This is a genomic window from Streptococcus sp. 27098_8_82 (assembly GCF_041431615.1).
Lineage (GTDB): Bacteria > Bacillota > Bacilli > Lactobacillales > Streptococcaceae > Streptococcus > Streptococcus sanguinis_K.
The window spans coordinates 115,344-172,288 of record NZ_JAPVYB010000004.1; the positions used below are offsets into that span (position 1 = coordinate 115,344).

General features: G+C 43.5%; 56 protein-coding genes and 2 pseudogenes (2 of these 58 cut by a window edge). 52 read left to right on the forward strand and 6 right to left on the reverse strand.

What is annotated here, in order from left to right; all coding sequences use genetic code 11:
- The 7 genes from O3627_RS08230 to O3627_RS08260 all read left to right on the forward strand — a co-directional run.
- Positions 1-1,431, forward strand: partial view of a GbpC/Spa domain-containing protein gene (locus O3627_RS08230; RefSeq protein ID WP_371621340.1) — the end only. The gene continues 2,760 nt to the left of window position 1, outside the view; 1,431 of the gene's 4,191 nt are visible here — the last part of the coding sequence; its start codon lies off the left edge, out of view; it ends in the stop codon at positions 1,429-1,431.
- A gap of 317 nt (positions 1,432-1,748) precedes the next feature.
- Positions 1,749-2,231 (forward strand): hypothetical protein, encoded by a 483-nt coding sequence (locus tag O3627_RS08235; RefSeq protein ID WP_002915425.1) that lies wholly within the window; start codon positions 1,749-1,751, stop codon positions 2,229-2,231.
- 106 nt (positions 2,232-2,337) lie between these two features.
- Entirely contained in the window at positions 2,338-3,012 is a 675-nt protein-coding gene (locus tag O3627_RS08240) for a response regulator transcription factor (RefSeq protein WP_002912240.1), read from the forward strand.
- Positions 3,002-4,393 carry a sensor histidine kinase gene (locus O3627_RS08245; RefSeq protein ID WP_371621341.1) on the forward strand — a complete coding sequence of 464 codons (1,392 nt, stop codon included), beginning with the start codon at positions 3,002-3,004 and terminating at the stop codon, positions 4,391-4,393. The genes O3627_RS08240 and O3627_RS08245 overlap by 11 nt, the downstream gene beginning before the upstream one ends.
- 15 nt (positions 4,394-4,408) lie before the next feature.
- Positions 4,409-5,347 carry a ketopantoate reductase family protein gene (locus O3627_RS08250; protein ID WP_125383245.1) on the forward strand — a complete coding sequence of 313 codons (939 nt, stop codon included), beginning with the start codon at positions 4,409-4,411 and terminating at the stop codon, positions 5,345-5,347.
- A gap of 112 nt (positions 5,348-5,459) precedes the next feature.
- The gene (locus tag O3627_RS08255) at positions 5,460-5,846 is read left to right on the forward strand and encodes a VOC family protein (protein ID WP_002895748.1); all 387 of its coding nucleotides are present in this window, start codon (positions 5,460-5,462) and stop codon (positions 5,844-5,846) included.
- Between the two features lie 61 nt (positions 5,847-5,907).
- Positions 5,908-7,305 carry a polysaccharide deacetylase family protein gene (locus O3627_RS08260; protein WP_002912244.1) on the forward strand — a complete coding sequence of 466 codons (1,398 nt, stop codon included), beginning with the start codon at positions 5,908-5,910 and terminating at the stop codon, positions 7,303-7,305.
- 95 nt (positions 7,306-7,400) lie between these two features.
- On the opposite strand, the gene O3627_RS08265 is transcribed toward O3627_RS08260, so the two are convergent.
- Together O3627_RS08265 and O3627_RS08270 are read right to left on the reverse strand one after the other, a co-directional pair.
- Positions 7,401-8,492: a DEAD/DEAH box helicase gene (locus O3627_RS08265; protein WP_185756172.1), complete on the reverse strand. Its 1,092-nt coding sequence runs from the start codon at positions 8,490-8,492 to the stop codon at positions 7,401-7,403.
- A complete protein-coding gene (locus O3627_RS08270; protein ID WP_125383243.1) occupies positions 8,482-9,462 on the reverse strand; it encodes a Gfo/Idh/MocA family protein in 981 nt (326 codons plus the stop codon). The genes O3627_RS08265 and O3627_RS08270 overlap by 11 nt, the downstream gene beginning before the upstream one ends.
- Positions 9,463-9,570: 108 nt before the next feature.
- Here O3627_RS08270 and udk point away from each other — a divergent pair, with 108 nt between their 5' ends.
- The 19 genes and pseudogenes from udk to O3627_RS08365 all read left to right on the forward strand — a co-directional run bounded on the left by udk (position 9,571) and on the right by O3627_RS08365 (position 25,259).
- Positions 9,571-10,206 (forward strand): uridine kinase, encoded by a 636-nt coding sequence (gene udk / locus O3627_RS08275; protein WP_032909529.1) that lies wholly within the window; start codon positions 9,571-9,573, stop codon positions 10,204-10,206.
- Positions 10,207-10,371: 165 nt separating this feature from the next.
- Positions 10,372-11,040, forward strand: a complete 669-nt coding sequence (locus O3627_RS08280) for a YoaK family protein (RefSeq protein WP_002902802.1) — start codon at positions 10,372-10,374, stop codon at positions 11,038-11,040.
- Between the two features lie 83 nt (positions 11,041-11,123).
- Entirely contained in the window at positions 11,124-11,561 is a 438-nt protein-coding gene (locus O3627_RS08285) for a hypothetical protein (RefSeq protein ID WP_371621342.1), read from the forward strand.
- Positions 11,562-11,711: 150 nt separating this feature from the next.
- A complete protein-coding gene (locus O3627_RS08290) occupies positions 11,712-12,167 on the forward strand; it encodes a hypothetical protein (protein WP_343091862.1) in 456 nt (151 codons plus the stop codon).
- Positions 12,160-13,908, forward strand: coding sequence for a DUF2974 domain-containing protein (locus O3627_RS08295; RefSeq protein WP_125383238.1), 1,749 nt, complete (start codon positions 12,160-12,162; stop codon positions 13,906-13,908). The genes O3627_RS08290 and O3627_RS08295 overlap by 8 nt, the downstream gene beginning before the upstream one ends.
- Complete coding sequence (locus O3627_RS08300; protein WP_002900542.1) at positions 13,892-14,203, forward strand: hypothetical protein; 312 nt, start codon at positions 13,892-13,894, stop codon at positions 14,201-14,203. Before O3627_RS08295 ends, O3627_RS08300 begins: the two co-directional genes overlap by 17 nt.
- 11 nt (positions 14,204-14,214) lie before the next feature.
- Positions 14,215-14,526, forward strand: a complete 312-nt coding sequence (locus O3627_RS08305) for a hypothetical protein (RefSeq protein WP_002900541.1) — start codon at positions 14,215-14,217, stop codon at positions 14,524-14,526.
- A gap of 522 nt (positions 14,527-15,048) precedes the next feature.
- Complete coding sequence (locus O3627_RS08310; RefSeq protein WP_185756171.1) at positions 15,049-16,617, forward strand: 2-isopropylmalate synthase; 1,569 nt, start codon at positions 15,049-15,051, stop codon at positions 16,615-16,617.
- 12 nt (positions 16,618-16,629) lie between these two features.
- On the forward strand, positions 16,630-17,667 hold the full coding sequence (gene leuB / locus O3627_RS08315) for a 3-isopropylmalate dehydrogenase (RefSeq protein WP_125383235.1): 1,038 nt from the start codon (positions 16,630-16,632) through the stop codon (positions 17,665-17,667).
- Entirely contained in the window at positions 17,664-17,930 is a 267-nt protein-coding gene (locus tag O3627_RS08320) for a DUF1294 domain-containing protein (protein ID WP_371621343.1), read from the forward strand. The genes leuB and O3627_RS08320 overlap by 4 nt, the downstream gene beginning before the upstream one ends.
- A 1-nt stretch (position 17,931) precedes the next feature.
- Positions 17,932-19,314, forward strand: coding sequence for a 3-isopropylmalate dehydratase large subunit (gene leuC, locus O3627_RS08325; protein ID WP_009660306.1), 1,383 nt, complete (start codon positions 17,932-17,934; stop codon positions 19,312-19,314).
- A 9-nt stretch (positions 19,315-19,323) separates the two neighbouring features.
- Positions 19,324-19,914 (forward strand): 3-isopropylmalate dehydratase small subunit, encoded by a 591-nt coding sequence (leuD, locus tag O3627_RS08330; protein ID WP_125378191.1) that lies wholly within the window; start codon positions 19,324-19,326, stop codon positions 19,912-19,914.
- Between the two features lie 99 nt (positions 19,915-20,013).
- A complete protein-coding gene (locus tag O3627_RS08335; RefSeq protein ID WP_049548065.1) occupies positions 20,014-20,793 on the forward strand; it encodes an L-threonylcarbamoyladenylate synthase in 780 nt (259 codons plus the stop codon).
- Positions 20,794-20,960: 167 nt separating this feature from the next.
- A pseudogene (locus O3627_RS08340) lies at positions 20,961-21,044 on the forward strand (polyketide cyclase); the annotation flags it as partial.
- Positions 21,045-21,058: 14 nt separating this feature from the next.
- Positions 21,059-21,787: an ABC transporter ATP-binding protein gene (locus O3627_RS08345; protein WP_343091863.1), complete on the forward strand. Its 729-nt coding sequence runs from the start codon at positions 21,059-21,061 to the stop codon at positions 21,785-21,787.
- Positions 21,780-23,300, forward strand: a complete 1,521-nt coding sequence (locus O3627_RS08350) for an ABC transporter permease/substrate-binding protein (protein WP_002925014.1) — start codon at positions 21,780-21,782, stop codon at positions 23,298-23,300. The genes O3627_RS08345 and O3627_RS08350 overlap by 8 nt, the downstream gene beginning before the upstream one ends.
- Before the next feature lie 150 nt (positions 23,301-23,450).
- Positions 23,451-23,768, forward strand: coding sequence for a TfoX/Sxy family protein (locus O3627_RS08355; protein ID WP_002925011.1), 318 nt, complete (start codon positions 23,451-23,453; stop codon positions 23,766-23,768).
- Between the two features lie 91 nt (positions 23,769-23,859).
- The gene (locus tag O3627_RS08360) at positions 23,860-24,525 is read left to right on the forward strand and encodes a SatD family protein (RefSeq protein ID WP_002925009.1); all 666 of its coding nucleotides are present in this window, start codon (positions 23,860-23,862) and stop codon (positions 24,523-24,525) included.
- Entirely contained in the window at positions 24,522-25,259 is a 738-nt protein-coding gene (locus O3627_RS08365) for a DUF3307 domain-containing protein (protein ID WP_002925007.1), read from the forward strand. The genes O3627_RS08360 and O3627_RS08365 overlap by 4 nt, the downstream gene beginning before the upstream one ends.
- Positions 25,260-25,318: 59 nt before the next feature.
- Here O3627_RS08365 and O3627_RS08370 read toward each other — a convergent pair whose 3' ends face one another.
- A complete protein-coding gene (locus O3627_RS08370; RefSeq protein WP_002895710.1) occupies positions 25,319-26,080 on the reverse strand; it encodes a DNA/RNA non-specific endonuclease in 762 nt (253 codons plus the stop codon).
- A gap of 193 nt (positions 26,081-26,273) precedes the next feature.
- Between O3627_RS08370 and O3627_RS08375 the strand changes: the two genes are divergently transcribed.
- The 10 genes and pseudogenes from O3627_RS08375 to O3627_RS08420 all read left to right on the forward strand — a co-directional run bounded on the left by O3627_RS08375 (position 26,274) and on the right by O3627_RS08420 (position 33,427).
- Positions 26,274-26,855, forward strand: a complete 582-nt coding sequence (locus O3627_RS08375) for a GrpB family protein (protein WP_004187187.1) — start codon at positions 26,274-26,276, stop codon at positions 26,853-26,855.
- Positions 26,852-27,466: a class I SAM-dependent methyltransferase gene (locus O3627_RS08380; protein WP_343091865.1), complete on the forward strand. Its 615-nt coding sequence runs from the start codon at positions 26,852-26,854 to the stop codon at positions 27,464-27,466. The genes O3627_RS08375 and O3627_RS08380 overlap by 4 nt, the downstream gene beginning before the upstream one ends.
- Before the next feature lie 11 nt (positions 27,467-27,477).
- Positions 27,478-28,098 (forward strand): Type 1 glutamine amidotransferase-like domain-containing protein, encoded by a 621-nt coding sequence (locus tag O3627_RS08385; RefSeq protein WP_004187184.1) that lies wholly within the window; start codon positions 27,478-27,480, stop codon positions 28,096-28,098.
- Between the two features lie 104 nt (positions 28,099-28,202).
- Positions 28,203-29,036, forward strand: a complete 834-nt coding sequence (locus tag O3627_RS08390; RefSeq protein ID WP_049548057.1) for an alpha/beta fold hydrolase — start codon at positions 28,203-28,205, stop codon at positions 29,034-29,036.
- A 29-nt stretch (positions 29,037-29,065) separates the two neighbouring features.
- Positions 29,066-29,194 (forward strand): annotated as a pseudogene (locus O3627_RS08395) (GAF domain-containing protein); the annotation flags it as partial.
- Positions 29,195-29,369: 175 nt separating this feature from the next.
- Positions 29,370-29,780 carry a helix-turn-helix domain-containing protein gene (locus O3627_RS08400; protein ID WP_343091866.1) on the forward strand — a complete coding sequence of 137 codons (411 nt, stop codon included), beginning with the start codon at positions 29,370-29,372 and terminating at the stop codon, positions 29,778-29,780.
- Positions 29,781-29,790: 10 nt separating this feature from the next.
- The gene (locus tag O3627_RS08405) at positions 29,791-30,891 is read left to right on the forward strand and encodes an alpha/beta hydrolase (protein WP_343091867.1); all 1,101 of its coding nucleotides are present in this window, start codon (positions 29,791-29,793) and stop codon (positions 30,889-30,891) included.
- A 139-nt stretch (positions 30,892-31,030) separates the two neighbouring features.
- Positions 31,031-31,528, forward strand: a complete 498-nt coding sequence (locus tag O3627_RS08410; protein WP_315687645.1) for a GAF domain-containing protein — start codon at positions 31,031-31,033, stop codon at positions 31,526-31,528.
- Positions 31,528-33,198 (forward strand): DNA polymerase III subunit gamma/tau, encoded by a 1,671-nt coding sequence (gene dnaX / locus O3627_RS08415; protein ID WP_315687647.1) that lies wholly within the window; start codon positions 31,528-31,530, stop codon positions 33,196-33,198. The genes O3627_RS08410 and dnaX overlap by 1 nt, the downstream gene beginning before the upstream one ends.
- Before the next feature lie 37 nt (positions 33,199-33,235).
- Positions 33,236-33,427 (forward strand): DUF3272 domain-containing protein, encoded by a 192-nt coding sequence (locus O3627_RS08420; RefSeq protein WP_002895701.1) that lies wholly within the window; start codon positions 33,236-33,238, stop codon positions 33,425-33,427.
- Between the two features lie 52 nt (positions 33,428-33,479).
- Here the strand turns inward: O3627_RS08420 and birA are convergent, their stop codons facing one another.
- The 3 genes from birA to O3627_RS08435 all read right to left on the reverse strand — a co-directional run bounded on the left by birA (position 33,480) and on the right by O3627_RS08435 (position 36,346).
- The gene (gene birA / locus O3627_RS08425) at positions 33,480-34,415 is read right to left on the reverse strand and encodes a bifunctional biotin--[acetyl-CoA-carboxylase] ligase/biotin operon repressor BirA (protein ID WP_004187176.1); all 936 of its coding nucleotides are present in this window, start codon (positions 34,413-34,415) and stop codon (positions 33,480-33,482) included.
- 16 nt (positions 34,416-34,431) lie between these two features.
- Positions 34,432-35,433 (reverse strand): LacI family DNA-binding transcriptional regulator, encoded by a 1,002-nt coding sequence (locus O3627_RS08430; RefSeq protein WP_004187172.1) that lies wholly within the window; start codon positions 35,431-35,433, stop codon positions 34,432-34,434.
- An 82-nt stretch (positions 35,434-35,515) separates the two neighbouring features.
- Positions 35,516-36,346 (reverse strand): AraC family transcriptional regulator, encoded by an 831-nt coding sequence (locus tag O3627_RS08435; RefSeq protein ID WP_032908192.1) that lies wholly within the window; start codon positions 36,344-36,346, stop codon positions 35,516-35,518.
- A 102-nt stretch (positions 36,347-36,448) separates the two neighbouring features.
- Here O3627_RS08435 and O3627_RS08440 point away from each other — a divergent pair, with 102 nt between their 5' ends.
- From O3627_RS08440 to O3627_RS08515, 16 genes are all read left to right on the forward strand, one after another.
- The gene (locus tag O3627_RS08440; protein ID WP_343091869.1) at positions 36,449-38,611 is read left to right on the forward strand and encodes an alpha-galactosidase; all 2,163 of its coding nucleotides are present in this window, start codon (positions 36,449-36,451) and stop codon (positions 38,609-38,611) included.
- Positions 38,612-38,623: 12 nt separating this feature from the next.
- Positions 38,624-39,883, forward strand: a complete 1,260-nt coding sequence (locus O3627_RS08445) for an extracellular solute-binding protein (RefSeq protein ID WP_343091870.1) — start codon at positions 38,624-38,626, stop codon at positions 39,881-39,883.
- 13 nt (positions 39,884-39,896) lie between these two features.
- On the forward strand, positions 39,897-40,763 hold the full coding sequence (locus tag O3627_RS08450) for a sugar ABC transporter permease (RefSeq protein WP_343091871.1): 867 nt from the start codon (positions 39,897-39,899) through the stop codon (positions 40,761-40,763).
- Between the two features lie 13 nt (positions 40,764-40,776).
- Positions 40,777-41,610, forward strand: coding sequence for a carbohydrate ABC transporter permease (locus O3627_RS08455; RefSeq protein WP_002912289.1), 834 nt, complete (start codon positions 40,777-40,779; stop codon positions 41,608-41,610).
- 197 nt (positions 41,611-41,807) lie between these two features.
- A complete protein-coding gene (gene gtfA, locus O3627_RS08460) occupies positions 41,808-43,253 on the forward strand; it encodes a sucrose phosphorylase (RefSeq protein WP_002921495.1) in 1,446 nt (481 codons plus the stop codon).
- A gap of 21 nt (positions 43,254-43,274) precedes the next feature.
- Positions 43,275-44,411, forward strand: coding sequence for an ABC transporter ATP-binding protein (locus O3627_RS08465; RefSeq protein ID WP_002912291.1), 1,137 nt, complete (start codon positions 43,275-43,277; stop codon positions 44,409-44,411).
- Between the two features lie 176 nt (positions 44,412-44,587).
- Positions 44,588-45,766, forward strand: a complete 1,179-nt coding sequence (locus O3627_RS08470; protein ID WP_343091872.1) for a galactokinase — start codon at positions 44,588-44,590, stop codon at positions 45,764-45,766.
- A 66-nt stretch (positions 45,767-45,832) separates the two neighbouring features.
- Positions 45,833-47,314, forward strand: coding sequence for a UDP-glucose--hexose-1-phosphate uridylyltransferase (galT, locus tag O3627_RS08475; protein WP_343091873.1), 1,482 nt, complete (start codon positions 45,833-45,835; stop codon positions 47,312-47,314).
- A gap of 45 nt (positions 47,315-47,359) precedes the next feature.
- Positions 47,360-48,361, forward strand: coding sequence for a UDP-glucose 4-epimerase GalE (gene galE, locus O3627_RS08480; RefSeq protein WP_343091874.1), 1,002 nt, complete (start codon positions 47,360-47,362; stop codon positions 48,359-48,361).
- Between the two features lie 348 nt (positions 48,362-48,709).
- Positions 48,710-49,300, forward strand: coding sequence for a CDP-archaeol synthase (locus tag O3627_RS08485; RefSeq protein ID WP_343091875.1), 591 nt, complete (start codon positions 48,710-48,712; stop codon positions 49,298-49,300).
- Positions 49,301-49,314: 14 nt separating this feature from the next.
- Positions 49,315-51,810: a PEP/pyruvate-binding domain-containing protein gene (locus O3627_RS08490; RefSeq protein WP_343091876.1), complete on the forward strand. Its 2,496-nt coding sequence runs from the start codon at positions 49,315-49,317 to the stop codon at positions 51,808-51,810.
- A complete protein-coding gene (locus tag O3627_RS08495) occupies positions 51,797-52,429 on the forward strand; it encodes a phosphatidylcholine/phosphatidylserine synthase (protein WP_125351382.1) in 633 nt (210 codons plus the stop codon). The genes O3627_RS08490 and O3627_RS08495 overlap by 14 nt, the downstream gene beginning before the upstream one ends.
- Complete coding sequence (locus tag O3627_RS08500) at positions 52,422-53,294, forward strand: phosphatidylserine decarboxylase (RefSeq protein WP_268697658.1); 873 nt, start codon at positions 52,422-52,424, stop codon at positions 53,292-53,294. Before O3627_RS08495 ends, O3627_RS08500 begins: the two co-directional genes overlap by 8 nt.
- Positions 53,279-54,178: a UbiA family prenyltransferase gene (locus O3627_RS08505; RefSeq protein WP_002909900.1), complete on the forward strand. Its 900-nt coding sequence runs from the start codon at positions 53,279-53,281 to the stop codon at positions 54,176-54,178. Before O3627_RS08500 ends, O3627_RS08505 begins: the two co-directional genes overlap by 16 nt.
- A complete protein-coding gene (locus tag O3627_RS08510; protein ID WP_343091877.1) occupies positions 54,178-56,661 on the forward strand; it encodes a phosphoenolpyruvate synthase in 2,484 nt (827 codons plus the stop codon). The genes O3627_RS08505 and O3627_RS08510 overlap by 1 nt, the downstream gene beginning before the upstream one ends.
- Positions 56,648-56,945 carry the 5' end (the start) of a hypothetical protein gene (locus O3627_RS08515; protein ID WP_343091878.1) on the forward strand. It continues 776 nt past the right edge of the window, so the window shows 298 of its 1,074 coding nt (coding positions 1-298); the start codon lies at positions 56,648-56,650; its stop codon lies beyond the right edge, outside the window. The genes O3627_RS08510 and O3627_RS08515 overlap by 14 nt, the downstream gene beginning before the upstream one ends.

The following is a 56,945-nucleotide window of genomic DNA, read 5'->3' on the forward strand; positions in this document are numbered from 1 at the left end:
CCAATGAAGCCTGTCGCTCCGACTGAGATCGCTCAACCACAAGAGCCAACCTATGAAGAGCTCAAGGCACTGCAGCCTCTTCCAATTCAGCCGGTTTATCAATCTTTGCCAGAAGAGCCAGCTCAGCCAGCCTATCAAGAACTTCCTAGCCAGCCGACAGAAACTCAGCCTCTTGCTCTTCCAAGTCGGCCTGAGGAACTAGTAGCTCTACCGGAAAGAGATTTGGAAGTTTTACCGCAAGAGCCGACTTATAAGGCTGAGCCGCTTCAACCGCAGGCGCCAGCTTATCAGGAGTTGCCAGACGAACCTAGCGCCCCTTCTTTATTGAAAGAGCTGGATGCAATTGAAGAGCCGACCTATGAGAAGGAGCAGTCCTTGCTGAGTCTTCCGCAAGCTCCGGTTGAAGAAGCGCTGCCACAGGAACCACAGCTCCCATCTTATTTGAAGGAACCAGAGAAACCTCAAAAAGATCCTGAAGTAAGCACGGGTGAGGCTCCGAAACCGCCTGTTTATGAAGAAGAAATTGCTTTAGAGGAGCTGCCTCAGGAGCCAAGCTATCTGCAGGAACCACAGCTTCCTCAAGAACCAGTTCTTCAGCCTGAACCCCAGTCACCTATCAGAGAAGGTGACTTGCCTTTGATTGCTGAACCTAACAAGCCAAACTATAAAGAGCTTCCTCAAAAGCCGGCTGAACCTAGCTATCAAGCTTTGCCAAGCCGTCCGCAAGCGCCGACTCAAACTTATCACTATAACCAGCTTTTTATCCAGTTAAAAGTCAGAGAAGAGTTGGAGGATGAGTCCAAGAAGAATATTCATCAACAAGAGGTTAACCAGGGAAGTTTTGCTGTCCTTAATCTGGTAACGGATGCTTTGCCTGCTTATCGCCTGCCAATTCATTCTTTCGTATTGGAAGATCGCCTGCCAGAAGGCTTTGAGCTGGACCTAGAAGCTACTGAAGCTAAAAGTCCAGGTTACGAGGTTACTTATGATCCAAGCACCAGAGTCTTGACATTCGTTGCTGCCCCAGGTCTGCTTGAACGATACAATGCTGATTTGAATACTGCGACTGAAACCCTAGCTCCGGCAGCAGTCGGTCGACTCTTGTATCCAGGCAGAACCTATACCAATCATTTCAGCTTGCTGATTAATGATCAATACCGCATAGAATCCAATCAGGTTAGTGTTTCAACACCTCCTGCAGAAATTACTGTTCAAACAGCGCAGAAATTTGAGCCTCTTTCAAACCGAACTTGGCAGCATCCAAGATCTGCAAGTAAGCAAGCAAGCAGCTTGCAGCTATCTGTCAGCTACCAAACCACACAAGGTCAATTGCCTAAAACTGGAAGCAGTTCGAGTGCTCTTCTTACTTATCTTGGCTTTGCGGCCTTGCTAGCTGCAGCAGGTTTCCGCTCATCTAAGAAAGAGTCGTAAAAATATAAGCAGCTCCTGCATCCAGAGCTTTTGAACATGATAAATCAAGACTGAGACAATTTCGTCCCAGTCTTTTTTACTACGAATTTTTGAGCAAATGGTTGATATCATCCAGTTTAGGAAAATCCTTTTCATGCACCATTTTCCCTATCTTTCAGCCTTTTTTAAGAAAAAATTCAGTCCTGTTTAAGTAAAAAAATATATGATAATGCTATTCTAGTGAAAGGATGTGTATTGGATGACTTGTAAGCTGCATTAGCTTCTTGCTTGATAGAATGAGTCAGAAAAAATTTAAAAAAAAGAAGGTGATAGATTAAATGGATATGGAAAAAATGATTGTTGTAGAAAAAAGTACTAAATGGTGGCTGACGGTTGCAACGGGTAGTGCTCTAGCAGTCGGACTTCTGGGCGGTTATGGTCTTGCGACAGCTATTCACGGTACAAACAGTCAGCAATCAGCTATTCAACAGCCAGCTACTGTGCCTGGAGCACCGGAGCAGGTACAAAATGGTCAGGATGCAGGAAATAGCATGCCTCCACAACCAGGTCAGAATGGTCAAAACGGCGGATCGGGTAATAGCATGCCACCGCAGAATGGTGGTTCAGGACAGAACGGTCAAGACCAAGGAATGCCGTCTCAAGACGGTCAGCAGTCTGGCAAGGATAAGAGCAAGGATTCTTCTGCTCAACAAAATGACAACGGTAAGAAAAACAAGAAAAAGTCTTCAACGAACACAAGTGAACAATCGGACAAGAACAATAATAAGTCAACAAAAGAAAATAAAACGTCGCAGTCGTAGGAAAAAACTTACTGATTTTGAACCCAAGTCATGATATAATAAGAATAGCAAATAAAACAAAAACCAAAAGACATAATCTTGGTAAGTTTTATTGGAGGAAAGAAAGATGATTAAAATTCTATTGGTAGAAGATGACCTTGGACTGTCAAACTCAGTTTTTGATTTTTTGGATGATTTTGCAGATGTAATGCAGGTTTTTGATGGTGAAGAAGGTCTATATGAAGCAGAGAGCGGTGTCTATGACCTTATCTTGCTGGATCTCATGCTTCCTGAAAAGGATGGTTTTCAAGTGCTGAAAGATCTTCGGGCAAAAGGAGTCACAACACCTGTTCTCATCATGACAGCTAAGGAAAGCTTGGATGATAAAGGACATGGCTTTGAGCTCGGCGCTGATGACTATCTGACCAAACCTTTCTATTTGGAAGAACTGAAAATGCGGATCCAGGCGCTCTTGAAACGTGCTGGTAAATTCAACGAGAATACTCTTTCTTACGGTGATGTGACTGTCAATCTATCTACAAATTCAACCACGAAGGCAGGTAAAGACGTAGAGTTGCTTGGTAAAGAGTTCGACCTCTTGGTTTATTTCCTGCAAAATCAAAATGTAATCTTGCCTAAGACCCAAATTTTTGACCGTCTGTGGGGCTTTGACAGTGATACCACTGTTTCCGTTGTTGAAGTGTACGTTTCCAAGATTCGTAAAAAACTGAAAGGAACGACATTTGCGAAAAACTTGCATACTCTTCGTAGTGTCGGCTACATTTTAAAAGATGCTGAATAAAATCAAGAAGACCTTTTATGCGGATGATTTCTCTTATTTCATTCGCTATTTTGGGCTGTTTACATTAATCTTCTCAGCCATGACCTTGATTATTATTCAGGTTATGCGCTCCAGCCTTTATACGTCTGTTGATGAAAATCTTAAAAACCTGAGTAATGATCCTAGTTCGGTAGCAGATTTGGCCTATCGGACGACAGGTCAGCAGTCTAATCCTAGCAATAAGGTCAACACTAAAAGTCCTAAAAGCAGTAAAGAGTCAGATGGCGATCCAAACGAAGAGCCTAAGCCTGACAATCTGACGACGCCAAATTTCAGTTCTAACACTTTCGCCCTGCTTTTGGATGATAATTATAAAAATATTTCCACTAGTAAGAGCGATGGCTTTCTAGACTTTAACTCGCTGGAGTTTAACAAGTCCTATTTGAATCAGATTAAGGAAATTGTGATTGGCAATAGCTTTGGCCAGACAGAAAGCTACCGGGCTTATCTCTTTGATATTGACCCTAATAATGAATTTCCAGATATCAAGTACGCTGTGGTCATGACTAGTATCAGCCAGCTAGAGCAGACCAGCAGCAAGCATGAGCAGTTGATTGCCATGGTCATGGTCAGCTTTTGGGGAATTTCCCTGATTGCCAGTATTTACCTTGCTCGGATGAGTGTCAAGCCTCTGCTGGAAAGTATCCAGAAGCAGAAGGCTTTCGTGGAAAATGCCAGTCACGAACTACGGACTCCTCTGGCAGTATTGCAGAGCCGCTTAGAGACGCTCTTTCGTAAGCCTGAAGCTACAATCATGCAGAGCAGTGAAAATATTGCTTCTAGCTTGGATGAAGTACGCAATATGCGCTTGCTGACGACCAATCTGCTCAATCTGGCTCGTCGCGATGATGGCATCAAACCTCAATATGGTGAAGTCGAACCAGAATTTTTTGATACGACCTTTGCTAATTACTGCATTATCGCAAGGGAAAATAAAAAAGCTTTTCATTCAGAAAATATGATCAAGAACCCTATTGTGACAGATCAAATTTTCCTCAAGCAGCTGATGACCATCCTATTTGACAATGCTATCAAGTACACAGATGATGACGGCGAAATCAGTGTTATGGCTGCTTCAACCGATCGTTACCTCATCTTTCGGGTAGCAGATAATGGACCTGGTATCAGCAACGAAGATAAGAAGAAGATTTTTGATCGCTTTTATCGGGTGGACAAGGCTCGGACCCGTCAGAAAGGTGGCTTTGGTCTGGGGCTTTCTCTGGCCAAGCAGATTGTCGATGCTTTCAAGGGCACTATTTATGTCAAGGACAACAAACCAAAAGGTACGGTCTTTGAAGTTAAACTGCTATTGAAAGAAACGAAAAAGCGTTCTGTTAAATAGCGGGAGAGGCCTAATATGAACATTTTGGTTTATGGTGCTGGCACAATCGGTTTGACATACGCTTGGTTACTGTCTAATCAGCATCAAGTTACTGTCTTAGTTAGAGAGCATAAGCTGTCGACTTTAGAGCAAGGCTTCACACTTTCTATTAAAGATTTAAGAAAAGATGATCTGGTCTATAAAGAACATCATTTCCAGCCGCCAGTGGTGACAAGCATTGCTCAAGACTATGACCTGATTCTCTTAACGGTAAATAGTTTGCAACTAGAGCAGGCATTGAATCATTTAGCGGCTATAAAGGAAAAAGCTCATTTACTTATTTTACAGAATAACTGGAATATCAACTCCAAGATTCCTTCTTATTTGGACAGAAAGCAGGTGTCGTTAGCTTTTCCTTCTTCTGTTGGAGGAGGGCGAAAGAGTGATGGTCGGATCCAAGCTATCATTTTCAAAGAAGCTACGTTACTTGATGATGATTCTTACACATCAGAGTTGTCTCCTATCTTCACAGCTAGTGGGATAGGCATTGATGCTATGCCTGACTTGGCTTCTTGGATGAAGGTTCACTGCCTTCAGGAGGCGGTAATGGCAGGTGCAGTTGCAGAAGCGGGGACTTTTGATGCACTCTTGAAAGATAAAAAAGCAATTCGAAAGATGATTTGCGCTTGGCGAGAAGGTTTAGAACTCTGTCAGCGATATGGCATTCCTAAACATCGTTATAAACCTACTAAATATTTATCCCTGCCCCTATTTCTCTTGGTTCCAGTAATGAAGTTCATGTTGAGTCAGCCTTTGGTCACCGAAATGGTCACAAATCACATGCATTCAGGCTATGCCGAGTGGGTTGATCAATATTTTGAAATCAAAAGAAGTGCTGAAAAAGAAAGCATTCCCATGCCTCAATGGAATTCGTATAGCGACTTCATTGATCAGTTTTTGAAAAACAATTCTTAGCAGGTCTTAATGGCTTGATTTTTATATGCTTTCATTTACTTTTTTAAAAATTTAATATAAGTTTTGCCCAAAATAGGGTATAATAATAAACAAGAAAGAATGAGGTGAAATTATGGCATCAAAAATGTTACATACTTGTTTGCGTGTTGAGAATTTGGAAGCGTCTATCGCTTTTTATGCAGAGGCTTTTGGCTTTAAGGAGCTGCGCCGCAAGGATTTTCCAGATTATCAGTTTACTATCGTTTATCTAGGTTTGGAAGGTGATGATTATGAGCTTGAACTGACCTATAACTATGACCATGGTCCTTATGTGATTGGGGACGGCTTTGCTCATGTGGCACTTAGCACGCCAGACTTGGAAGGTCTGCACGCTGAGCACAAGGCCAAAGGTTATGAAGTGACAGATCCAAAGGGTCTTCCTGGTAACCCGCCTAATTATTATTTTGTAAAAGATCCTGATGGCTACAAGGTGGAAGTCATTCGTGAGAAGAGTCTCTAACATCTAGCTGCAGTTAATTTTGCAAGATAAATGATGATTTTTATTCATTTAGGACAGGTGTATGAAAAGACAAAATAACAAGAAACACGGTAAGAAAACACTCATTGTTCTCAGCTTGCTAGCTTTAGCTTTTGTTGCTGCTCTATTTCTGGGTGCTGTAAAAATTTACGCTATTTTCCAAGAAAAAGAACTTCAAGAGAAAGTTAGTGTCTTGATTGCTCAAGAAGAGACATACCACGCTGAAAAAACTGAAAAGCAGAGCAAGATGATTGGCAGCCACTATGTGGAGTCCTTCTATCCTCTGCTGGATGGTCAGGTTATGGCAAGCGTCAAGGAGCAGATGGACGCAGATAGCCAGACGATTAAGGATAATCAGAAGAAGGGCGATAAGATTGAGGAATTGACCTTCTACTATGCTGAGGAAAAAGAAACGAGCCTGAAGGATGTCAAAGAAGTACTGGTGCATCGCAAGGACTATCATGTCAAAGAGATGAAAATCAGTAAAGGAGAAGAGCGGGAAGTTGCTGACAGCTATCTCGGTGCAGACGGCAGCCCTTTCACTCTGGATAAGCTCTTTCAGGATCCAGATGCAGCTAAGGAAATCTTCATCAACGAGATATCCAGCCAGCTGACCTTTAGACAGGCCGATGAGGCGGTGCAGACGGAAATTCTCAATAACCTCAATGGAACGGAGTTGGGTCAGTGGTCTTTCCGTTATGAATACAGCCATTTTTCTATTAAGCTGAGTAAGGAAGTGCAAGGCTTAACCAGCATTGACGTTCCTTTGTCTAGCTTCTATGACCAGATTAATGCGGACTATCTGACTGGCGATGACTTGGCTGCTTATCAGAATTTTGAAGCTAAGAAGCATGTGAAAATGGTTGCTCTGACCTTTGATGACGGTCCAGATCCTAAGACAACACCGCAGGCTCTGGATATCCTTAAGAAATACGGTGCCAAGGCGACCTTCTTTATGGTTGGGCAAAACATTGCTGGTAATGAAGCGATTGTCAAGCGAGTGCACAATGAAGGTCATCAGATTGGGATTCATACATGGGACCATCCAGTCTTAACCAAACTACCTCTGGAGTCAGCCAAAAAAGAAATCCTTGATACCCAGACCGCTATTAACAATGTCATAGGCATCAAGCCAATGATTACGCGGCCTCCTTATGGAGCTATTAATACTACAATCCAAAATTCGGTTGACCAGTCCTTTATCATGTGGAATGTGGACAGCCTAGACTGGAAGACACGCAATACTAAAGCTATTATGCAAGAGATTGCTAAAACTCAGCCAGGTTCGATTATCCTCATGCATGATATTCACCAGACCAGTATTGACGCCCTACCAAGTGTCCTCGAGTATCTGAAGAGTAACGGCTATACTTTGGTAACGGTCGATGAGCTTCTGGAAGGTCAGCTAGAGCCCCATCGTATTTATTACGGCAGAGACTAAGACGGTCCTTGGGTTTAGATTTTGGAAATCATTGTTGGTAATGAGTAAAAGCAAAAAAAGCTTTGGAAATCTAATGTTTCCAAAGCTTTTTTAGTTTAACTCGTTACATAAAGTTCTTGATTTTTTAATAGAATTTCACGAACGGAAGCGTATTTTTTCAATGTTTTCAGCTCTTCAGGATGGCTGATGAGGGTGATGACATAGCCTTCCTTGCCCATGCGGCCGGTTCGTCCAGAGCGGTGGGTATAGGTTTCTAAATCGCGCGGAAGCTCATAATTGACGACGCATTCTAGGGAGTCAATATCAATGCCGCGAGCAACTAGGTCAGTGGCTAGCAGGAGAGTAATCTGGTGCTCTTTGAACTTATCCAAAATCACCTTGCGGAACTTAACGTTGACATCGCTGGCCAGAGAAACCGCGTTGGCTTCACGATACTGGAGTTTTTCCTCAGCGCTTCCTAAGTCTGACAGAGCGTTGAAAAAGACTAGTCCGCGGAAATCTTCAACATTGGATAATTTGCGGAGCAAGTCCACCTTATCACGTTTTTCGACTTGCATGTAAAAGTGCTGGATGTTGTCCAAAACTTGGTCGTCAATGCTGATTTCTAGAGCGTTTTCAGCAATCTTATCGTGGTCGAACTTAGCGGTGGCGCTCATATATACCAGCTGGTGGTCACGAGGCGCATAGTGGGTGATTTTATCTACAAAGTGATACTGAGAATCGCTGAGCAGCTGGTCAAATTCGTCCAAAATGATGGTTTCGACATTCATCATCTTGATTTTCTTAAGCTTGACCAACTCGAAAATCCGCCCAGGCGTTCCGATGATAATCTCTGGACCTTTCTTGAGGCGCTCGATTTGTCGCTTCTGACTGGAACCGGAGAGCAGGAGTTGAGCTGTCAGCCTTAAAGGTTCCGCCCAAGTCTTGCAGACCTCAAAAATTTGTCCAGCCAACTCGGTGTTAGGAGCTAAAATCAAGAGCTGTTGTGCTTTTCTAGGTGTCAGCTTGAGCAGACTGGGAAAGAGATAGGCCAGAGTTTTACCAGTACCAGTCGGACTGATTCCCAGCACCGTATCACCTGTAGAAATAGGCTCAAACATCTTTTCCTGAATAGTTGTCAAATCTTCAAAGCCTAGCTGAGCCAGCTGATTTTGCCAGCTCGGGGGAAATTGTTTCTTAATCATCATCAACCTCAAATCTAATGCCAGCGTCCTTGCGCATGGCAAATAAGCTTTCATGAACGGCCGCCGCCGCATCCAACCATTTCTCGTAAGCTGCATCCTGTCCGCCCTTGAGCACTCGTGCGAAAGCTTGAGCCTCTTCCAGCATGGTGTGGGAAGCACGCTGGATAGGCAGCACCTCTTCTTGACCGTCCAAATTTTGGAAAATAGCAGAGCTGATAAATTCAATCCCGTCTAAAGTCAGAGTTCCCTGATCCGTATAAATCTCTGCTGGCAGATTGCTGTTTATATTTTTACCGGCCTGAATCTGAACTTGAAAATCCGGATAGATGAGACAGCCAGCTCCATTTAAATCAATCGTATTGGCTAGCTGTTGGGCACTGTAGCGAGCGAAGCGAGGATGGCCAAAAAGTCTGATAGCCGCATAGACAGGATAGACACCCAGATCCATCAAAGCGCCGCCAGAAAACTTAGCTGAGAAAACATTGGGCTGCTCTCCCGCAAGCAGAGCTTGCATTTTTGAAGAATACTTGGCATAGGTAAAGTTGGCTCCCAAGACGGTCTTGTCCTTGAGAAAATCACTGATTGTATCAAATGCCTGCTCATGATAGTTGCGGGCAGCTTCAAAGAGATAGACTTGATGCTCGTCAGCCAGCTTGACCAATTCCCGCCATTCTTTAAGACGAGAAACCGCTGGCTTTTCAACAATGACATGTTTACGAGCCAGAATGGCTACCTTGGCATGCTTGAAATGCAGGCTGTTGGGACTGGCGATATAAACGACATCGATATCAGACGACAGAAAGTCCAGCATTTCAGTAAAAATGGCCGTATTTTCATAGTTTTGCAAAAAGCGCTCAGCAGAAGCCAGAGCACGAGAGTAGACAGCTGCCAGCTGATAGTCGCCTGTTGAGTGAGCGGCCTTGATGAACTCATGAGAAATAGAACCTGTTCCGATGATTCCAAGTTTGAACATAAAAACCTCCTTTTTCTATTTTTAAGCATGTACTTTTTTTATTTTAGCTCTTTCATTATAACATGAATTGCGGTAAAATAGATAAGATAACAAGAGATGGAGCTTATAATGCAAAATAGACCTATTATTATTGGTGTAACTGGTGGTTCCGGAGGCGGAAAGACCAGTGTTTCTCGAGCAATTTTGGCTAATTTTCCAAACGAAAATATTGCCATGATTGAGCATGACTCCTACTATAAGGATCAGACACATCTGACTTTTGAGGAGCGGGTGAAGACCAACTATGACCATCCTTTTGCCTTTGATACCGACCTGATGATTGAGCAAATCAAGGAGCTCTTGGCTGGTCGGCCAGTGGATATTCCTACTTACGACTATACGGAGCATACCCGCAGTAAAAAGACTTATCGTCAGGAGCCTCAGGATGTGTTCATCGTTGAGGGGATTTTGGTCTTAGAGGATCAGCGCCTGCGGGATTTGATGGATATTAAAATCTTTGTGGACACAGATGATGATGTTCGGATTATCCGCCGGATTAAGCGCGACATGGAAGAGCGTGGACGCAGTTTGGATAGTGTTATTGAGCAGTATTTGGGTGTCGTTAAGCCTATGTACCATCAGTTCATAGAGCCGACCAAGCGCTATGCGGATGTCATCATTCCGGAAGGAGCTTCTAATAAGGTGGCTATTGACCTAATTACGACCAAGATTGAAAAAATCCTTAAGGAAGCTAGAGAAGGATAGGACAGGCAGCTTTTTAGTTCTGTCATTTGAGGAAATAAAAGTCTGTGAATCTGGTGAATCGCAGTAGCTGCAAGATTTTTGAAATGTAATTTAGCAAAGGGCAGTGGACGGACTGAAATCCATGATTTTCGTAGTCTGGTCACTCCCTTATTTTGTAGGTGGTTTATGAAACAATTTGTAAAAAGAGAGTTTCACTCTCGTTCAAAATTTTTTGCCTGCCTCTTGACCTTTTGTGCAGGATTTATTGACGCCTATACCTTCATTGAGCGGGGAGGTACCTTGGTGGCAGGGCAGACGGGAAATGTCGTTTTCCTTTCAGTTGAGCTCATCAATCAAGAGACAAGAGGAATCGAAGTAAAATTGGCAACTATGCTAGCCTTTATGCTGGGTATTTTTCTGATGACCGTTTTTCAGCATCATTTTGAGCATTCTTGGCGCAGGCTGTCCAGTGTTTTCCCTTTGATATTGACAACAGTTATCGCTGGATTTTTGCCAGCAAATATCCCCCATCTCTATATCGTGCCGCTACTAGCTTTCTGCATGGGCCTGGTCGCGACGGCTTTTGGCGAGGTGGATGGCATTGTCTATAACAATTCTTTTATGACGGGGAATATCAAGAAAACCATGGTAGCTTTTGGTAACTATGCTCGAAACAAGAAAGGGAAAGATTTGAAAGAAGGCCTTTTCTTTGTAGCCCTATTAGCAAGCTTTGTAGTGGGAGCTATCATCTCTACCTATCTGATTCAATTTTACCTCTTGAAGACCATCTGGTTGGTTTCCCTGATTCTAACAGCCTTTCTCCTTTTCCGAGGCATTCAGTATGTGAGGAGATGAGTATATATATTTTTCTTAGAAATGAAGTGACTTAAGAAGTGATATTGTGAAATTCATAGAAAGTAGTAGAAATATAAGAGAAAATGATGAAAAAAAGCAAAATAGCTACTCTATCAATCGTAGCGCTAACCGTTACTCTGATTATTGGAGGAACGATTATGACAGTTCAAAATAAAAATTTGTTTACACATGGAACCAAGCAGGAGAAAAAGGAAGAGCAAGATCCGCATGAAAAGCAGCTGGCTTACCTTAAAAAGCATGAAGAAGAGATTAAGGAGTTTGTGAAATCTCAAAATTCAAAGATAAAATCGGTTCAGATTGATTGGAATCAAACGCGCTGGGAAGATGTTGGAAATGGAACCCCACAAGGCGGAGGGGAAGTTGTGAGTATATTTGGTGAATTTAATAATTTAAAAGATTCAGACTGGAATGTTCTAATAGAGATCAAAGATGGAAAAGTTGATTTAGAAAGCATGGGTATCAGCAATGGTATAAGATTAGGAGGTGAGCTTTTTGAGTAACAGTAATTTAAAAACTTTTGATAATTTTTATGCAGATTTAGCGCAGTCAGCCAATTTCTAATTTAACGAGAATACTTTTCAAAAGTATTTTTTTACTGTATTCATGATATAATAATAGTAACTTATTATTATGCACAAGGAGGCTAGAAGATGAAACAAAAACAAATAGCGATTCTATCTGTGGCAGCAGTAATAGCTTTTCTGGTCATAGGAGGGACAATTATGACAGTTCAAAATAAAAATTTGTTTACACATGAAACTAATCAGGAGAAAAAGAAAGAGCAAGATCCGCGTGAAAAACAACTTGCTTATCTTAAAAAGCATGAAGATGAGTTGGCTAACTTTGTTAAAGCTTTGAATCCTAAGGTTGAAAGTGTTCAGTTTAATTGGGACAGTATGAAAGTCGAAGATATTGGGAATGGCACTCCTCAAGGTGGAGGATATATTCTGACTTTGGATGGCGGAATAAATAATAATAAAGACACTGAATTTACATTGGGAATTCCTTTAAACCACAATTCAAATGAAGTTCCTGATAAGCTAGTTATTTATGAAATGCAGCCGATAAGAATTTTACGAGATGGAGGTTGGTTCTTATATGAGTAACAGTAATTTAAAAAACTTCGATAATTTCTACGCAAATTTAGCACAGTCAGCTTACAATGGACGTCCCAATAACTTTCCACCCAAAAACAACTCAAAAAAATTCGCAGAATTTAATTTTTCCAACGATGGTTATATGAGAGATAAGGATGGGAAGATAACAGAAATCACCCCAGGAGGTAAGAATCTCGATAATGATGGCAAAGTTTACCTGCAGCCAGATCCAGATTTGCATGTTGAAAAGGGATTAGATTTACCCTTTGTGGATGATAATGATAAGAAAATTGCTGATTATAAAGAGAAAGCCGGTTTAGGACCTTACCAGAAAGGTCGTTTAACTAATGAGAGAGTTGGCTTTAATGCATATTTTCTAACAGATACACCGACCTTAGGTAAGGATACAAAGCATACTTATATGGCTATTCGAGGTAGTGATGGTTTCAATACTGAGAGAGTTAAGAAAGAAGGAATTAAGCCTTTAAATCTGAATGACTGGCTTATTAATGATGCTAATTTTGCTTTATTTGATTCGCATATACCTCAGGCTAGACTAGCAACGGAGGGAATGAAAGCCACCATTGCAGAAATGAGCGAGAAAGCTCCCCAAGCTACGATGGATCTTACAGCCCACTCGCTGGGGACGATGGTGACAGTTCAAGGAATAGCTAATCTGAGCCAACAAGAATTTGATAAAATTGGAAAGGTCGTTCTTTTCGATGGACCGGATACTACCGATAGTTTGAAAAAAATGGGAGTTGATGATGATAGGATTCAAGCGATTAGCGCAAAACTAGAATACTATGTCAATCCTTTTGATATTGTTAGTATGCTCAATCGTGAGAATACAATCTATAATTTAGAGAAACCTGGAGAAAAGCCAACTCGTAAGGAATTGGGAACAGCTCATATAGTTGTGCCTCTTCATTATACTCGCTTTGACTTTATGTCTGATAGTGCTCATGATTTTGGTGTTTTTCAGGCAGACGGCAAGGGGGGATTTTTAGTCGCTTCAGAAGATTTTCATCCAGAACTTCTGAGAGCAGGGGAGAAGCTTGCGAGATTAGAAGCGAAATTTTTAGATTTGCTTCGTATGCAAGGTTTGACTGATGATGAGGCGATAAAATTCATGAATGCTGTTGTTGACGTTTCTTCTTTTGGGACAGCAAATTTTGCGCGTGCAGGTATTTCTACATCTGCTTTCTATGAATTTAAGCGGGATTATCAAGCAATCATTGATGAAGCACGTAGAGAGTCGATGAAGTGGGACAAGAAGATGATTCCAAGCTATCAGAAACAGCTTGGAAATGGCAATCTTACAGGTGAAGAGAGAATTTTAGTTCGTGCTCGTCTCCTTCAGACTGCAGCTCAGTTGGCTATCTTTGAAATAGAAGATAAAGTTAAGCATGTCCAAACCTTATTGTCGGATGCCAAGGAATCTGTCCAAAAGATAATTAATGACGCAAGAACAGAGGCATTCGGTCTTGCTACTTATTTGAGCGACTCAGAAGTGGAGAGTTTATTGATTGATTTCGATATAAAGCACTACTGGGACGATTCGGTTGAAACAAATACAAACACATCCGCAAAAGGATTCCTGACAGAGATTGAACAGTTGGGAACGACTTTGGTCAGAGCAAGTGGAGATTTTGCAGCAGTCGATACTCAGCAAGCTGAGGATTTCAATAATCTCTTAGCAGATGTGAAAGGATCATGGAGGGTTATTGAAAATGCTTATACCAAATGATGATGCGCTCGTAACTAGAGTGGAGTTAGAGAGACAGTTTAAAGAAAAGATGAAGGAGCAGGAGAGGCAGGCTATCAAGGCTTTGATAGTGGCCAAAGAGCTGCTTATCCTTGCAAAAGGATTAGATCTGGCAGCTCAGCTACAGGCGGCGGCTTTGGATATGAAAAATTATGCTTCTACTAACTATGTCAATGATATTAAGGGTGGATTTGAAGGGAAGGCAGCGCAAGCTGCTGAAACTCATCTAACTCAGACGATGCAGATGCCTTCTTTGGATAGCCCGATTAAGGGATAGGAGGAGAGGCAATGCTGGATAAAAAGAAGCTTCAGGAACTGGAAGATGAACATGCTCTAAAAATGCGTGAGTTTGAGCGAGTAGAGACAGACTTAGATACATACTACTATAAGTTTGACAGAGAGACGAACAAACTCTTAGAGGCAATTTCTTATGCATGTAGAGAGGTTCCTTTGACAGCGGCTCAACCTTATATTTTTCAAATAGAGGATAATCTGGAACAATACCATCAGCAATACAAAAAGCGCATAGACGATGTTCTAGAAGCTCGCTATCAGGAGAACAGACGCTTTCAGAATAAGCTGGATGAAGTGAGTAAATAAACTATGTTACGATTGCTGAAAAATAGAAGAAGTGAGACTTACCTTACTTCCTTTTTCTCGTATTTACAGTTTTAAATCCCCAAAAATAATCCAGCATATTAAAAATTTTCAGAAAATATCGACTTTTTCTTGACAGGTTTATGATACTGTGTTAAAATACTAAACAATAAGAAACCATCTCAAAAAGGAGTTAGTCAAACATGAAGTCAACCCAATCTTCAAACTTTGCTTTGTTGTTGCGTTACTCGGGCTAGTGCAAAAGCATTAGTCCTGTTTGGCTTACCAAGCGGGAGTAAATCAACATCTCGCTTGTTCCTCAAGTGAGATGTTTTTTATTTCACCTATCTTACCTCAAGCTCTGATGAGGAAGAAATGGTTTCTAAAGGAGCGACGGGAGTGGGGCTACATCTTGATTTTTCTGAAATCGATTTGTCTTATACCGTCTCAGTCATTGAACACGACCTAGAAGTTGGGGAAGAGTTTTTCCTAAATGGTCTATGTATCTTAGAAAAGGAGTTGTCTATGACACGCAAAGTTGAGTTTTTTGATACCAGCCTCCGGGATGGTGAGCAGACACCAGGAGTGAATTTCTCTATCAAGGAAAAGGTGGCTATTGCCAAGCAGTTAGAGAAGTGGGGGATTTCAGTCATTGAAGCCGGTTTTCCTGCTGCGAGTCCAGATTCTTTTGCGGCGGTGCAGGAGATTGCTAAAGTCATCACAAAAGCTTCTGTTACTGGGCTGGCGCGTTCGGTTAAATCAGACATTGATGCCTGCTATGAAGCGCTCAAGGATGCTAAGCATCCACAGATTCATGTCTTCATTGCGACCAGTCCTATTCACAGAGAGTTCAAGCTGAAAAAGTCCAAGGAAGAGATTTTAGAAGCTGTGAAAGAGCATGTCTCCTACGCGCGCTCCAAGTTCGATATAGTCGAGTTTTCACCAGAGGATGCGACACGAACAGAGCTGGATTTCCTTTTTCAGGTGGTACAAACAGCGGTTGATGCAGGTGCGTCTTATATCAATATTCCAGATACAGTCGGCTTTACCACGCCAGAAGAGTTTGCAAATATTTTCGACTACCTAGTGGCAAATGTGACTTCTGATCATAAGGTGGTATTTGGTGTTCATTGCCATGATGACCTTGGTATGGCAACGGCTAATAGTTTGACAGCTATCAAGCACGGTGCTGGTCGTGTTCAGGGAACTATCAATGGAATCGGTGAGCGGGCTGGAAATGTAGCATTGGAAGAAGTAGCAGTTGCCTTAGAGATTCGTCAGGACTATTACCAAGTTGAGACAGACATTGTCCTTAATGAAACCATCAACACTTCTGAGCTGGTATCCCGCTTCTCTGGTATTCCAGTGCCTAAGAACAAGGCGGTCGTTGGTGGCAATGCCTTCTCTCATGAGTCCGGTATCCATCAGGATGGTGTTCTTAAGAATCCACTGACCTATGAAATCATCACACCTGAGCTGGTTGGGGTTAAGAGCAATTCGCTGCCGCTTGGCAAGCTGTCTGGCCGCCATGCCTTTGTCGAAAAACTCAAAGAATTGGCTCTGGACTTTGCAGAATCTGAAATTAATGATCTCTTTGCTAAGTTTAAGGTCTTGGCTGATAAGAAAAATGAAGTCACAGACGCTGACATTCGGGCTCTGATTGCTGGAACGACGGTCGAAAATCCTGAAGGCTTCCACTTTGATGATCTGCAGCTGACGACCAATGATGACCATACCATCACAGCAGATGTGCAGCTGGTTAATGGCGACGGAGAGACGGTCAGCTGTGTGGCAGAAGGTAAAGGAAGTGTTGAAGCTATCTTTAATGCCATTGACCAATTCTTTAACCAATCTGTCCAACTTTTGTCTTATAACATTGAAGCGGTAACGGATGGTATTGACTCTCAGGCTCGCGTCTTGGTAGCTGTTGAAAATACGGATACAGATACAATTTTCAACTCCTCTGGTATTGACTTTGATGTTCTTAAGGCCAGCGCCATTGCCTATATCCATGCCAACACCTTTGTGCAAAAGGAAAATGCTGGTGAAATCGGCCATCAGGTATCTTATCGCGATCTGCCTGCAAATAATTAGAAGGAAGCGACTATGACAAAAGAAATTGTAGCTCTGGCGGGTGATGGTATTGGCCCAGAAATCATGGAAGCCGGTCTCCAAGTACTGGCTGCTGTTGCGGGCAAGTTCGGTTTTACTTATCATATCACGGAGAAAGCTTTTGGGGGTGCTGGTATTGATGCGGAAGATCATCCTCTGCCTCAGTCAACTCTGGCAGTAGCCAAGAAGGCGGATGCTATTCTCCTAGCAGCTATCGGCAGTCCCCAGTATGATAATGCACCGGTTCGTCCTGAGCAAGGTTTGCTCGCTCTGCGGAAGGAGCTTGAACTCTATGCCAATATCCGCCCAGTTAAGATTTTCGATTCTTTGAAGCATTTGTCACCTTTGAAAGCAGAGCGAATTGCTGGCGTGGACTTCGTGGTCGTGCGTGAGCTGACTGGTGGGATTTACTTTGGCGAGCATATTTTGGAGGATAAATCTGCGCGCGATATCAACGACTACAGCTATGAAGAGGTGGAGCGAATTGTCCGTAAGGCCTTTGACATTGCGCGTGGTCGCAGAAAGCGCGTGACCAGTATTGACAAGCAAAATGTACTAGCGACATCCAAACTCTGGCGCAGAGTAGCAGATGAGGTGGCCAAGGATTATCCAGATGTGACCTTGGAGCACCAACTGGTGGACAGCGCTGCGATGCTCATGATTACCAATCCTGCTAAGTTTGATGTTGTAGTAACAGAAAATCTCTTCGGAGATATTCTATCCGACGAGTCCAGCGTCTTGTCAGGAACGTTGGGAGTTATGCCATCGGCTAGTCATTCAGCAGCTGGACCAAGTCTTTATGAGCCCATCCATGGTTCGGCTCCAGATATTGCGGGGCAGGGTATTGCCAATCCTATCAGTATGATCCTTTCTGTAGCCATGATGCTGCGAGACAGTTTTGCAGAGCTTGAAGCTGCAGAAGTGATTGAAGCAGCGGTTGAAAAGACTTTGGCTCAAGGGATTTTAACGCGAGATCTGGGCGGTCAGGCGACAACAACTCAAATGACGGAGTCAATTACTAATAATTTATGAAATGGATATTAACAGGTATTTGCCTACTTTGGAACCTTATCGTTTTCCTGTTTTATGGCTGGGATAAGCGTAAGGCTAAGAAAAATCACTACCGCATTCCAGAGAAAACTTTGCTCTTGTCGGCTTTGGCAGCTGGAGGTTTGGGCGCTTTATTAGGCGGTCGTCTCTTTCATCACAAGACCAGAAAATGGTATTTCTGGCTGGCTTGGATTTGCGGAATAATAGTGGAAATTGGAATTTTATATTACATATGGAGAAGCTAGTATGGCTGGAAAATCGATTTTTGATAAGCTTTGGGAAAGGCATCTGATAACTGGTGAAGAAGGCCAGCCCCAGCTTATGTATGTGGATCAGCATTATATTCATGAAGTAACCAGCCCTCAGGCTTTTCAAGGTCTTCGAGATGCAGGGCGCAAAGTTAGACGGCCGGATTTGACCTTTGGAACCTTTGATCATAATGTTCCTACGGTCAATATCTATGATATTCGGGATGTGATTTCCAAGGCTCAGATTGATAAACTTTCTGAGAATGTCAAGGATTTTGGCATTGAACACGCGGCTCACGGATCGGAGTTGCAAGGTATTGTTCACATGGTTGGACCGGAAACGGGCAAGACTCAGCCAGGTAAATTTATCGTCTGCGGTGACAGTCACACGGCCACTCACGGTGCTTTTGGTGCCATTGCTTTTGGAATCGGTACTTCAGAGGTGGAGCACGTTTTTGCCACGCAGACCATTTGGCAGGTCAAGCCTAAGAAAATGTTGGTCAAATTTACCGGAGTGCCACCTAAAGGTGTCTATTCCAAGGACTTTATCCTCGCTCTGATTGCCCGATATGGTGTGGCTGCAGGTGTCGGTCATGTGGTCGAGTATGCTGGTGATGCGATTGACCATCTGACCATGGAAGAGCGCATGACCATCTGCAATATGTCCATTGAGTTTGGCTCTAAGATGGGCATTATGAACCCCGACCAGAAGACTTATGATTATGTTCAAGGGCGGCCGGGCGCTCCTAAGGACTTTGAGGCGGCGGTGGCTGATTGGAAGACTCTAGTCAGTGATCCTGATGCCGTCTATGATAAGGTCATTGAGATTGATGTCTCCGAGCTGGCACCTATGGTGACTTGGGGAACCAATCCTTCTATGGGAGTAGAGTTCGGCTCGGCTTTCCCTGAAATCCGTGATATGAACGATGAGCGGGCCTACAATTACATGGACCTCTCCCCTGGTAAGAAAGCAGAAGATATTGAGCTGGGTTATATCTTTATCGGCTCTTGCACCAATGCCAGACTCAGTGACTTGCAGCTGGCAGCTAAGTTTGTCGCTGGCAAGCATATTGCTCCCAATCTAACAGCTATCGTCGTGCCAGGCTCTCGTCCGGTCAAGCGGGCTGCTGAAAAGATGGGACTGGATAAAATTTTCATGGATGCAGGCTTTGAGTGGCGCGATCCGGGTTGTTCCATGTGCCTGGGAATGAATCCAGACAAGGTGCCAGATGGAGTTCACTGTGCCTCAACCAGCAATCGGAACTTTGAGGATCGTCAGGGATTTGGCGCTAAAACCCATCTTTGCAGTCCTGCCATGGCAGCAGCGGCAGCCATTGCCGGGCACTTCGTAGACGTCCGCCAGCTACCGGAGGTCCAGTAAGGAAGTTTTATGGAAAAATTTACAATCTATACGGGGACAACGGTTCCCCTCATGAACGATAATATCGATACAGACCAAATTTTGCCCAAGCAGTTTCTCAAGTTGATTGATAAAAAAGGTTTTGGCAAGTACCTCATGTACGCATGGCGATATCTGGACAACCAGTACACGGAAGATCCTGATTTTGTCTTTAATAGACCGGAGTACCGTAAGGCGACTATTCTGATTACAGGTGACAATTTCGGAGCCGGTTCCTCTCGGGAGCATGCCGCCTGGGCCTTGGCTGACTATGGTTTTAAGGTAGTCATTGCCGGTTCTTTCGGGGATATTCACTACAATAACGAGCTTAATAACGGTATGCTGCCTATCGTCCAGCCACTGGAAGTCCGGCAAGCCTTGGCTAATCTGAAGCCGACGGATCAAGTGACGGTGGATTTGGAGCAGCAGAAGATTTTTTCACCGGTGGGAGAATTCTCCTTTGACATTGATGGAGAATGGAAGCACAAGCTCCTCAACGGTCTAGATGACATCGGCATTACTCTGCAATATGATGATTTGATTGCAGAATATGAAAAGAATCGTCCATCTTATTGGCAGTAACCATATTTTTGCTATATTGAGAAAATTCTGAAAAAACCTTGTCTCCGATAAAAATATATGGTAAAATAAATCTTAATTTAATAGAAAAGGAAGAAACTTATGACAAAACACATTCAATGGAACGGACAGCTTTCACAAGAAGGTTATGACATCTTGAAAGGCGACGGCGGCTGTATCGTTTGCCCGACCAAGGTGGGTTACATCATCATGACTAGCGATAAAGCTGGCTTGGAGCGTAAGTTCGAAGCTAAGGCTCGTAACCGTAATAAGCCAGGTGTTGTTCTCTGTGGCAGTATGGATGAGCTCCGTGCTTTGGCTCAGCTAAATCCGGAAATTGAAGCTTTTTATCAAAAGCATTGGGATGAAGACATTCTCTTAGGCTGTATCCTTCCATGGAAGCCAGAAGCTTTTGAAAAGCTCAAAGCTTATGGCGACGGTCGGGAAGAGCTGATGACAGATGTTCGTGGCACTAGCTGTTTTGTTATTAAGTTTGGTAAGGCGGGCGAGCAGCTGGCAGCTAAGCTTTGGGAAGAAGGCAAGATGGTCTATGCTTCCTCAGCCAACCCATCCGGTAAAGGAAACCGCGGAAAGGTCGAAGGAATCGGCGATCGCATTGAAAATGCTGTTGACCTCGTCATTGAAGCAGATGACTATGTAGCCTCTATCCAGCCAGACAAGACCATTGAAACTCGCTACGAGCAAGGTGTCATGGTCTCTATGGTTGACAAGGATGGAAAACTAATTCCAGAACAAGGTGGCCAACGTTCCATCTCACCAGCACCAGTAGTCATCCGTAAAGGCTTGGACATTGACAAAATCATGATGCACCTGTCCGATACCTTCAACTCATGGGATTACCGTCAGGGTGAATATTACTAAGATAAAAAGAAGCTCAGTGTGGGAGAGGTATTTCCTCATTACACTGGGTTTTTTAGTTTGAAACTTTAATTTTAAAATCTTTACCCAGTTTAAAATTATTTCCAAATAGAACAAAATCCTTGATAGTTGAAATCGCAAGTGTTACAATGGAACCATTCGTTTTGGATGATAATGGATTGATTGTTGAGCATTGGGACAATAAAGAAGTCATGCCTAAGGTAGAAGACTTGACGAATCGAGGGAAGTTTTAAAATGAGGACAAAGAATGATTGAATATAAAAATGTAGCGCTACGCTATACAGAAAAGGATGTCTTGAGAGATGTCAACTTACAGATTGAGGATGGTGAATTTATGGTTTTAGTGGGCCCTTCTGGGTCCGGTAAGACGACCATGCTCAAGATGATTAACCGTCTTTTAGAGCCAACAGATGGAAATATCTATATGGATGGCAAGCGAATTAAGGACTATGATGAGCGTGAGCTACGTCTTTCTACAGGCTATGTCTTACAAGCGATTGCCCTCTTTCCAAATCTAACTGTGGCTGAAAATGTTGCTCTCATTCCTGAAATGAAAGGATGGAGCAAGGCAGATATTCAGCAGAAGACTGATGAATTGTTGGAGCTAGTGGGCTTGCCTGCAGAAGACTATGCTCAGCGTATGCCGAGTGAGCTGTCTGGTGGTGAGCAGCAGCGGGTGGGCATTGTCCGTGCCATTATCGCCCAACCCAAAATCCTGCTGATGGACGAGCCTTTTTCAGCTCTTGATGCTATCTCTCGTAAGCAATTGCAGAGCTTGACCAAGAGTATCCATGACCAGTTTGGGATGACAACAATCTTTGTGACCCATGACACGGATGAGGCTTTAAAGTTGGGGAATCGGATTGCTGTTCTGCAGGACGGGGAGATTCGTCAAGTGGCAACACCTGAGGAAATCTTATCTGCACCTGCGACCAGCTTCGTAGCAGATTTATTTGGAGGTGTTCAACATGGCTAATTTGTTTTCTACCTTTCAGGAGCGCTTTGGCGAATGGTTGGCAGCCTTAGGGCAACATCTCCAGCTGTCTCTTCTGACCTTATTAGTGGCAATCTTCTTGATCATTCCGCTCGCTATCTATCTTCATAGTCACAAAAAGACAGCCAATTGGGTGTTGCAAATTGCAGGAATCTTTCAAACCATTCCTTCAATGGCCTTGCTGGGGCTCTTTATCCCCCTCATGGGGATTGGCACACTGCCGGCATTGACTGCTCTGGTGATTTACGCTATTTTCCCGATTTTAGAAAATACTGTTACTGCTTTGAATGGGATTGATCCTAGTTTAGAGGAAGCCGGAATCGCCTTTGGGATGACCAAGTGGGAGCGACTCAAGAAGTTTGAACTGCCTCTAGCAATGCCCGTCATCGTTTCTGGAATTCGGACGGCAACGGTAATGATTATCGGGACAGCAACTCTAGCAGCCCTTGTTGGAGCTGGTGGATTAGGTTCTTTTATCCTTCTAGGAATTGACCGTCGCAATGCCAGTCTGATCTTGATTGGAGCAATTTCATCCGCAGTTTTGGCTATTCTTTTCAACAGTCTCCTTAAATGGATGGAAAAGGCTAAGCTTCGGACTGTATTTACAGCTTTTGCGGTCTTAATCCTCGGCCTCGGCGCTTCTTACTCGCCGAGTCTGATTCCCAAGCAGGAGAAGGATCATCTGGTTATAGCTGGAAAATTAGGTCCAGAACCAGAAATTCTCATGAATATGTATAAACTCCTCATCGAGGAAAATACGGATATGACTGTGACAGTCAAGCCTAATTTTGGGAAGACAGACTTCCTTTATCAAGCTTTAAAGAAAGGCGATATTGATATCTATCCTGAGTTTACCGGTACGATTACTGGAACTCTCTTGCAGCCTGCTCCAAAGGTCAGTAATGATGCTGAAGAAGTTTTTGAAGCAGCGCGTGATGGAATCAAAAAACAAGACAATCTAGTCTTGCTCAATCACATGGCTTATCAAAATACATATGCCATCGCAGTACCTAAGAGTGTCGCCAAAGAATACAATCTTAAAACCATCTCTGATCTTAAAGCAGTCCAAGATAAGCTCAAGGCGGGGTTTACCTTGGAATTTAACGACCGTGAAGATGGAAACAAGGGACTTCAATCTGTTTATGGACTGAACCTCAATGTGTCAACTATGGAGCCAGCCCTCCGCTACCAAGCTATCCAGTCGGGTGATATTCAAATCACGGATGCCTATTCGACTGACGCAGAACTTGCGCGTTATGATTTACAAGTTTTAGAAGACGATAAACATCTTTTCCCTCCTTATCAAGGAGCGCCTCTCCTGAAGGCTGAACTGCTAGAAAAACACCCTGAATTGGAAGGTGTTCTCAATAAGCTGGCTGGTAAAATTACGGAAAGCCAGATGAGCCAGATGAATTATCAAGTTGGCATTGAAGGCAAAAAAGCGGAAGCTGTTGCGCGTGACTATCTGGTCAAGGAAGGACTTCTAAAAAAATAAGAAGTAAAAAAGTTAGACTTGTATGGTCTAGCTTTTTTGCTTACTTGAGGATAGATAGACTACGGATTGAAGAAGCTGTGTTTATCTCTTAGTCAGGAAATCTTCATTCATTTTTGGTATAATAAAGTATCAATTCATGGAGGTGTTCCGATGGCATCTAGTCAAGAATATTTGGATTTTATTCTGAAGCAGCTGCAGGGCTTAGGCCAAGAAATTAGCTTTCGCAAGATGATGGGGGAATATCTGCTCTATTATCGAGGTCGCTTATTTGGCGGGATTTATGACAATCGCTTGCTGCTCAAGTCAGTCCAGCCAGCTATCGATCTTTTGGAAAATCCAGTTTATGAGTCCCCTTATCCAGGCGCAAAGCCAATGCTTCGTATAAAAGAAGTAGAAGACGCTTCCTTTCTCTGCAGTTTGATTGACGCTGCCTATTCTGCCTTACCAGCACCCAAAAAGAAAAAATAGTCTTTTCTTTAAAATAGACATTCTAAAAAATTGCCGTTTAAATAGACATTTTTAAAATTTTCCTTTATAATGGACTTAAAGGAGGTTTGGTATGCTTTATATTGCTCTTATTGGAGATTTAATAGAATCCAAACAGCTGAAAAATCGTAAGCAGGCGCAGAAGGACCTGCAGGACATGATGGCGGTGCTAAATCAGGATTATCAGGATTATCTGGTGTCACCTTTCACGGTAACGACTGGAGATGAGTTTCAGGCTTTGCTACGGCCTAATCCAGAGATTATGCAGCTCCTTGATCAGATTGCCTTGGGCTTTCCTCATCCGATTCGCTTTGGACTTGGTCTGGGGGAGATTGTGACGGATATTAATCGGGAGCACAGTATTGGTGCGGACGGTCCGGCCTACTGGAGGGCACGCGCGGCCATTGATGTTATTCATGAGAAGAACGACTATGGTAGCAGCCGTATAGCTGTATCCTTGGGAGATGAAGAGCTCAGTCAGGCGGTCAATACGGTGCTGGCAGCTACTTCATTTATCCAGAGCAAGTGGAATAACAGTCAGAGAGAAGTTCTGGAGCGAATGCTAATGGAATATATCTATGACGAGAATTTTTCTCATGGAGAAATAGCAGAGCTGTTGCAGATTAGTCCCAGTGCGCTTAGTAAGCGGCTCAAGTCGTCTGGACTGAAGATTTATCTGAGAAATCGCCGTTTAGCTATGAGAATGATTCTACAGGCAGCGAAGGAGGCTGAACAATGACAAATATTATGGGATTTTCAGAATTTTTCATGCAGAATCCGATTCTTGTATTGACTTTGCTGGCTCATGTACTAGCTGATTTTCAGCTTCAAAGTCAGAAAATGGCCGACCTAAAAAGCCGGCGGATGAATTTTTTGATTCTCCACTTGGGAATTGTTCTGCTGCCCTTGTTGCTCTTGGGACTCATCTTACCTAATTATCTGCTATATTTCGCCTTGGTCTGGTTCAGTCATGCGCTTATTGACTTCTTGAAGAATAGGCTGAATTCATTGATTGTCCGGCATCATGCTCAAAAGCTTGCCTTTATACTGGATCAGATCTTGCATCTGATTAGTATTTTTGCTCTTTATTTTCTCTTAGGGCAGCAGCAAATTCCAGTTCCTAATTGGCTGTCTGAGCGTTATCTCATGCTGCAGGCTCTCTTTTTCTTCGCACTTACTGGTAAGCCGGTCAATATCCTCTTTAAACTCTTCTTCAGTAAGTATCAGGCAGGAGAAGACAGTGGGGAGACTATTGCGGGGGCTGGTGCCATGATTGGGATTTTGGAGCGCTTGATTATGGGACTTTCTCTTATTTTCGGGCAGTTTACTGCCATTGGGCTAGTCTTTACGGCTAAGTCTATTGCCCGCTATAATAAGATTTCAGAAAGCCAGTCCTTTGCTGAATACTACCTGATTGGCTCGCTTTTCAGTATGATTGCAGTCTTGTTGGTTTATGGCTGTCTGTATTGGTAAAAAAATAAAAAAACAGATCATCATAGCGATGGTCTGTTTGTATGTTCTGATCTATAACTCTACTCAATCATAGTATTGACAGCAGTGCCTGTTTGGTAGTCAATCTCTGCATTTGGAGAGACATTGTCCAAGAGGACATGAGACATTCCGTCCTCGTCTATTGTTTCCTTGCCACCTAGCTGGATGCTGACAACATTTCCTTCTGCGTCAAGCCCGACATACTGGAGCTCAATCTTGCGAGGAAGCAGCTCATTGTCCGTGTAAATCGGAGTAACCTTGTAATCCAGCCAATAATCTGGATTTTCCTCTAACCAGCGCTCCAAGCGATGTTCATAATAGAGCATGCTGTCTGGGTTATTGTCGTCCAGTCCTTGGAAACTGCCAGAGTTGAGCCAAGCGGTCATCGGAACGAGATTTTTTCCTTCGTTATTGAGGCCGCTGAAAGTGAAGCCAATCAGGTGAGCGCGATTCATGAGCCAAGCCCGATCATCTCCATTTCCGTAGTAAAATTTGTAATTGTGCCAACCGATGGGATTGTAAGTGACCTTGGTCTCCTTTTTCTTTTTGGCTTTGTGTTGCTCCTGCATTTGGACATGAGCAGCAGTAGCCCGACCGTATTTGTCCTTTTTCCCAAGCTTTAGCTGATACTCTCCATTCAACTCCAGAGTCCCGATAGCTGTTTCATCGCTATGGTTAAGCAGCTGGACCTTAATCTGGTTCTTCTGATTGGCAGCAACATTTTCTGCAGGAAGAGCCTGTGAAAGTAACAACAAAGATCCGGCTGACAGGACAAGCCAAGTGCCAAACCTAAACTTTTTCATAAAGAACTCCTTTTAAATAATATATCTCCGACATCATTCTACTAAAAAATAGATTGTTTGACAACTAAAACTTTTCAAAAATATTACAAAAATAAATATCTGTTCAATAAGTGCAGGGTTTGACTAGGATGTGTATTTTTCCTATAATCATAACTAGAGAAAACGCTTGTATAAATTACCTAAGGAGGTGCTTATGAGTCCAACTTTAGAGGAAATGTCACTCGAGGAGCTGTGGCAGCTTTTTCCGATTTTTTTAAGAGAGTATCAGGATGAGTGGAAAGACTGGTATGCGGAGGAACGGCTTCGGCTTTTGAGTTTTTTGTCTGCAAATCAGCTGGTTCGGATTAGTCATATTGGGTCGACATCGGTAGAGACCATCTGGGCCAAGCCTATAGTGGATATCTTGCTGGAAATTCCTAAAGAAACAGATATGGCGGTAACGAGAGACTTGCTGCTGCAAAATGGTTATCTGCTCATGTCAGAAAGCCAAGGGCGGATGTCATTTAATAAAGGCTACACACCGAGTGGTTTTGCGGAGCGGGTTTTCCATCTGCATTTGCGTTATGAAGGCGATCATGATGAACTTTACTTTAGAGACTATTTACAGGAGCACCCTGCTGTAGCCGAAGACTATGAAAAGCTCAAGCTATCCTTGTGGAAGCAATATGAGCACAATCGTGATGCCTATACAGAGGCGAAAACGGATTTTATCAAGAACTATACAGAGGAAGCTAAAAAGCTTTATGGCAGAAGATATGAGAGGGAAGATAGATGATTTATCCAGCAATGATTGGCTTTCTGGTTATTCTTGCTTTTTTTTACTTAATGTACCAATCAAAGAGACCGTCTGGCTTTATAGGGCTATGGATGATGAAATTATGGAATCGTGTTTATATGCCCATGGTTGTTTGGGCGGTCAGTCAGCTGGGTCATAAGAAGCTATTTCATGCTATTTTGGATGTTGGAGTTGGAAATGGGGAATCCTCGAAATATTTGAAAAAACATTTTCCTAATAGTCGAGTTTTGGGGATTGATATTTCTTCTACTGCCATCAGAGCAGCTGAAAAATTGGCTGAGCCTGGCCTATCTTTTGAGGTGAAAAATGTTGAGAATACAAATCTTCCGGTTGAGAAATTTGATTTGATTACAGCCTTTCAGACTCATTTTCATTGGTCAAATCTAACTCAAGCGTTCCTAGAACTTAAGCGGATACTTAAGCCAGATGGAATCATCTTACTGGCATGTGAATGGAGCAAATTAGCTTATTACCAACCAGACTTTACAAAGCAAGAAAAATTGGAAAACTATTTGACAGATTTGGACCTGCATCTTATCGATAGTCAAAGAAAGGATCAATGGATTCTTTATAAGATCGTTAAAAAATAAGGAGGTATCCTATGAAACAATTATTTTTATGTTCATATTTTGCGGGAGTCAAGGATTTGTTCAGACAATATGCGTCTGAAAAGCAATTGGGCAAACATGTGCTTTTTATTCCGACGGCTGGAAATGTAGAAGAGTACAGAGGTTATATTGACGAAGCCCTGCAGATTTTTGCAGATTTGGGATTTCAAGTAGAGGTCTTGGATATTTCGGCTTGTGATAGAGAAACAGCTCAGGCCAAAATTTTCCAAAGCAAACTCCTCTATGTCTCTGGCGGCAATACCTTTTACCTTTTGCAAGAACTTAAGAAAAAGCAACTTCTGTCCTTGATAAAAGAGCAGATTGCGGATGGCATGGTTTATGTGAGCGAATCTGCTGGTGCTATCATCACAGCTAAGGACATTGACTACAATAAGCTCATGGACGATAAGTCGGTTGCAGCAGAACTGAACGATACAGGGGCGCTAAACGAGGTGGATTTTTATGTTCTTCCTCATGTTGGCGAAGAACCCTTTGTCGAAAGTACACAAGCTACCCTTGATACCTATAGTGACCAGTTGAATCTGCTTTCCCTCAATAATTGCCAAGCTGTGCTTGTGGAGGGTGAAGAAGTGAAGGTTTTGGAGGATAAGTAATCAGAATATATGTTCTAGTGAACCTACTTGAGAAACTATAATAAAAGGAATGAGTGAAATTGCGATAAACTAGATTAAACAAATTAGAATGCGGGGATTGAACTTTGATTGAAAAAATATATGAAACATCAAGTGGAGTCATTCACTATTGGACAAATGATATGTATGCATCAGCGAAAAGTGCTCTTATCTTTTTACCTGGACTAACCGCTGACCATAGGTTATTTGAAAAACAAATAGAATATTTTAAAGATACATATAGAGTCTTGGTTTGGGACGCACCTGGACACGCTTCATCTTATCCATTTCGTCTCGATTTTACTTTATTTGATTTAGCAAGTTGGCTAGATGGAATATTTGTCAAAGAGAGAATAGAAGATCCAATAATAATTGGTCAGTCAATGGGAGGATATGTAGGACAGGTTTATGCTCAACTTTTTCCTGAGAAATTAAAAGGTCTTGTTACGATTGATTCACCATCCCTTCAAAGGAAGTATTATACAGCTATGGAATTGTGGCTCTTAAAAAATATGGAGGCAATTTATAGAATTTATCCATGGAAATCTCTTTTAAAATCAGGCCCTAAAAGCGTATCAACAACAGACTATGGAAGAAAATTGATGTATGATATGATGATGGTTTATGATGGCGATCAAGAAAGGTATGCTCGTCTTGCGGGATACGGATATAAGATATTTTCAGAAGCAGTAGAGAAGAAGCTATCTTATGAAGTAAAATGTCCACAATTGGTTATATGTGGAAAAGAAGATCGTGCAGGGTCTTGTATACGATATTTGAAGGCCTATGAAAGAAATACTGGGAAGTATGTTCAATGGATTGATAAGGCGGGGCATAATTCTAATACCGACCAACCCGATGTTGTAAATAGACTGATTGATGAATTTTTGGATAACAAAATTAAAGAAAAGCTTGGTTGAAAGACCGGCTTTTTGATATAATAGACTCTATGAACACAAAAGAAAAAATTTCAAATTATCAACTTTTACTGGCTCAGTTGGAAGCCTTGTTGGAGGGTGAGACCAATGCTTTGGCAAATCTTTCCAATGCTAGCGCCTTGCTCAATCAAGCTTTGCCTTAATAATCACCAAGCTTTGCTTGTGGAGGGTGAAGAAGTGAAAGTTTTGGAGGAGTAATAAAATATTTTTGCTACGATTTTTAACAAAAGGTCTATAAAAAGTAAGAAAAGCTTGGTTGAAGTAACCAGCTTTTTTGCTATACTAACAGTGTAATCATAAAAAGGAGATTAAAAAATGATTTCTAAAAATATTGCTATTTTAAGAAAAAGAGAGAATATTTCTCAGGAAAAACTGGCCGAGGAAATAGGTGTATCAAGACAGACTATAGCAAAATGGGAAGCAGGAGAAAGCGTTCCAGATGTGATTTATTCCTCTCAATTAGCTGATTATTTTGATGTGAGTTTGGATGAACTAGTACATTTAGAGAGCAATTTATTGACAACTCCTAGTATCAAAGGGAAATATATTTTTGGAACAGTAACGGTGGGAGAGCGTGGTGAAATCCACTTACCCCCTCGGGCACGAAATATTTTTCAAATAAAAGCGGGAGATCAGCTTCTTTTGCTAGGAGATGAAAATCAAGGATTGGCGTTATTAGATCCGAATTTTTTTCTAGAAGCTCCTAAGTATTTTTCAGAAAAGTAGGAGGCAATGAATGAAAAGGACAATGATGTTAGTTATTTTGATATTGATAGCTGTTATATTGGTAAGTGCAGGGTGGTTTGCTTATCGTAATCTTCACTATGATAAGGCTAGTCTTGAATATATCCGACAAGCTGGGATGATAGAAAAGCAAGTGACTTTACCAGATGGATCTCTTATTAATTATGGTGAAGGTCCAAAAAATGGTCCCCCTTTACTCCTGATCCATGGCCAGCAAGTATCTTGGGAGGACTACGCCAAGGTTTTTGGAGAATTGTCTAAGCGATATCATGTATATGCAGTAGATTGTTATGGACATGGTGGGTCTAGTAAAAATCCTGCTAAATATTCAGCACTAGAAAATAGTCAGGATTTCATTTGGTTTATTCATAATATTATAAAAGCTCCTGTGTTCATTTCAGGACATTCATCAGGTGGGATTCTGGCAACAATGGTAGCTGCACTAGCTCCTGATACTGTTAGAGGACTATTGATAGAAGATGCACCGTTCTTTTCAACAGAGCCTAGTCGAGCACTTTCTACTTTTTCTTGGTTAGGATTTAAAGATATGTATGATTTCTTAAAAAGCGGTAAAAAAAATTATACTGCCTATTTTTTAGAACATACTTATTTAAAAAAACTTTTTGGTGAGGAAAATTTTAATAAAATTGTCAAAAAACCAGCTCTGAACTATATGAAAAATCATCCAGGAAAGATTCCTAGAATTTGGTACTATCCGCCAGAATTACAAGTGAATCTCATCTATGACTTAACAGCTAATTTACAGGATGGAACAGGAGATTACGATCTTCGTTTTGGCTCAACATTTTATGATTTTTCTTGGTTCAAGGGATTTGAACAGGAAGAAATCTTGAAAAAAGTTCAATGTCCATCTATATTGCTTCATGTGGCTCGGCCTTTGAATCAGAAAAATTACTATGATAAAAATGGGATTCTCTTGAGTGCTATGGATGACAAAGATGCTAAGCGAGTAGACAAACTTTTGTTGAACAATCATCTAATAGATAATATCAAGAGTGGGCATGATATTCATGCTGAAAAACCTGAGATTTTTATTCGGGCGATTGATGATTTACAAAAAAGGTGTAAATAGAATCTTAAAGGTGAGAGATTATTTTACTTGATCTATTGGGATTTTCACTTGACGAAAAGTTTAAAGTCTATTTTAGTTGTGCTTCTTATTTTTATTTCAAAAACAGCCATCAGACTGTTTTTTTGATATAATAGACTCTATGAACACAAAAGAAAAAATTTCAAATTATCAACTTTTATTGGCTCAGTTGGAAGCCTTGTTGGAGGGTGAGACCAATGCTTTGGCCAATCTGTCCAATGCTAGCGCCTTGCTCAATCAAGCCTTGCCTAATTCTGTTTTTACTGGTTTCTATCTTTTTGATGGGAGCGAGCTGATTCTGGGGCCCTTTCAGGGTGGTGTTTCCTGTGTCCATATTACGCTAGGCAAGGGTGTCTGTGGGGAGTCTGCGGAGAAAGAGCAGACGATTATCGTAGATGATGTGACCCAGCATGCCAACTATATCTCCTGTGATAGCCGGGCTAAGAGCGAAATTGTGGTGCCCATGGTAAAAGACGATCGACTGCTTGGAGTATTGGATTTAGACTCGGCTTTGACGGGGGATTATGATAAGATAGATCAGGAATATCTGGAAAAGTTCGTCCAGATTTTGCTTGAAAAAACGACTTGGATTTTTGAAATGTTTGGAGAAAAAGCCTAATGTATCAAGCTTTATATCGGAAGTACCGCAGTCAGACCTTTGGTCAGCTGGTGGGTCAGCAGGTAGTGGCTACTACTCTGCGGCAGGCTGTTGAGCAAGGGAAAATCAGCCATGCTTATCTCTTTTCTGGTCCTCGTGGAACAGGGAAGACCAGTGTTGCTAAGATTTTTGCCAAGGCTATGAACTGTCCGAATCAAAAGGATGGCGAGCCTTGTAATGACTGCTATATCTGTCAGGCTATCACGGAGGGAAGCCTTGAAGATGTTATTGAAATTGACGCGGCTTCTAATAATGGCGTAGATGAGATTCGTGACATTCGGGACAAGTCCACCTATGCGCCTAGTCTCGCTAAGCACAAGGTCTATATCATTGACGAGGTGCACATGCTCTCAACTGGGGCATTTAACGCCTTGCTCAAGACCTTGGAAGAGCCGACAGAAAATGTGGTCTTTATTCTAGCGACGACAGAGCTACATAAGATTCCAGCGACCATTCTTTCCCGCGTCCAGCGTTTTGAGTTTAAGTCTATCAAGACGCAGGATATTATTGGTCATATCGAGTGGATTTTGGAGCAGGAAGGTATTGATTTTGAGCAAGAAGGTGTGCAGATTATTGCCCGTCGAGCTGAGGGCGGTATGCGGGATGCCTTGTCTATACTTGACCAGGCTCTTAGCTTAACTCAGGAAAATCGTTTGACAACAGATATTGCCGAAGAAATCACTGGCTCTATCAGCTTAGGAGCCTTGGATGCCTATGTAGCAGCCTTGATTGCTCATGATGCAGTAGCAGCCTTGGATAATCTCAATCTGATTTTTGATAGCGGTAAAAACATGGCCCGTTTTGTGACGGACCTCCTGCAATATCTGCGTGACTTGATCATTGTCAAAACTGGCGGAGAAAATCATCATGCCAGTGAGCTCTTTCTGGAAAATCTCAAGACACCGCAGGACACTCTCTTTGCCATGATCGATATGGCGACCAAGAGTTTGGCAGATATCAAGAACAGCCTGCAGCCCAAGATTTATACAGAAATGATGACCATTCGACTGGCAGATACTGTCAGTCATCCTGCAGCGGCAGTCATTCCAGATAATCTAGCTGATGAGCTCAAGGGTCTGAGACAAGAGATAGATAGTCTTAAACAGCAGCTGGCTAATGGCAATGGGAAACCTGTAGCGGCTGTCAAAACTTCGGATATTCGACCGCAGAAGTCTAAGGGCTACCGAGCAGACCGCAATAAGGTCAATGCCATCTTAGAAGAGGCTGTTGAGAATCCTAGTCTGGCTCGCAGCAATCTGACTAAGCTGCAGAATGCTTGGGGTGAGATTATCGAAAGTCTGGCTGGAGCTGATAAGGCCTTGCTGGCAGGATCGCAGCCGGTAGCGGCCAATGAAAGTCATGCTATCTTAGCTTTTGAGTCTAATTTCAACGCTGAGCAGACCATGAAGCGGGACAATCTCAATACCATGTTTGGCAATATCCTCAGCAATGCAGCAGGCTTTTCACCAGAGATTTTGGCTATTTCCTTGGAAGAGTGGACCAAGATTCGGGCGGACTTTTCAGCTCGCAGCCGCAATGGCAAGACAGAGGCTGAAGAGAAGGAAGAGGAAAGCCTGATTCCAGAGGGATTTGACTTTTTAGCAGAAAAAATTACCATTCAAGAGGATTAAAAAAGATTTTTCTAGGCTTTCGTGTTATAATAAAACTATGAACAGACGACAATTTATTGTAATGGCTGTTTTTACGGCCTTAGAAACCTATTTTTTCAATGAATCTATCATGGCGGGGCGCTATTTCATGGCTGCTTTCTGGGCAGTTTTAGTGCTGCGTAATCTGCAGATTTCCTATGTCATGGGGCGGATTGTGGATGAAATCGATAAACATTTAGGACCGAAATAATGAAAACAGGACTGAGCTATGAGACTCAGTCCTTTTGAAATGAAATTTTTGATTACCAATTGGTTAGCGAGACTTCGCCGCTGTTGAGCCAGATTTCCTGACCATTTGTCAGCTGGACTAAGAGTTGCCCGCTGTCTGAGATATCCTTGGCCAAACCTTGGTAGTCTGCGCCTTTTTGGCTGAAGCTTACTTGCCGTCCTAGCACCAAGGAGCGCTCCTTGTAGAGGTAGATGAGCTCTTCTGGGGCACTTTCGTAGAAGCATTTCCAAATCTCGGCAATGAGCTCATTGCGACTAATGGCTGGTTTCTCTTCAAAGAGGGAGCCAGCCTTTTCTTTAATCTCAGCTGGAAAGTCTTTAATGAAAAAATTAAAGCCAACACCAATGATAACATCAGTGACGAGCCCTGTCTCAATAGAAGTTGTAGCCTCGGTCAGGATGCCGGAAATTTTCTTGTTTCGATAGTAAATGTCATTGACCCACTTGATATCAACTTCCATGAGGGTTAGATTTTTCACTGCCTTGTAGATAGCTCCTGCAGTCAAGATAGTATAGGAAGGGAGCTGGTCGAAGGGGAGGTTGGGCTTGAGGTGGAGAGACATGTAAAAGCCGCCCTGGCTGGGGCAGAAGAAGGCACGACCGAAACGGCCACGGCCAGCAGATTGGGCAGCGGCCAGATAAAGAGTGTTGGCCGGGCGTCCGGCCTCCATGCCAGCCTTGGCGTCCATCTGAGTGGACTGGCAGTCAGGATTAAAGGAGACCTGAACAGGTGAGTGTTCCTCAATCCAATCAGGAATCAGCAAGTCACCCGCTGTCAATCGATAGCCCCGGTTCTTGACGGATTCGATTTGGATGCCTTCTTTTTCCAGTTTTTGGATGGCTTTCCAAATGGAAGTTCGTGAAATGCCCAATTCTTGGGCTATTTTTTCACCGTTGACATAGTCGTCAGCCTGGCTGAGGATGTCAAAGATTTTTTCGTAGGTTTTCATAGGCGGTCTTTCTAGCTTAAAGGCTGCTTGCTCTTAGTGTCAGCTTGGTAGAGAGCTTGATCATATAGGGGATGGGGCTTTCGTCAGTTTTAATCATCTGGTCCAGCATCTGCAGAGCTTGCTTACCCATTTCCTCTGTAAAGACTGTCACAGTGCTGAGAGGCGGATAGACGTATTTGGCAATGGATGTATCATTAAAGGAAATAATCTGGACATCTTGGGGAACAGCTATTCTCGCTTCCTGAAGAGCACGGAGAGCACCGACTGCCAGAGCATCGCTGGCTATGAAAAATGCTTTGGGCATCTGTTCTTTTTGTTCGTCAATCATGTCTTTCATCAGCTGGTAGCCCGACTCTGAGGAGAACTTGCCTGTCTTGACATAAGTCGGCTGATAAAGACCTTTGTCACTAAGGTAACGGCAGAAGCAGGCCAAGCGCGGATCGTCAAGACTTGTCGTTCCATCTGCTGTTTCTTCACGTCCAGCAATCATACCGATTTCTCCAATACCCTGCTGAAGAAAATGGTCGAGAACATGAGTAACGGCATGCTCAAAGTCCGTTGTTACACAGCTGTGGCCTTGGTCGATCGTATCGCTATCCACGAAAACCAAGGCAGGACTGTATTGCTCCAGGTCCTTGACTTGCTTGCTGCTGAATTTTCCGATGGCAATGATGCCGTCAATCTGCTCTAGCTGGCTCAGAGAGTCGTTGTTGAAAATCCGCACGATATCATAGCCCAGTTCCTGGGCTTTCTTTTCAATGCCTAAGCGGATGGAGTAGTAGTAAAGATCATCCAGCTCTTCCAGCTCAGTGTACCATTCAACGATGGCAATGCGGTGGGTCTGAGGTGAAGTCTTTTTCTGCCTTTTGCTTTTTTGGTAATTGAGCTGTTCAGCGATATCGAAAATCTTCTTACGCGTCTCATCGCTGACAGACATGGACTTGTCATAGTTCAAAACCCTCGAAACAGTTGCGGGAGAAACACCAGCAGTCTGGGCGATATCTTTGATAGTAGCCATTTGATTTGATCCTTTTTAATTTACTGTCTACATAAATTATAACTCAAAAATTAGTAAATAACAAAGATATGTTTAGTAAAATTTAACTTTGTTCTCGAAATGAACTGGGTGAAAAGCCAAAATATTTTTTAAAAGCCTTTGAAAAGTAAAGGGGGTCTGAGAAACCGACAGAATAGGCGATAAATTGGACAGGCTCACGGGTGCTTTTGAGGAGTTGTTTAGCTCGATGCATTCGGACATATTCCAGATATTCTTTAGGTGAGCTTTGGTGCTCCTCCTTGAAAATGGTTGTTAGATAGCTGCGATGAACGGACAACTTAATTGCCATAGCTTGAATGCTGAGGTTAGGATTGGGATATTGAGTGTCAATTATCTGCTTGCAGGCTAGATAGAGTTGCTGGCTTGCAGATAGGGTATTTGCTTGGGGCTTATAGGCAACGCTGCCCAAGTGAAAGATGAGTTCATAAAGTTGGCCCATAATGTGGAGTTGAGCTAGTTGGTTAGATTTGGTCTGCTCGGCGAAGTAAACCAAGTTCTCAACAATTTTCCCAATCCTATCTGTTTTTCGTTCCTGGTTAGCAAGTAGGTAGCAGTCTTCGGCAATCTGAGAGTGATTGAAGTAGTCATAAACCCTACCGCCAGTCACTCCCAGCCAGTAGTAAGACCAAGGTTCTTCTTTGTCAGCCTGATAAAAGGTAAGTTCATTTGGCTTGAGCAGAAAGAGATCTCCAGCTCTTAAATCGACAATTTTTCCTTTGTAATGAAATTGACCTTTCCCCTTGTTAACGTAATGAAGTACATAGGTATCTCTAATTGCTGGCCCAAAAGAGTAGTTAGGAGTGCACTCTTCGTATCCGTAGAAGCTAAGTGCAAGATCAATTGTTCCTGTTTGGTATTCTGAAAAAACAAGCATATTTTGCCTCCTACCTAACATTTTACCATATTTCCCTAACATAATTCTATTTTGGGAAGCGATTTCATAAGGTAAAATATTAGTAAATATGGAGGTTCAGAAATGGCTATCAAAATAGACAAACATCTATTCTACATTAATACAAAAAATTCCAGTCTTATCATTGAGGAAAGGGATGGCTATCTTTTACTTAAACACTTAGGCAGAAAAATCGAATCCTATCATTTTTCCAATACAGTATTTGAGCGAGATCATGCATTTTCTGGTAATCCGAAGTCGAATGAGAGGAGTTTTAGCTTAGATACTCAGCGGCAGGTCTTGGGTCAGCATGGTTTAGGAGACTTTCGGCAACCTTCTCTGCAAGTCCAACATGCTAATAATGAAGTAACAGATTTTCGGTTTGTTGAGAGTCAGCTGATTAAGGGAGGTTTGGAAGTTCCAGGACTGCCTAGCCCTCACAGTACAGAAGATGCAGAAACACTGGCCTTTATTTTAGAGGATACAGTAGCTCACTTACGCCTCACTCTCTATTACACAGCTTTTGAAGATAGCAATACTATTGCAACCTTTACTAAGCTGGAAAATATCGGTAGAGAGACAGCAGTCATACAGAAGAACTTGAGCTTAATGGCAGATTTGCCGGCAGGTACTTATGATGTGATTAGTTTACAGGGAGCTTATGCTAGGGAGAAAACAGTTCGTCGTCACAAGCTAGAACAGGGAATTTTCAAAATGGCTTCCAACCGAGGAGCTTCTGGTCACGCGCAGACTCCAAGCCTTATCCTTTGTGATAGTGAAACGACGGAAGAGGCTGGTCAAGTTTGGGCAATTCAGCTCCTTTATAGCGGAAACTTTGAAGCTTGGATTCAGCAAAATCAGTTGAATGAAGTTCGGCTAGGTATCGGTATCAATGAAGATAACTTTGCTTGGAAACTGGAAGCGAGGCAGACTTTCTATAGTCCTGTTGCTCTGTTGAATTATTCGGCTCAGGGTTTGACTGGTCTTAGTCATGAGAGCCAAGCTTTTGTTCAAGAGCATATCATTCCTAAAGCATTTGCGAAGCGAGAGCGGCCAATTTTAATCAATAACTGGGAAGCAACTTACTTTGATTTCAAAAAAGAGAAGTTGCTAGAGTTAGCAGATGAGGCGCAGAAAGTTGGTATTGAGCTCTTTGTTCTCGATGATGGCTGGTTTGGCAACCGTTTTGATGACAATCGGGCTCTGGGCGACTGGTTTGTCAATGAAGATAAGCTAGGCGGCAGTTTGACGGAGCTCATATCAGAAGTTCATAGCAGAGGATTGCAATTTGGTTTATGGGTTGAGCCAGAAATGATTTCCGTAGACAGTCAGCTTTATCGGGCACATCCAGACTGGGCTATTCAAGCGCCTGATCGGGATCATACCTACTCTCGCAATCAACTCGTATTGGATTATGCTAATCCAGATGTGGTAGCCTATATCAAAGAAACACTGGATCAGCTGTTGAGTCAGCACGATATTGACTACATAAAATGGGATATGAATCGTAATATTACCAATCTTGGGAATGGCACTAACTATCTGGCGACCAAAATGCAGTCGCATAAGTATATCTTGGGGCTTTATGAAATTGTAAAATATTTGACAGAGAAATATGAGAATATTTTATTTGAGTCCTGCTCAGGTGGTGGTGGACGAAATGATCTTGGTATGATGCGGTATTTCCCTCAAGTTTGGGCTAGTGACAATACCGATGCCATAGCTCGTTTGCCAATCCAATATGGGTCTTCTTATCTTTATCCGACTATTTCAATGGGTGCCCATGTGTCGGCAGTGCCTAATCATCAGATGGGACGAATTACTCCGCTGGCAACTCGGGGTCATGTAGCTATGATGGGAAATCTGGGGTATGAGCTTGATTTGACTAGTCTATCAGATGAAGAGAAAGCTGCGATTGCTGACCAGGTGAAGTTGTATAAAGAATTACGGCCAGTGGTCCAGCTAGGGCGTCAGTATAGGCTAATCAATCCAGATGTTGGCTCCAATGAAGCAGCAGTTCAATTTAACTATGAAGATCAAACGATTGTAACCTACGTCCGAGTCTTATCAGTTGTGGAAACGATGGAAACAACCTTGAAACTAAAAGACTTAGAGGAAGAAGGGCTTTATGAGCTGCAGGGAAATGGCGCAGTTTACTCAGGTGCAGAACTCATGTATGCTGGTATCACTATGAATCTTCCGCAAGGAGATTATCTTAGCAGACAGTTGCATTTTATTAAAAAATAAGGAGGCTAGACCATGAAATGGTATAAAAAGATGAGCTTAGCTGCTATTACAGGACTGTCCCTTTTGGGGCTGTCAGCTTGCAGCAGCCAAGGTGAGTCAACAGATGGTAAGGTAACGATTGAGTATTTCAATCAGAAGGGCGAAATGGTTGATACCCTTCGTGAGATTGCAAAAGACTTTGAAAAAGAAAATCCGAATGTGCATGTGAAAGTGGTGAACGTCCCTAACGCTGGGGAAGTACTCAAAACGCGCGTTCTGGCTGGAGATATCCCAGATGTTGTCAATATCTTTCCACAGTCTATTGAATTCCAAGAATGGGCTAAAGCTGGGTACTTTGAAGATTTATCTAATAAAGATTATCTCAAGCGAGTTAAGAATCATTATGCAGATAAATATGCGATTGACGGGAAAATTTACAATATTCCTTATACTGCTAATGCTTATGGTATCTATTACAACAAAGATAAATTTAAAGAACTGGGATTGAAAGTTCCAGAGACTTGGGAGGAATTTGAAGAATTAGTTGATACGATTATAGCAAAAGGGGAAACACCTTTTGCCATTGCAGGAGCAGATACTTGGACCTTGAATGGTTATCATCAGTTAGCTCTTGCCACTGCAACAGGTGGCGGTAAGGAAGCGAATGATTACCTACGTTTTTCCAAGCCAAATGCCATCAAGTCTTCAGATTCAGTGCTTAAAGATGATTTCAGGCTGTTAGATTTATTCCGCAAAAAAGGTGCCATGCAAACCAACTGGCAGGGAGCAGGCTATACTGATGTTGTTGGTGCCTTCGCTAGAGGCGATGCCCTGATGACTCCAAATGGCTCTTGGGCTATCACAGCAATCAATGCGCAAGATCCTAAGTTTAATGTTGGAACTTTCCCTTTCCCTGGAAAGCAAAAAGGACAAAGCTTGACCATTGGAGCAGGAGACCTAGCTTGGTCTATCTCGTCAAGTAGTAAACACAAGAAAGAAGCCAATGCTTTTGTTGAATATATGTCACGTCCAGAAGTTATGCAGAAATATTATGATGTGGACGGCTCACCAACAGCTATTGAAGGTGTCAAGGAAGCAGGTTCAGATGCACCGCTAGCCGGTCTTGCTGAACTAGCATTTACAGACCGACACCTCGTTTGGCTAGCCCAAGACTGGACCAGTGAAAGTGATTTTTATACCTTGACTGGGAATTATATTACAACTGGAGACAAAGAGGATATGGCGAAAGCACTAAATGCCTTCTTCAATCCGATGAAAGCAGACGTAGAGTAGGAGTAGATCTACTATGAAAAAATTGATTGAGAAATATTGGGGCTGGCTCTTTGTCCTTGTTCCCCTTGTACTACAGGCTGTATTCTTCTATGTGCCCATGTTTCAAGGTGCCTTCTACAGCCTGACAAACTGGACTGGTTTGACCTATAATTATAAGTTTGTCGGACTTAATAACTTTATGCTTCTCATGAGCGATCCTAAGTTTATGAACGCGATAGGCTTTACATTGATCATTACTATTTGTATGGTGATTGGTGAGATTATGCTGGGAATCTGGATTGCGCGAGCTCTCAACTCGAAGATAAAGGGAAAGACTTTCTTTCGAGCTTGGTTTTTCTTCCCCGCTGTTCTATCTGGATTGACCGTGGCTCTTATCTTTAAGCAACTTTTCAACTACGGATTGCCAGCTTTAGGGAATTCCTTAGGAATTGAATTTCTTAAAACCAGTCTTCTAGGAACGAATGGCGGTGCAATCTTTGCAGCAATCTTCGTCTTGCTTTGGCAAGGGGTAGCCATGCCTATTATCATCTTCCTAGCTGGTCTTCAGTCTATCCCGACTGAGATTACAGAAGCAGCTCGAATTGATGGAGCTAGCAGCAAACAAATTTTTTGGAAGGTGGAACTTCCTTATCTCCTACCAAGCGTTTCCATGGTCTTTATCTTGGCTCTAAAAGGTGGTTTGACAGCATTTGACCAGGTCTTTGCCATGACAGGCGGCGGTCCGAATAATGCGACCACCTCTCTAGGACTTCTGGTATACAACTATGCTTTTAAGAGCAATCAATTTGGTTATGCCAATGCCATTGCTGTTATCTTGTTTCTCTTGATTGCGGTTATTTCTATTATCCAGTTGAGAGTATCTAAGAAATTTGAAATCTAAGAGGAGAAGCCCGATGAAAAATGCAGAAAGAAAAGCTAATTTTAGTAAATATATCTTGCTAACACTGGGATCTATTATCATTTTAATTCCACTCTTAGCAACGATATTCAGTTCCTTTAAGTCTACCAAAGACATCGTTAATAATTTTTTCGGATTTCCGACTCAACCGACTTTAGAAAATTTCCAACGCCTTTTGGCTGATGGTATCGGAGGCTACTATTGGAATTCAATTGTAATCACGGTTCTATCTTTGGCTGTTGTCATGATTTTTATTCCCATGGCTGCTTACTCTATCGCTCGTAATATGTCTAAGAGAAAAGCTTTTGGTATTATGTATACGCTTTTGATTTTAGGGATTTTTGTTCCTTTTCAAGTTATCATGATTCCTATTACAGTTATGATGAGTAAGCTAGGACTAGCCAACACTTGGGGATTAATTATCCTCTATCTGGCTTACGCTGTTCCACAGACTCTCTTTCTCTATGTAGGCTACATTAAGATTTCCATTCCGGACAGTCTGGATGAGGCAGCAGAAATTGACGGTGCTGGAAAGTTTACAACTTATTTTAAGATTATCTTTCCTATGATGAAACCCATGCATGCGACAACCATGATTATCAATGCCCTCTGGTTCTGGAATGACTTCATGCTTCCTCTCTTGGTACTCAATAAAGACTCCAAGATGTGGACTCTGCCACTCTTCCAATATAACTACACAGGTCAATACTTTAATGATTATGGACCGAGCTTTGCTTCTTATGTTGTTGGGATTATCACCATTACTATCGTTTATCTCATCTTCCAGCGCAACATTATTGCTGGAATGAGCAATGGGGCAGTGAAGTAAGCTCAAGATACAAAGACCGTAAAAAGCTCACAGTGCATACAAAGGCAACCACATCCGTAAACTATTGAATTTGTAACGCCTGTGGAAAAATAGGGAATTGGAAAAAGAAGCTTCAGCTTTTTCATACAGAGCTTAGGGCGTTTTCCATTCAGCGCACGGGAAAGAGTATATAAGACAAGATTTTAGAGGAGAAGACTATGGCTATTCAAAATAAGACCATGCTGATTACTTACTCAGACAGCCTGGGGGAGAATTTAAAAGATTTATATGACAATTTAGAAAAGCATTTTGGCGATGCTGTTGGAGGAGTGCATTTGCTCCCTTTCTTCCCATCAACTGGTGACCGGGGATTCGCTCCAGTAGACTATGAAGAGGTTGATTCAGCCTTTGGTGACTGGGAGGATGTAGAAAAGCTGGGCGAGAAATATTATCTCATGTTTGACTTTATGATCAACCATATCTCACGCCAGTCCAAGTATTATAAGGATTTTCAGGAAAAGAAGGATCAGAGTGAGTATCGTGACCTCTTTCTCAGCTGGGATAAGTTTTGGCCAGAAAATCGTCCAACGCAAGCTGATGTTGACTTGATTTATAAGCGTAAGGATCGGGCGCCTAAGCAGGAAATCGTCTTTGCAGATGGAAGCACCGAGTATCTGTGGAACACCTTTGGTGAAGAGCAGATTGATCTAGATGTTCGCAGTCAGGTGACTAATGATTTCATCAAGAAAACATTGCGTCAACTGTCAGAGCATGGCTGTGATCTGATTCGTTTAGATGCATTTGCCTATGCAGTCAAAAAGTTAGATACCAATGATTTCTTTGTTGAGCCAGAAATCTGGGATCTCTTAGAAAAAGTCCAGCAGCAAGCGGCTGAGTTTGGGACGGATATTTTACCAGAAATTCATGAGCATTATTCTATCCAGTTCAAGATTGCAGAGCATGGCTACTTTGTCTATGATTTTGCGCTACCGATGGTAACTCTTTATTCTCTATACAGTGGTAAAGCAGAGCGTCTAGTTGAGTGGCTTGAAATGAGTCCTATGAAGCAATTCACAACACTGGACACCCACGATGGTATTGGGGTTGTTGATGTTAAGGATATTTTGACTGATGAAGAAATTGATTTTGCAACCAATGAACTATATAAGGTTGGGGCTAATGTCAAGCGTAAGTATTCCTCAGCTGAGTACAATAATCTGGACATTTACCAGATTAACTCGACTTACTACTCAGCCTTGGGCGATGACGACAAGAAGTACTTCATTAGCCGTCTGATTCAGGCTTTTGCTCCAGGGATTCCACAGGTCTATTATGTTGGTTTCTTAGCTGGGAAAAATGACCTTGAGCTGCTAGAAAACACTAAGGAAGGCCGCAATATCAACCGTCATTATTACAGTAATGAGGAGATTGCTGAAGAAGTCAAGCGTCCAGTTGTGCAAGCCTTGCTCAAGCTTTTCAGTTACCGCAACCAGTCTGCTGCCTTTGACCTAGATGGCATTATTGAAGTGAATCTATTGGATGAAAATAGCCTCCGGATTGTCCGTAGCAATGCAGATAAGTCAGTCACTGCTCAAGTAGTTATCAACCTCAAAGAATTGACATATAGCGCGAGTGAAAATGGCCAAGCTATCACTTTTGAATAGAGATAAGAAAAGAGAAGAATAATGGTAGAATTAAATCTGAAAAACATCTATAAAAAATATCCCAACAGCGACCACTACTCAGTGGAAGACTTCAATTTAGATATCAAGGACAAGGAATTTATCGTCTTTGTCGGTCCGTCCGGTTGCGGAAAATCAACTACGCTGCGTATGATTGCGGGTTTGGAGGACATCACAGAAGGAACTGCCTCTATTGACGGTACGGTGGTCAATGATGTAGCGCCCAAAGACCGCGACATCGCCATGGTCTTCCAGAACTATGCCCTTTATCCTCACATGACTGTCTACGACAACATGGCTTTTGGTCTCAAGCTGCGCAAGTACAGCAAGGAAGATATTGAAAAACGGGTCAATGAAGCAGCAGAAATCCTAGGCTTGAAGGAATTCTTGCAACGCAAACCAGCTGATTTGTCTGGCGGTCAGCGTCAGCGGGTAGCAATGGGACGCGCTATTGTTCGGGATGCAAAGGTTTTCCTTATGGATGAGCCTCTGTCTAACTTGGATGCGAAGCTGCGTGTTTCTATGCGGGCGGAGATTGCTAAGATTCACCGCCGTATCGGGGCAACAACTATTTACGTTACCCACGACCAGACTGAAGCTATGACCTTGGCGGATCGGATCGTTATCATGTCAGCGACCAAGAATCCTGCTGGAACTGGTACGATTGGTCGAGTGGAGCAGATTGGTACGCCGCAGGAAGTCTATAAACATCCGGCAAATAAGTTTGTGGCCGGCTTCATTGGCAGCCCAGCTATGAACTTCTTTGAAGTGACACTGGAAGATGGCCGTCTTGTCGGACCAAACAGAGACTTCAGTCTCCAAGTCCCAGAGGGCAATCTTAAGAGGTTGCGGGAGAAGGGCTATGAAGGCAATAAGTTGATTTTTGGTATTCGTCCTGAAGATATCAACATGGAACCAGCCTTTCTGGAAACCTTCCCTGAGTCGGTTCTAACTGCGAAGATTTCTGTTTCTGAGTTGCTTGGAGCGGAGTCTCACCTCTACTGTACGGTTGGTGGCAGTGAGTTTGTTGCCAAAGTTGATGCACGTGATCATATGAATACCGGAAGCAGTATTAAACTTGGCTTCGACCTAAACAAGGCGCATTACTTTGATGCTGAGACGGAAGACAATATTTTCTAATCTATTGCTCCTTATAAAATAATCCAGACAGATTACTGTTTGGATTTTTACAAAAAATCTATCTATAAAATTAGTAAAATTTTACTAAATTTATTGAAGTTTTACTCGGAAACAGTTATAATAAAACCAAGAAAACGATTACAATATCGATTATTCATTTTAAAGGAGTTTAGCTTATGTCAAACCTAATTTCAGCGGAGCAAGTCCGCGCAGATTTTGCCAAGGTTTTTGGAGTAGAAGCGGACCACACTTTCTTTTCACCCGGTCGGATCAATCTGATTGGTGAGCATACGGACTATAACGGCGGCCATGTTTTTCCTGCTGCGATTTCTCTAGGAACTTATGGAGCGGCTCGCAAGCGGGACGATCAGCTCTTGAGATTCTTCTCAGGGAATTTTGAAGAAAAAGGGATTATTGAAGTGTCGCTGGAAAACCTGCACTTTGAGCCTGAGCATAACTGGACCAACTATCCGAAAGGAGTTCTGCATTTTCTGCAGGAGGCAGGCCATACAATTGACCGAGGTATGGATGTCTATGTTTATGGAAATATTCCAAATGGTTCTGGCTTATCATCTTCTGCATCGCTAGAGCTTTTGACGGGTGTCATTGCTGAGAAACTCTTTGCTTTGCAGTTGGAACGTTTGGACCTAGTGAAAATCGGTAAATTAACTGAAAATGAGTTTATCGGGGTTAATTCTGGCATTATGGACCAGTTTGCTATCGGAATGGGCGCTGACCAGCGGGCTATTTACTTAGATACAAATACTCTTGAGTATGATTTGGTACCGCTTGATCTTAAGGATAATGTCGTAGTGATTATGAATACCAACAAGCGTCGTGAGTTAGCTGACTCTAAATACAATGAGCGTCGGGTGGAGTGCGAAAAAGCTGTTGAAGAGCTCAATCGCAAGCTGTCTATCGCTACCTTGGGTGAGTTGGACGAGTGGGCCTTTGATGAGTATAGCTATCTGATAGAGGACGAAAATCGTCTCAAACGGGCTCGCCATGCTGTTTTAGAAAATCAACGCACTTTGCAAGCGCGGGCAGCTTTGCAGGCAGGCGATCTTGACAAATTCGGCCGTCTCATGAATGCGTCCCATGTTTCTTTAGAGCATGACTATGAAGTGACTGGTCTAGAGCTGGACACCTTGGTTCACACGGCCTGGGAGCAAGAAGGTGTTCTGGGGGCTCGTATGACTGGAGCAGGCTTCGGTGGCTGCGCCATTGCTTTAGTTGCTAAGGATGCGGTGGAATTTTTCAAAGAAAATGTCGGCCGCAAGTATCAAGAAGTTGTCGGCTATGCCCCTAGCTTTTACATTGCAGAAGTAGCTGGCGGAAGCCGAGTGCTGGACTAATTCACAGAAAAGAAACTTGGGCTGACAGGAATGCCGGCCCTTTACTAGCAAGAGAAAGGAAAATCTATGTCCAAGAAGTTACTGGATGCTTTTGTATCTGCAGTGATTGACAATAGCACTTTTGAGGAAATGGACACCATCTATCTGAACAATCGTGTCATGGCTCTGGTTGGAGAGGCAGTGGCAGAGCAGGAGACCGAGGCTGAGCAGCTAATTGACCTTAAGGATGACTTGGTAGCTGTGGCTGTGGAGAATGGGAAGATTGGTGATACTCTGACTGAGCAGGATATACTGGGAGCTGAGCTCATGGACTTGATTACACCAGCCCCTAGTCGGATCAATCAGGACTTCTGGACGACCTATGCTTCAAGTCCCGAGCAAGCTGTGGCTGATTTTTACCAGCTTAGTCAAAAGAATGACTATATCAAGGTTAAGGCCATTGCTAAAAACATTGCTTTCAAAGCACCGACTGAATATGGAGATTTGGAAATTACCATCAATCTCTCTAAGCCAGAAAAGGATCCCAAGGAGATTGCGGCAGCTAAAAAGGCTAAGAACAGCAATTATCCAGCCTGCCAGCTTTGCATGGAAAATGAAGGATACCAAGGCCGCTTGGACCATCCAGCTCGCGCCAATCATCGGATTATTCGATTTGACTTGGCTAGTCAGGAGTGGGGGTTTCAGTATTCCCCCTATGCCTACTTTAATGAACATTGCATATTTCTGCACAGTCAGCACCTTCCTATGGCGATTAGCCGGCTGACCTTTGAGCGCCTGCTGGACATTGTTGAGACCTTTCCGGGCTATTTTGCTGGCTCAAATGCCGACCTGCCTATTGTCGGCGGCTCTATCCTGACTCACGACCACTATCAGGGCGGACGTCACACCTTCCCTATGGAAATAGCAGAGCTGGATTGCAGCTTTACTTTTAGCAGGTTTGAAGAGGTGGAAGCAGGTATTGTCAAGTGGCCTATGTCCGTCATTCGTCTAAGGTCTGAGAAAAAGCAATTGTTGATTGAGTTGGCTGACAAGATCTTGCAAGCTTGGCGGACCTATTCTGACCCGAGTGTGCAGATTTTGGCAGAGTCTGAGGGTGAGTCACATCACACTATCACACCGATTGCCCGCAGAAAAGATAGATGTTTTGAGCTAGACTTGGTCTTGCGGGATAATCAAACTTCCCCAGAACATCCGGATGGCATTTACCATCCTCATAGGGATGTGCAGCATATTAAGAAAGAAAATATCGGCCTGATTGAGGTGATGGGACTAGCTATTCTGCCGCCTCGACTCAAGGAAGAACTCAAGCAGGTGGAACTGTTTCTGCTGGGAGAAGACTGTCAGGTCGCTGCCTATCATCAGGAGTGGGCCAATCAACTCAAAGACCAGAATCCAGATGTTACCGATGAGACGGTGGAAGGAGTAGTTCAGGCCTCGGTTGGACAAATTTTCAGCCGAGTACTGGAAGATGCTGGAGTTTACAAGCGAACTGAGGAGGGGCAGACTGCTTTCATGCGCTTTGTCCAATCCGTTGGCATCCTGCCTTAGGAAATGTGTTATAATGAGACAAGTCTAACTGGGAAAGGAAGTTTTATGGCAATTTTAGTATTAGGTGGTGCTGGCTATATCGGATCACACATGGTTGACCGTTTGATAACAGCTGGCAAGGAAGAAGTAGTCGTTGTCGATAATTTGGTGACTGGCCATCGCGCAGCTGTCCATCCGCAAGCTGTCTTTTATGAGGGCGATTTAGCTGATAAGGATTTTATGCGTAGTGTATTTGCCAAACATCCATCTATCGATGCAGTCATTCACTTTGCTGCCTTTTCACTGGTCGCAGAGTCCATGTTAGATCCGCTCAAGTATTTTGACAATAACACAGCCGGTATGGTTTCACTTTTGGAGGTCATGCAGGAATGCGGCGTTAAAAACATTGTCTTTTCTTCAACTGCTGCGACTTATGGCATTCCCGAGGAAGTGCCGATTCTGGAAACGACTCCGCAAAAGCCTATCAATCCTTATGGTGAGAGCAAACTTATGATGGAGACCATTATGCGCTGGGCAGACCGGGCCTATGGGATCAAGTTTGTAGCTCTGCGTTATTTCAATGTGGCCGGTGCCAAGCCCGACGGCTCTATTGGCGAGGACCACGGACCTGAAACTCATCTCTTGCCCATTGTGCTTCAAGTGGCTCAGGGCAAACGTGAGAAGATTGCCGTCTTTGGCGACGACTATGACACTCCAGACGGCACCAATGTTCGCGATTATGTCCATCCTTTCGACTTGGCTGACGCCCATATTCTGGCTGTTGAGCATCTGCGTGCTGGAAATCCTTCAGATGCCTTTAACCTTGGTTCTTCGACTGGTTTTTCCAACCTGCAGATTGTAGAAGCGGCCCGAAAGGTGACCGGACATCCTATTCCTTTGGAAATAGCAGAGCGGCGCCCAGGGGATCCGGATACGCTGATTGCTTCCTCTGAGAAGGCAAGAAATGTTCTGGGTTGGCAGCCGAAATTTGACAATATCGAAACCATTATCGAAACTGCTTGGAAATGGCACTCCAGTCATCCAAATGGCTATGATGACAGAAGATAAACTGACAAACCAGCTAGAAAAGCTGGTTTTTTACTTTGAATTATAAAACCCTTCTTTACAAATTTTTAAAAGCATTTTATAATAAAAAGAAGATTGATTGACATATTATCTGAAATCTTGTTTAGTTGCTACTAACTCTTAGTATGTCTTAAAAAATCAGGTAGTTACAGATGCGACGGGAAGCAACATTTTAGAATAACGAATTTTTGTACTACGATCAGATGTGACAGTTGTTGACAGTTTGTTGTGTAAGGGCTTTAGAGACTTATGATATAATGAAGCCATAAAAGTTTGAGAAGTCTCTTAATCTTTTCAAGCAGATTTTCATAAAAAGAATAGGAAATAAGTATGCGTTCGATTCTTGCCTTATATATCACCCTGATGCCGGTCATTCTGGCTGGAGTTCTGAATATGATCTTTTGCAAGTCTTCACTGCTAGAGGCGGCTTATCAACCAATGGATGCTGGGCTGATTTTAAAGGATGGGAGGAGGCTTTTTGGGGCTAACAAGACCTGGAAAGGTTTCTTTGGCATGATTGTCTGGGGAGCTTTGGCGCAGATCCTTTGGGGATTGTTCTTGAAGAGCATTCCTAGCCTAGAGAAGCTACACTTGGTCTATGCCTTCTACGAAAATGCCGTGCTCTTTAATCTGGTGCTAGGGGCTCTTTTGGGGCTGGCTTATGTTTTGTTTGAGCTGCCCAATAGCTTTATCAAGCGCCGTTTGGAAATCAGAGAGGGCAAGACGGCGGAAAATGGCTGGAAATGGACCTTTATCTGGATAGACCAGATTGATTCCTTGATTGGCTGTATTATTTTCTTACTTTTCTATATCCCTCTGTCCTGGCAGCAGATGCTGGGCATTCTAATCCTAGGGGCGGGTACGCATCTGGGAGTCAATCGTCTGCTCTACTGGGCTAAGCTTAGAAAAAATCGTATGTGAGATGGGAGTTTTTGATGAAAGAACTATGGCTGGAAAAAGAGCCTTCGGTCGTCTATGGCGGTAAAATCAATCAGTTAATCAACCTTTGTCAGCTGGGGCTTTCGGTTCCTAAGGCTTTGATTTTGCCGGCGGACCAAGTAATGGCTTGGCTAAGAGCGGCTCTGCCAGAATACTCAAAAGAGGGACTTAAAGAGTTAATCAAACTGGGCAAGGAGGAAATCGCGGAGCGTTTGCAGCAGTATCCCTTGGATCCAGCTTGGCTACAGCAGTTAGCAGACTTTTGTCAGGAAAATCAAGCTTATATTGTTCGCAGTAGTGCCATCTTAGAAGACGGACAGGCCATGTCATTCGCTGGCCAATATGACTCGATTGGCAATTGCCGGACACTGTCAGAAATTGAGCAGGGCATTCGTTCTTGTCTGCTTTCCCTCTTTAATCCAGAAGCTTTGGCCTACTGGCAGCGCCAGGGTTTGCCTGAGCAGGATTTTGCTATGGCAGTGCTGATTCAGGAGCAGATAGAGCCTGACTTCAGCGGTGTCTGCTTTTCTCTAGATGTGGCGACTAATCAGGACCAGTCTATGCTGCTTGAGTATGTAAAAGGCTCGGCTGAGAGCTTGGTTAACGGTCAAATTAATCCTGAGCAGCTGACTCTTGCTTGGTACAAGCCGGACTGGAGCCAGTTTGAAAAAGTTGAAATGCCTCTGGCAGTCTTGCAGAAGCTGCATGAACTGGTATTGGAGATTGTAGCGTATTTTGGTCGGCCGATGGATATTGAGTGGTGTGCTGTCCAAGAGCAAGTCTATTTGCTGCAGGCTCGGCCCATCACGACAGTACCAACTAAAATCGACAGTGGCCGCTGGACGACGGCGAATTTTCGGGATGGTGGCGTGGCGGCCCAGCCCTGTCCAAATCTGATGTGGAGCCTTTACCGCCATTCTTGGCAAGAGGCACTCTCCAGTTTTTTGCTGGCAATTGGCTTAGAGCCTGAAGGAGTGATGCCGCCGCTGATGCGCCTGCATTATGCCCGACCCTTCTGGAACTTAGGCGTGGTCAAGCAAGGTATGGAGCAGATTCCGGGTTATATTGAGCGAGACTTTGATGATGAGCTGGGAGTCAATAAAGACTACCAAGGTCAAGGTTTTACCAGCAAATTAAGTCCAGCCTTGCTCTTGAATTTCCTGCGGGTAGCCTTGAAAACGCAAAAAGTAACTAAGACTTTTCTGCATCAGGCGCCAGACAAGCTGCAAGAGCTGCGCCAGCAATTTAACCGCTTGAATCAAGAAATACGAGAACTGAATGACCAAAGCCCGCTGCAGCAGGTCGAGAGTCTTTGGCAGTTAGTGCTAAATCAGGCTTATTTAGACAGTGAGGGAACTTATTTTTGGCAGGCCTACATCAATACGGTCCAGCTGTCCATGAAAAAGACCAGTCTGCTCAAATGGCTGACGGTCGACGAATTTTTCCAACTGATAGCTAAGTTAGGAAATGTTTCGCATACCAAGCCTTTAGCTCGAATGCTGGAAGCTGCGGATCTTATTTTGGCAGACGAGAAGCTGATAGACGACTGGCTGAAGTTATCGGTGGAAGAGTTGCAGGAACTGGCTGCACGATATCCTGAGCGAGCAGATTTCATCAAGATTCAGGATTTCCAAAAGGACTTTGGCTATCACTCGGCTCGGGAGCTGGACTTGCGAGTGCCAAGCTACGAAGAAGATGCTCATCAGGTTCTGACAGCGGTTCAGCAGTTGGTTGCTGATTCAGCTTACTACCAGGCGGCCAAAGCTTCGCTTAGTCCTGTCTCAGAGTCTGAACTTGATCTTGCCCATCTATCTCGAGCTAAGCAGAAAAAGATAGAAAAAATCAGTCAAGACTTGCGGAACTTGCTCTGGTGGCGAGAGGAGTTCAAGGATATTTCCACGCGCTATTACCACCTCATTCGTCAGATTAGTCTCAAACTCGGCCAGGCCTACGAAAAGCAAGGCTTTCTGAAAGATTCTCAAGATATTTTTTACCTTAAGAAAGAAAGTCTGACTGCCTTTATGGAAGGGCAAAAGACTGCAGAACAGCTTCAAGAAGAAGCAGCTGATAATCAGCATTATTGCCAGGCTTATAGGAATTTTGAGCCAGTGGGTGATTTGACCGACAAAGAGATGAGCTTGAAAGAGGTGACTCGTGACAGTCGGACCCTGCTGACGGGGATGCCAGCCAGCAGCGGTCAGGTAACCGGTCGGGTTCGAGTTCTCTTGGATTTGGCTGATATTGAGACGATTGAACCGGGAGAAATTCTTGTCACTCGCTATACAGATACGGGTTGGAGCTATGTTTTCGGTATTCTAGGCGGTCTTGTGACAGAGTACGGTGGAGTTCTCTGCCATGCCTCCATTGTCGCTCGGGAATGCGGGATTCCAGCTCTGGTCTGCGCTAAGAATGCAACTCAGCTGCTAAAAACTGGCATGTTGGTTACTTTAGATGGAAGAAGAGGGGAAATAAGAATTCATGAAGAAGAATGAACCTTTGTTTATCGGTGAATACGACAAATCTGTTATCCTGACCTATATGGGCGCTGCTTTTGCACTGTTGGCAGTCTATGCCGTCATTCAGTCCCAGCTGCGGCTAGCCATGATGGCTTTTATCGTTAGCGGTATTTGTGATCTCTTTGACGGTGTCGTGGCGCGACGGATGAAGCGGACTGAAAGTCAGAAGCGCTTTGGCATTGAGATTGATTCGCTCTGCGACATGATTAACTTTGCGGCTCTTCCGGCGGTGCTCCTCATGACCCAGCTGCCCTTGGGAGCGGCCAATATCATCTTGGCTGTCCTCTATGTCTTGGCTGCGGTCACGCGCTTGGCGCATTTTAACCGCTTGGCCAAGCATGATGAAGGATCTGGCCCTTATTTTATCGGCTTGCCCGTGACTTACAGCGCCCTATTTTTCCCATTGACCTATCTGGTCTGTCAATGGCTGGCGCCTGGCCTCTTTGCCTGGGTGTGGCTGGGCTTGTCTCTTTTGCTGACCTTCTTATTTGTCTACAACTGCCGAATTCCCAAGCCAAATAAGCTGGCCTATCTGGTCTTTGCGATTTTAGCTGTTGCTAGCTTGATTGGTCTGGGGGTTCTCCCGCATGGTTAAGGTCTATCAAAGAAAGACTGGCCAAGTAGTTGAACCGACAGAATACAAGGCGAGTCTGTTAGACAAGCTTTATGGTACTGCTTGGGGGCGCTTCCTATTGCCTATCTTGACCCGACCTAGCCTGTCTTATCTTCTGACTTTGAAAGACTACACTTCTTTTTCTCGTAAGAAAATTGCAGCTTTTGTAGAAAATTATCAGCTGAATCTGGATGACTATGAAGATGGCCCCTATTCTAGCTTCGCGGCTTTTTTCCAGCGGAGAATCAAGCCCGCTCTGCGTCCGGTCTGTCCTGACAGTCAAGTACTGGCAGTGGCAGATGCCAAGCTAGAGGCTTTTACCATCAGTCAGGACTTGCAGCTGATGATTAAGGGGCAGACGTACAGTCTTGCTGACTTACTGCTGGATGAAGAATTGGCTCAGTTGTTCAGTGGCGGAACAGCGCTTGTCTATCGTTTGGGAGTGGAAGACCTGCACCGCTATCTGGCTGCTGAATCCGGCAGAATTACCCGAAGACGAAAAATCAAAGGCCGCCTGCATACGGTCAGGCAGGTAGCCCAGAAACGGCGCTTGATTTACAAGGAAAATAAAAGAGAATACTGTCTTTTAGATACCGACCTAGGACCTGTCCTGCAGATGGAAGTAGGGGCTCTCTTGGTCGGAAGAATATACAATCACAGTCAGGACCATTTGGTCAGAGGACAGGAGAAGGGCTGCTTTGGTCTGGGCGGCTCAACCATTCTTATCCTCTATCCAGCAGGCACGATTCGCTTGGATCAGGATATCCTGACTTACTCAGACCTCGGAATAGAAACCCAGATTCAAATGGGTGAAAAGATTGGAGAAAAGCTATGTTTAAACGATTAGCTGTTTATTATAAGGAAATGTTTCCTCTGCTGCCGCGCTTTTTTGTGGCTGCCATCATGTTTTTTGAGATTTATTTTGTCCTTCTGCTCAATGACGGAGTAACCACCTTTCGCTTTGACCATCAGGAGTTGATCGGAATTTTTACCATTTTCGTCTTTCTGATGATTCTGCGGATTGCGGATGATTTCAAGGACTACGAGACCGACAGGCGGCTCTTTCCTCATCGAGCTCTGCCATCTGGCCGAGTGAAAAAGAAGGACCTGGCTATTGCCCTCAGCTTTATCGTAGCTGTGTCTGTGATTCTCAATATCCTCTTTATGAACAATATCGGCTGGTTCCTCTTTCTCTATATCTACGGAACTCTCATGTCCTTCTGGTTTTTCAAGCGTGACAAGATTCAAAATTCACTGCCACTAGCTCTAGTAACCCATAATCCGGTCATGATGATTTTGAATCTCTATACTATCTCTTTTGTCTGTTACAAGTATAATCTGCCTCTCTTGTCCCTCCCGACCGTCTTGCTGGCCTTTACCATGTATTTCCCAAGTCTGATCTGGGAAGTCTGCCGCAAGATTCGGGCGCCAAAAGACGAGACAGAGTATGTGACCTATTCTAAGCTTTTTGGTTACAAAAAAGCCACTCGTTTTATCGAGGTGGTGACTCTGCTGGATATCTTGACAAATTTCGCCCTTCTCTGGAATATTTCCCATGTCGGAGTGGTGGTCTTGGTGCTGAATGTCATCTGGATGACCGTCCAGTTTGAGCAGTTTATCAAGGATCCGACTCGCTTTAATATACGTGAGCGGGTGGAGCGCTATACCTATATCACGGAGACGACCATGGTTCTGTCCGTTGCTGTTTATCTCTTGATGGGGGTACTTTGATGAAAAGAATCAAGCAGACAGGGCTTGACCAGGTCGGAGGCAAGGCCTATCATTTACTGAAAATGCAGGCTGCTGGTTTGCCGATTCCTGACTTTGCAGTGTTTGCTTTTGACTTTTTTCAAGAATCTGCCAGCTCTGCTGACTTGGAGCGGATGGAAGAAGCTTATCGGTCTGGAGAGTTGGACTTGTCCCAACTCAGTCAGCAGCTCCAGGACTGGGCTAAAGAGCAGTTTGCGCAAGAAGATCTGACAGCGGCAGAAAACTGGATCCGGAAGGAGTTTTCTCAGAAAGACTGTCGCTTTGCAGTTCGCTCATCAGCAACCATTGAGGATGGGAAGGCTTCATCCTTTGCCGGTCAGTTTGAGAGCCAGCTCAATGTGAAGCCAGAGGGGCTTAAAGAAGCCGTCCAAGCGACCTTGCTCTCTCTTTATCAGGAGTCAGCTCTTAGTTATCTATTTGAGCAAGGCCTATCGTTGAAGCAGGCACAGATGATTTGCCTTGTTCAGGTCATGCAGGAGGGAGAACTGTCTGGGATTTACTTCACAGCTAATCCCAAGGGCATTCTGAACGAGCACATCATTGTCATCGGTCGGGGATTGGGCAATAAGGTTGTCGAGGATAAGATTCCTACGACAATGGTGACGCTTCATCCCAAGGACCAGCTCTTTTATACAGAACAGACGGAGGACTCACCAGACGTATCACAGGAACAACTCAAGGAGCTACAATCTTTAGCTAGTCAGGTGAGTCAGCTTTTCGGACCTTATATGGATATGGAGTTTACCTTCGCCAATGGCCAACTCTATCTCTTGCAGGCACGACCTATTACCACCTTGCCAGAGGGACAGCAGATTATTCTGGATAACAGCAACATTGTCGAGAGCTATCCGGGCGTTTCCAGTCCTTTGACCATTAGTTTTATTCAAGAGGCTTATGCCAGCATTTTCCGAAGTCTGGCTCAACGCTTGGTTGGCAAGGATGCCCCTGAGTTGGCTGCCTATGAAGCCATCTTTCAAAATATGCTGCAGCCGGTCAACAGCCGGGTTTATTACCAGATTCAGAGCTGGTATCAGCTCTTGCAGCTTCTGCCTTTTTCGAAGAAAATCATTCCTATCTGGCAGGATATGCTGGGCGTTCGAGAGACAGAGGTACCTCAGATGCCGGTGCATCTGTCTGCTTTCAAACGCCTGCAAATCATGCTCCGTATCATCCGAGAGTTTTGGACAGCACCCAAGCAAATGCGGCAATCGGAAGAGCAGTTTGCCCAGATTCAGCGCGAATACGAAGCGAGCTTTTCTCCCGACGCAGATGCGGAGACCTTGATTGCCTTGGTCAGTAAGCTAAAAGAGGATATTCTGGCTCACTGGGACATTACGCTAGTCAATGATCTTTATGCTTTTGTCTATACCGGACTCCTGAAGAAGTCGCGTCGCGGCGGGGCTGTTCAGGCTGAGATTGCAGGAATTGAGCAGATTGAAAGTATGCGGCCGGCTTTGGCTCTGCAGGCTTTAACAGCTCAGCTGAAAGCAGAAGAAAATGCAGAGATTAGACAGGCCATGGCAAGTGAAAGTCCAGCAGTCTTTCTAAGTCGTCAGCACCCTTTGGTCCAAAAAATTACCCATTTTATCCATGAATTTGGTGATCGGGCTCCGGAAGAGTTGAAATTAGAAACTCCAACCTTTCGAACGCACCCAGAGCGTCTGCTCAAGCTCCTGCTGCAAATGTGCCAACAAGAGGAGAAGAAGTTGGCCCCTCAGAAACTTGAAGAAGCTGAGCAAAAATCAGACTGGTGGACGAATTTTCTTCGCAAGCGAGCCATGACTGGTGTTAAATATCGGGAGAGCTCTCGCTTAAACCGCACACGAATCTACGGCATGATGCGGCAGATTTTCCGAACGCTTGGGCAGCAATTAGCCGAGCAAGGGCTGCTGGCTACGCCTGACGATGTTTTTTACCTGACAAAGGAAGAATTGTTTGAGCTGACCAGAAAGCCCAGAGATGTTAGCGACTTGATAGCCGAGCGTCGAGAGAAATTGGAGGCTGATAAGGAACTGCCAACCTTTAGTCGCTATGTTTTTGCTGGACAAGTCTTTGAGAAATACCTGAAACCGCAAAACCGTACCAGCAGTCATAATACGGGCAATCAAGCTTTACAAGGGATTGGCTGCTCACCTGGCTGCGTTAAGGCTCAGGTTTTGGTCGTGGAAGATGTGCAGGAGATTGAGTCTGCTCAGGACCGGATTATCGTGACCAAGATGACCGATCCGGGCTGGGTTTATCTTCTGACCCAAGCCAAGGGTGTCATTGCCGAGCAGGGGTCTTTGCTCTCGCACACGGCCATTATTTCCCGCGAGTTAGGTATTCCTTCAATTGTCAATGTCAGAGGTGCCTGCAGCCAGCTGCAAAACGGTGATTGGATTGAGATGGATGGCCTTACTGGCAAGATTCGACTGATCAAGGAGGAAGACCATGCTGGAAATTAAACCAGTCAAACCTAATACTGTAGAGCTGGACGATTTTCTAGCCCTGCCCAAGCAGATTTACCAACCAGACCACCTCATGCAGTCGGAAGAGGAAGAGCTGGCTTTGATTGAAGGCAGTCACCCGCTGAGTCCTGACTTAGAAACCTATGCCTTTATTGGCTATGAGGACAGTCGGACTTGTATTCGAGGGATCCTGACCTTCTATCCAGGTGATGCGGCTGCTTACTTGGGATTTTTCGAGTCGATTAATGACCAACAGATTGCATCTGTTTTTATCAAGCATT

What these genes read in the sequence shown, in the direction of transcription:
- O3627_RS08245 (WP_371621341.1), top strand. Translation starts at nt 3,002, where the DNA reads ATGCTGAATAAAATCAAGAAGACCTTTTATGCGGATGATTTCTCTTAT.
- O3627_RS08495 (WP_125351382.1), top strand. Translation starts at nt 51,797, where the DNA reads ATGAAGAAGAATGAACCTTTGTTTATCGGTGAATACGACAAATCTGTT.
- O3627_RS08355 (WP_002925011.1), top strand. Translation starts at nt 23,451, where the DNA reads ATGGCATCTAGTCAAGAATATTTGGATTTTATTCTGAAGCAGCTGCAG.
- O3627_RS08235 (WP_002915425.1), top strand. Translation starts at nt 1,749, where the DNA reads ATGGATATGGAAAAAATGATTGTTGTAGAAAAAAGTACTAAATGGTGG.
- O3627_RS08485 (WP_343091875.1), top strand. Translation starts at nt 48,710, where the DNA reads ATGCGTTCGATTCTTGCCTTATATATCACCCTGATGCCGGTCATTCTG.
- O3627_RS08370 (WP_002895710.1), bottom strand. Translation starts at nt 26,080, where the DNA reads ATGAAAAAGTTTAGGTTTGGCACTTGGCTTGTCCTGTCAGCCGGATCT.
- O3627_RS08410 (WP_315687645.1), top strand. Translation starts at nt 31,031, where the DNA reads ATGAACACAAAAGAAAAAATTTCAAATTATCAACTTTTATTGGCTCAG.
- O3627_RS08375 (WP_004187187.1), top strand. Translation starts at nt 26,274, where the DNA reads ATGAGTCCAACTTTAGAGGAAATGTCACTCGAGGAGCTGTGGCAGCTT.
- O3627_RS08250 (WP_125383245.1), top strand. Translation starts at nt 4,409, where the DNA reads ATGAACATTTTGGTTTATGGTGCTGGCACAATCGGTTTGACATACGCT.
- O3627_RS08450 (WP_343091871.1), top strand. Translation starts at nt 39,897, where the DNA reads ATGAAAAAATTGATTGAGAAATATTGGGGCTGGCTCTTTGTCCTTGTT.
- O3627_RS08380 (WP_343091865.1), top strand. Translation starts at nt 26,852, where the DNA reads ATGATTTATCCAGCAATGATTGGCTTTCTGGTTATTCTTGCTTTTTTT.
- birA (WP_004187176.1), bottom strand. Translation starts at nt 34,415, where the DNA reads ATGAAAACCTACGAAAAAATCTTTGACATCCTCAGCCAGGCTGACGAC.
- udk (WP_032909529.1), top strand. Translation starts at nt 9,571, where the DNA reads ATGCAAAATAGACCTATTATTATTGGTGTAACTGGTGGTTCCGGAGGC.
- O3627_RS08265 (WP_185756172.1), bottom strand. Translation starts at nt 8,492, where the DNA reads ATGATGATTAAGAAACAATTTCCCCCGAGCTGGCAAAATCAGCTGGCT.
- O3627_RS08360 (WP_002925009.1), top strand. Translation starts at nt 23,860, where the DNA reads ATGCTTTATATTGCTCTTATTGGAGATTTAATAGAATCCAAACAGCTG.
- dnaX (WP_315687647.1), top strand. Translation starts at nt 31,528, where the DNA reads ATGTATCAAGCTTTATATCGGAAGTACCGCAGTCAGACCTTTGGTCAG.
- leuB (WP_125383235.1), top strand. Translation starts at nt 16,630, where the DNA reads ATGACAAAAGAAATTGTAGCTCTGGCGGGTGATGGTATTGGCCCAGAA.
- O3627_RS08260 (WP_002912244.1), top strand. Translation starts at nt 5,908, where the DNA reads ATGAAAAGACAAAATAACAAGAAACACGGTAAGAAAACACTCATTGTT.
- O3627_RS08320 (WP_371621343.1), top strand. Translation starts at nt 17,664, where the DNA reads ATGAAATGGATATTAACAGGTATTTGCCTACTTTGGAACCTTATCGTT.
- O3627_RS08470 (WP_343091872.1), top strand. Translation starts at nt 44,588, where the DNA reads ATGTCAAACCTAATTTCAGCGGAGCAAGTCCGCGCAGATTTTGCCAAG.
- gtfA (WP_002921495.1), top strand. Translation starts at nt 41,808, where the DNA reads ATGGCTATTCAAAATAAGACCATGCTGATTACTTACTCAGACAGCCTG.
- O3627_RS08385 (WP_004187184.1), top strand. Translation starts at nt 27,478, where the DNA reads ATGAAACAATTATTTTTATGTTCATATTTTGCGGGAGTCAAGGATTTG.
- O3627_RS08350 (WP_002925014.1), top strand. Translation starts at nt 21,780, where the DNA reads ATGGCTAATTTGTTTTCTACCTTTCAGGAGCGCTTTGGCGAATGGTTG.
- O3627_RS08430 (WP_004187172.1), bottom strand. Translation starts at nt 35,433, where the DNA reads ATGGCTACTATCAAAGATATCGCCCAGACTGCTGGTGTTTCTCCCGCA.
- O3627_RS08420 (WP_002895701.1), top strand. Translation starts at nt 33,236, where the DNA reads ATGAACAGACGACAATTTATTGTAATGGCTGTTTTTACGGCCTTAGAA.
- galT (WP_343091873.1), top strand. Translation starts at nt 45,833, where the DNA reads ATGTCCAAGAAGTTACTGGATGCTTTTGTATCTGCAGTGATTGACAAT.
- O3627_RS08455 (WP_002912289.1), top strand. Translation starts at nt 40,777, where the DNA reads ATGAAAAATGCAGAAAGAAAAGCTAATTTTAGTAAATATATCTTGCTA.
- O3627_RS08280 (WP_002902802.1), top strand. Translation starts at nt 10,372, where the DNA reads ATGAAACAATTTGTAAAAAGAGAGTTTCACTCTCGTTCAAAATTTTTT.
- O3627_RS08270 (WP_125383243.1), bottom strand. Translation starts at nt 9,462, where the DNA reads ATGTTCAAACTTGGAATCATCGGAACAGGTTCTATTTCTCATGAGTTC.
- O3627_RS08335 (WP_049548065.1), top strand. Translation starts at nt 20,014, where the DNA reads ATGACAAAACACATTCAATGGAACGGACAGCTTTCACAAGAAGGTTAT.
- O3627_RS08240 (WP_002912240.1), top strand. Translation starts at nt 2,338, where the DNA reads ATGATTAAAATTCTATTGGTAGAAGATGACCTTGGACTGTCAAACTCA.
- O3627_RS08290 (WP_343091862.1), top strand. Translation starts at nt 11,712, where the DNA reads ATGAAACAAAAACAAATAGCGATTCTATCTGTGGCAGCAGTAATAGCT.
- O3627_RS08440 (WP_343091869.1), top strand. Translation starts at nt 36,449, where the DNA reads ATGGCTATCAAAATAGACAAACATCTATTCTACATTAATACAAAAAAT.
- O3627_RS08505 (WP_002909900.1), top strand. Translation starts at nt 53,279, where the DNA reads ATGTTTAAACGATTAGCTGTTTATTATAAGGAAATGTTTCCTCTGCTG.
- O3627_RS08405 (WP_343091867.1), top strand. Translation starts at nt 29,791, where the DNA reads ATGAAAAGGACAATGATGTTAGTTATTTTGATATTGATAGCTGTTATA.
- O3627_RS08490 (WP_343091876.1), top strand. Translation starts at nt 49,315, where the DNA reads ATGAAAGAACTATGGCTGGAAAAAGAGCCTTCGGTCGTCTATGGCGGT.
- leuC (WP_009660306.1), top strand. Translation starts at nt 17,932, where the DNA reads ATGGCTGGAAAATCGATTTTTGATAAGCTTTGGGAAAGGCATCTGATA.
- O3627_RS08310 (WP_185756171.1), top strand. Translation starts at nt 15,049, where the DNA reads ATGACACGCAAAGTTGAGTTTTTTGATACCAGCCTCCGGGATGGTGAG.
- O3627_RS08345 (WP_343091863.1), top strand. Translation starts at nt 21,059, where the DNA reads ATGATTGAATATAAAAATGTAGCGCTACGCTATACAGAAAAGGATGTC.
- O3627_RS08300 (WP_002900542.1), top strand. Translation starts at nt 13,892, where the DNA reads ATGCTTATACCAAATGATGATGCGCTCGTAACTAGAGTGGAGTTAGAG.
- galE (WP_343091874.1), top strand. Translation starts at nt 47,360, where the DNA reads ATGGCAATTTTAGTATTAGGTGGTGCTGGCTATATCGGATCACACATG.
- O3627_RS08255 (WP_002895748.1), top strand. Translation starts at nt 5,460, where the DNA reads ATGGCATCAAAAATGTTACATACTTGTTTGCGTGTTGAGAATTTGGAA.
- O3627_RS08285 (WP_371621342.1), top strand. Translation starts at nt 11,124, where the DNA reads ATGATGAAAAAAAGCAAAATAGCTACTCTATCAATCGTAGCGCTAACC.
- O3627_RS08365 (WP_002925007.1), top strand. Translation starts at nt 24,522, where the DNA reads ATGACAAATATTATGGGATTTTCAGAATTTTTCATGCAGAATCCGATT.
- O3627_RS08305 (WP_002900541.1), top strand. Translation starts at nt 14,215, where the DNA reads ATGCTGGATAAAAAGAAGCTTCAGGAACTGGAAGATGAACATGCTCTA.
- O3627_RS08445 (WP_343091870.1), top strand. Translation starts at nt 38,624, where the DNA reads ATGAAATGGTATAAAAAGATGAGCTTAGCTGCTATTACAGGACTGTCC.
- leuD (WP_125378191.1), top strand. Translation starts at nt 19,324, where the DNA reads ATGGAAAAATTTACAATCTATACGGGGACAACGGTTCCCCTCATGAAC.
- O3627_RS08500 (WP_268697658.1), top strand. Translation starts at nt 52,422, where the DNA reads ATGGTTAAGGTCTATCAAAGAAAGACTGGCCAAGTAGTTGAACCGACA.
- O3627_RS08295 (WP_125383238.1), top strand. Translation starts at nt 12,160, where the DNA reads ATGAGTAACAGTAATTTAAAAAACTTCGATAATTTCTACGCAAATTTA.
- O3627_RS08465 (WP_002912291.1), top strand. Translation starts at nt 43,275, where the DNA reads ATGGTAGAATTAAATCTGAAAAACATCTATAAAAAATATCCCAACAGC.
- O3627_RS08435 (WP_032908192.1), bottom strand. Translation starts at nt 36,346, where the DNA reads ATGCTTGTTTTTTCAGAATACCAAACAGGAACAATTGATCTTGCACTT.
- O3627_RS08510 (WP_343091877.1), top strand. Translation starts at nt 54,178, where the DNA reads ATGAAAAGAATCAAGCAGACAGGGCTTGACCAGGTCGGAGGCAAGGCC.
- O3627_RS08400 (WP_343091866.1), top strand. Translation starts at nt 29,370, where the DNA reads ATGATTTCTAAAAATATTGCTATTTTAAGAAAAAGAGAGAATATTTCT.